Origin of the sequence: uncultured Lacinutrix sp. (genome assembly GCF_947500605.1) — a bacterium.
Classification (GTDB): domain Bacteria; phylum Bacteroidota; class Bacteroidia; order Flavobacteriales; family Flavobacteriaceae; genus Lacinutrix.
Genome location: NZ_CANMSJ010000007.1, coordinates 1 through 57,671, shown reverse-complemented (window position 1 = coordinate 57,671; position 57,671 = coordinate 1). Strand labels below are relative to the sequence as shown.

The following is a 57,671-nucleotide window of genomic DNA, read 5'->3' as shown; positions in this document are numbered from 1 at the left end:
TATTATTAGTAGTGTTCCAGAAGATGAAAACATCTCGTTTATTACAAACGATAACAGTTTTAGAAACACAACTGTAAAAGCTATTACTAACGATTTGTTGCAACTTAATTATGCTACAAACCAATTACCTTACGATGCCGCTTTGCTAAAAAGTAAGAAGTACTTCTCGAAAAACGATAATACCATTAAAAACTTAGTTTTTATTAGCGATTTTCAGCAAAAAAACAGCAATTTTAATGCAAAAGGAGACGAGAATACTAATCTTAATTTAGTACAATTAAAACCTGTTAATAATAGCAATGTCACTATAGATAGTGTTTACATTTCTAAAAGAACATCTAGTAATATAGAATTAACGGTTAGCCTTAAAAACAACGGAAACACAATAGAAAACCTTCCAGTTTCTTTATTTAACAATGGAAGTTTACTCACTAAATCTTCGGTTAAAATAACAGATAAAGCAACTACTGTTTTTACCTTACCAACAAACGAACGTATTGATGGAAAAGTAACTATAGAAGATATTAACCTTCAGTTTGACAACACATTGTTTTTCAACATTAATAACAACTCAAAAATTAATGTTTTAGCAATTAATGAAACTAAAGACAATTTCTTAAAAAGTATTTATACTCCAGACGAATTCAACTATAAAGCAACTGCTTTTAATCAGTTAAACTATAGCGATATTACCAATCAAAATCTTATTGTTCTAAACGAGTTAAAACAAATACCAAGTTCTTTAACAACAGCTTTAAAAGCATTTACAAGTAATGGTGGCGTTTTGGTAGTTATTCCTTCCGAAGACATAAATATTCAGGAATACAACAACCTATTATTAAGTTATAACCTTGCTCCTTTTTCTAAACTTTCTAAAACAGAAAAACGATTAACAAACATAAATTATTCGCATCCTTTATATAGTGATGGCGTGTTTGAGAAGCAAATATCTAATTTTCAATATCCTAAAATTAATTCTTACTATCCTCAAAATATAGCAAATGCATCTGCAATACTAACGTTTGAAGATGGAAAGCCTTTTCTATTAGAAAACAACAATGCGTTTGTATTTACTTCGGCTTTAAACAGAAAGAACTCTAGTTTTCAAGATATTAATTTAATTGTACCAACGTTTTACAACATCTCTAAACGCAGTTTAAAATTGTCTAATCTATACTACACTATTGGTAAAGAAAACACTTACGATGTGGTTACAGATTTACAACAAGATGCCGTTTTAACTTTGGTTAATGATAATGCAAACGTAATACCGCAACAACAATACTTTAATAATAAGGTAGCTATTACAACAACAGATACTCCAGAAAAAGCTGGGATTTACAACATAAAAAACAAAACTGAAATTATAGAAAATGTGAGCTATAATTACAATAGAAACGAGAGTGATTTAATCTATCAAAACTTCTCAAATCTAGATAATGTAACGGTTAGTAATTCTATTTCAGAAGTTTTTAATACTATAAAGAGCGATAATAAAACGAACGAGCTATGGAAATGGTTTGTTATTTTAGCATTAATGCTTTTAGTTTTCGAAATGCTCATCTTAAAATATTTTAAATGAACGTACTTATAAAATCTGCAACAATAATTGATTCTAAGAGTGATTTTCATAACACCACTCAAGACATTTTAATCGAGAAAGGTAAAATTTATAAAATCGCCGAAACGATTGAAAACACAAATAACTATAAAGAAATTAATCTTGACAATCTGCATGTTTCTCAAGGTTGGTTCGATAGTAGCGTGTGTTTTGGAGAACCAGGTTTCGAGGATAGAGAAACTATAGAAAACGGATTAAAAACAGCAGCAAAATCTGGTTTTACAACCGTTGCTATGGAAGCCAATACGCATCCAATTATAGATACAAACGCATCAATTGCTTTTATTAATATGAAAGCTCAAAACAATGCTGTAACCTTATTACCTATTGGTGCTTTAACTAAAAACAGCGAAAGTGTAGACTTAGCTGAGTTGTACGATATGAGTACAGCTGGAGCAGTCGCTTTCTCAGATTATAAAAAACCAATTACCAATCCTAATTTACTTAAAATAGCTTTACAATACGCTAGTAATTTTGGTGGTCTAGTTTGCTCTTTCCCACAAGAAAATAGAATTTCTGGTAATGGAGTTATGAACGAAAACATAACGAGTACAAGCTTAGGTTTAAAAGGAAATCCTAGTCTTGCCGAAGCTTTACAAGTGGCTAGAGATTTATACTTATTAGAATATACAGGAGGAAAATTACATATTCCAACAATCTCTACAGCAGAATCTGTAGATTTAATAAGAAATGCTAAAATGAAAAAACTAGACGTAACCTGTAGTGTAGCCGTACATAATTTATGTTTAACAGATAGCGAATTAGAAGATTTCGATACACATTACAAAGTTTCACCTCCTTTACGTACTCAAAGCGATATCGATGCTTTAATTGAAGGCGTAAAAGACGGTACTATAGATATGGTTACTAGTGATCACAATCCTATAACTATAGAAAGTAAAAAGATAGAATTTGATTATGCAGACTATGGCACAATAGGTCTTGAAAGTGCTTTTGGAGCTTTACAAACATTATTTTCGACAAAGAAAACTGTACAATTATTAACTAAAGGAAAAAGCAGATTTAATGTTGAATCTTCAATAATAGCAGAAGGTATTACTGCAGATTTAACGCTCTTTAATCCTGATACTAAATACACCTTTACAACTAGTAACATAAACTCTACCTCTAAAAACAGTCTGTTTTTAAACAAAGACTTAAAAGGTGAAGTTTATGGTATAATAGCAAACAATAAAACCGTTTTATAAAAATGAACAAAGAAACCATAGAAGAAGGAAAAACACTTGCCATAATTAGCTACTTAACATTTATAGGTACTTTTATTGCTGTTTTTATGAATTTAGATAAAAAGAATCCTTTTGTAAACTTTCACCTTCGTCAAATGATAGGCTTAATACTTATGCTTATTCTATCTAACGTTGTAGAGAAATATGTGAATAGTACGTTTGGATCTGTTTTATGGTTAGTTACATTTTCAAGCTGGTTATACGCAATAATATTTGCCATAAAGGGTGAAGCAAAATTAATTCCTTTTGTTGGAGAGAAATTTCAACAATGGTTTAAAGACTTAGGTAACTAATGAAGAATTTATCTCTAACTCACGTAATACGCGAATCGTCTTTAAAAGACAATGCGCCACTTCTTATTTTATTTCATGGTTATGGTAGCGATGAAAACGATTTGTTTTCTTTTGCTAGCGAACTACCAGAAGAATTATTTATTATTTCGGCAAGAGCACCTTACCCAATGCAACCTTATGGTAATGCTTGGTATGCTATTAATTTTGATGCCGATAAAGGCAAATGGAGTGATAATGAACAAGCAATAGAATCGAGAGATTTAATTGCTAAGTTTATAGACGAAGCAATAGCCGAATATCCTGTTAATAAAGATAATGTATCGCTTTTAGGTTTTAGTCAAGGTACTATTTTAAGTTATGCTGTAGCACTCACCTACCCTGAAAAAATTAATAATGTAATCGCTTTAAGTGGTTATATTAATGAAGACTTATTTAAAACGCAACCAGAAGACCACTACAAACATTTAAACTTCTATTGTTCTCATGGATCTGTAGACCAAGTTATCCCTGTAGATTGGGCTAGAAAGTCTCCCGAATTCCTTTCAAATTTAAATATTAAACACAAATATTCAGAATTTCCTGTAGGTCATGGCGTAGCTCCTCAAAACTTTTATGAATTAAAGGAGTGGTTAATTGGTTTGATTTAAACCGCTTAACAACTAATTCAAAGATTAAAATTACATATTTCTCAAAACAAACATTCTTTTAATGAAAAATCATTAGGAAATTACAACACTTTATGTAATTTAGTTGAATAATTTACAATTAATTGTAAAAAATCGTAATTACTAGTGTTGAATATACAAAACACCTGCTTTTTTTTAATCCTAAAAGTAGGTGTTTATACATTAGTAGTTTTTTTTGTTTTTTAGTAACCTAATAAATCAAAACCATTGAAAACTATCTTTTTAAGCTTATGGTTGTTTACCATATCTTTTTTAATTTCCGCCCAACAAACACAGTCTGAAGCAGAAATGCTTCATACATTTGATAACACCATAGGCATAGAAAACACTAAACTCTATAATGGTAAACGTTATTTTAGTGTATATAAATATACAGAAGACAATCATAACTTTCACAAAACGGCATATCCAATAAAAGGAGAAGTTACTTATGATAATGCTTCATTCTATAACGTTAATTTAAAATATGATATTCTTGATGATAATTTAATTTTCGAACCTAATGGTCACAGAAGTTACATTAACATTGAGCTTGTTAAAGATAAAGTCTCAGGTTTCAAAATAAATAACCAAACGTTTATTAATTCTCAATTAATTACAGAAAATAACAAACAAGTTACTGGTTACCTAGAAGTAGTTTACGAGTCGGCAACAATAACAATGTATGCAAAACGTAAAAAAACAGCAACAAAAAAAATAAAAAAGAATAGAGTTTATCATCTTTATTCTAACAAGCCAGATTATTACATCTCTTATAATGGTGCTTTTAATGAAATTAAATCTACAAATTCGTTTAAAAAATTATTTTTAAATCATGAAGAAGATTTAAAAAAAATAATTAAAAAAAATAAAGAGCGCTTTAGAAAAGACGAAGAAGGCTTCTATCTATTCCTTGCCGAATGGATGGATTTTAAACTAAAAAACAACAGCACAAATTAAGACCTATGAAGAAAATAAAGCTATTAATTTTCATGCTTCTATTTGTGTTTTTTTCCTACGCACAAGACAATATAACTATTTCTTTTACCAACTCTAGTTTAAAAGAAATTATAACCCAACTAGAAAACAAAACTAGCCATTCGTTTTATTATATGGACAGTTGGCTTGATGAGAATAAAATAACAAAAAGTTATACCAATACTCCTCTAACAACAATACTTGAAGATTTATTAAAAGACAGCTCGATTAATTACACCGTTTTTGAGAATAAAGTAATACTTACAAATAACAGCTTTGTATATACTGAATTACCTGAAGGCTTTTTTGGAGAACAAAAAACAACAGTTAGCGAGAATGAAGCTGTTTTTTATAATGAATATGAAAACAACAATTTAGCAACTGTTGGAAAACAAAATAACAATTCTAAAGCACAAGAGTTTACTCTTTCTGGGCTTTTACTAAATGAAAACACACGTGCTCCAATTCAAGGTGCGGCAATTATAATAGACAAAATTAGCAAAAATACAACTACAGATGCCAAAGGAAAATTTTCAATAATATTACCAATTGGTAAAAATGTATTAAATGTTCGTCTTTTAGGATATCAAAATTTAGTAAAAGAAGTTTTAGTATATGGTGATGGTTTTATAAAACTCGCTATGCCAGAAGCTGCCGAAACTTTAGGTGAAGTGTTTTTAGAATCTGCAGCAAATAATAATGTAAAAGAAGCTGTTGTAGGTGTTACAAAAATTGATATAGAAGGTTTAAAAACCATTCCAGTTGTATTAGGAGAACGAGACATTTTAAAAGTTGCTACTACATTACCAGGAATAAAAACTGCTGGTGAAGGTTCTGCAGGGTTTAATGTTCGTGGTGGTCGTTCTGATCAAAACTTATTTCTATTAGACGATGCTGTAATGTATAATCCTTCACATTTCTTAGGTTTCTTTTCTGCCGTAAACCCATTTGCAACAGGATCATTAGAAATTTATAAAGCTACAATTCCTGCAGAGTACGGAGGACGGTTGTCTTCGGTATTCGATATAAAATCTAAAGAACCAAATTACAAGGAGTTTTCTGGAGAAGGCGCCATTGGTCCAATTACTGGAAGTTTAAGCATACAAACACCTATTGTAAAAGATAAAATTGCCATTACGGCAGCAGGTCGTGCAACTTATTCTAATTGGATTTTAAGATCTTTAGACGAAGAGACGCTTCAAAATAGTGAAGCTTCATTTTACGATGGACTTATAAAATACAATCATAAAATAAACGAGAATAACACGTTTCAAGCAACCGGTTATTATAGTAAAGATAAATTTAGTATTACTTCAGATTCAACTTTTAACTATAGTAATGCACTTGCATCTTTAAAATGGAATCACACTTTTAAAAATGACAAGCATAAAAGTGAAGTAATTGCTGTAAATACACAGTATAAATATGGAGTAGATTATGAAGCAGAATCGAATAATAATTTTAAATTCGATTTTAAAATTAATGAAACTCAACTAAAACTTAATCTTAAATATCTTCACAGCGATACTCATAAATTCGATTATGGAGTTAGCACAAAGCTTTATCAAGTAGAACCAGGAAATATAGATCCAACTGGAAATATTTCTATTATTGTACCTAAAAGTATAAACAAAGAAAAAGGATTAGAATCTGCTATTTATATTTCAGATTTGTATAAAGTAAACGAAAAACTACTATTTAATGTAGGACTACGTTATTCTAGATTTGCTTCCTTAGGCCCAGGAACACAAAATGTTTATGAAGACAATAGACCTAAAGGAGAATCGACGATTACTGCTGTTAATACTTATAGTGACAATGAAACAATTAAAAGTTATGGAGGTTTAGAATATAGAGCCTCTTTACGTTATTTATTATCACCTTCATTATCGTTAAAGGCTAGTTATAATAAAACGCTTCAATACATACATTTACTTTCTAACAACACTACTATATCTCCAACAGATACTTGGAAATTATCAGACTTAAATACAAAACCTCAAAGCGCAAACCAGTATTCTTTAGGATTCTATAAGAATTTTGATGATACAGATATTGAAGTTAGTTTAGAAGGTTACTATAAGCAAATGCATGATATTTTAGATTATAAAATTGGAGCTGAATTAATTTTAAATGAATCTTTAGAACAAGAATTATTACAAGGAGAAGGAAAAGCTTACGGTGTAGAATTTTTAATTAAAAAGAAAAAAGGAGCACTTAACGGCTGGATAGGTTATAGCTACTCTAGAGCTTTCTTAAAACTTAAAAGCGATATTCCACAAGAACAAGTTAATAACGGAGATTATTTCCCTGCTAATTACGATAAGCCTCATGATTTCAGCTTAGTTGCAAACTATAGAATTACAAAACGTTATAGCGTATCAACAAACTTTATATACCAAACAGGAAGACCTATTACCTACCCTATTGGTAAATATACTTTTGCAGGAAGCGAACAGGTTTTATACAGTGATAGAAATCAATTTAGAATTCCAGATTATTATCGTTTAGATATTGGTTTTAATATTGAAGGCTCTCATAAATTAAAAAAACTAGCGCATAGTTTTTGGAATATTTCAGTTTATAATGTCTTAGGAAGAAATAACCCATATTCTGTATATTTTGCAAATAACGAAGGAAAAATAAGGGCATATAAAACATCTATTTTTTCAATACCTGTTCCAACAATAACTTATAATTTTAAATTTTAAAAAATGAAAGCTACACTAAAATACGGCACTTTCTTTTTATCTATTCTACTCTTCTATAATTGTACAGAAGAAATAGAACTTGAAACAGAAAGTTTTGAAAGCGTTTTAGTCGTAGAAGGTACGTTAACAAACGAATTTGGTTTTCAAAAAATCAAATTATCTCGCACATATTTTCTTGAAGAAAATGAACAAAATTTAGAAAATAATGCGACAGTAAAGATATTAGATAGCAATGGAGGTGTATTTAATTTTGCTCAAAATAATGAAGGGATATACATATCGAATATAGAGTTTAAAGCACTAGCCGATGTCTTTTATTCTTTATCTATTACAACAACTGATGGAAAACAATATATGTCTCTAGAAACAGAGCTTACTCCTATCTCTCAAATAGATAATCTCTATGTAGAATACAATTCTACAGATGAACAAACGTTGGTTCTTGTTGATAGTGAAAACCAATCTAGTGGAGCGCAATATTTTAGATATGAATACGAAGAAACATATAAAATTGTTGTTCCTTATTACTCTTTATTTAATGCTACTGTCTCTAATGTTGTTAATAATGGAGAAACCTTTGATGTAGAACTTACCCCAAAATTAGAAGACCAGCGTACTTGTTATTCTACAAAATCATCAATAGGTATTATTCAAACTTCAACAAATTCACTAGGTCAAGATTTAGTCTATAGATTTCCAGTAAGATCTATTGATAAAGACGATAGTAAACTTAGAGAACGATATTCTATTTTAGTAAAACAATATGTTCAAAATCTTGAAGCATATAATTATTATAAAATCATACATGAATTAGGTATTAACGAAAGTATACTTTCGGCAAACCAACCAGGTTATGTAAACGGTAATGTAGAGTCTCTAGATAATAATAAAGAAAAAGTAATTGGCTATTTTGAAGTCTCATCTGTAAGTTCAGAAAGACTCTTTTTTAATCATATGGATGTCAACATATCTAAACCTCCTTATTTTTATGATTGTGAGTATAGAACTGATGCTGCACAAATAATAAATGCTAATAGAAATAATTTAAAGCTTAATTATGCATTAATTGGTGGTCCACAAATTCCAAATCAAAGACAGGATCTTTACAGAGAGTTAACAGCTAACGAGCCTTATAAATACTATGATAATAATGGAGTTATTTACAATATAGTAAGTCCATTATGTAGCGATTGTACATCATTCTCATCAACAATTCAACCAGATTTTTGGATAGATTAATATTAATTATGAAAAAGAACTTAAAATATATTGCATTTTTAGCACTTACATTATTTATTTATAACTGTAAAGAAGAAATTGAACTTGAAACAGAAAATTTTGAAAGTGTTTTAGTTGTAGAAGGCACTTTAACAAATGAATTTGGTTTTCAAAAAATCAACCTTTCTAGAACTTATTTTCTAGAAGGCAACGAACAAATTTTAGAAAATAATGCAACAGTAAAAATACTAGATAATACAGGTGGAACCTTTACTTTTACTCAAAATAACGATGGAATCTACATCTCAGATATTGAGTTTAAAGCACTACCAGATACTTTTTATTCCTTATCTATTACAACTAGTAATGGAAAACAATATATGTCTCTAGAAAACGAGCTTACTCCTATTTCTCAAATAGATAACCTTTATGTAGACTATAATACAAACGAAGAACAAGCTCAAGTATTTGTAGATAGTGAAAACCAAACCAACGGTGCACAATATTTTAGATACGAATATGAAGAAACATATAAAATAATAGTCCCCTATTATTCACTACAAAATGGCTTTGTTACCAATGTAATTAATAATGGAGAAGAATATGATATTGAATTAGAGCCAAAAACAGAGAATGAAAAAACATGTTTTACAACAAAAGAATCTACAGATATTATACAAACCTCTACAACCTTACTTGGAGATAACATTGTTTACAGATTTCCTGTAAGAACAATTAATAAAGAAAATAGCATAATAAGAGAAAGATATTCGATTTTAGTAAAGCAATATGTTCAAAGTCTTGAAGCGTATAATTACTTTAAAATTATTAAGGAATTGGGTATTAATGATAATGTATTATCAGAAAATCAACCTGGATTTGTTAATGGAAATATAAACTCCATAAATGATGCAAATGAAAAAATAATTGGTTTTTTTGAAGTTGCTTCTGTAACTTCGGAAAGAATCTATTTTAATTACCAAGATTTAGGTATTTCTAAACCTAACTATTTTTATGATTGCGAATATAGAACTGATGATGGAGGTATAATAAATGCTAATAGAAATCATTTAAAGCTAGATTATAACTTGGTAGGTGGACCAGGCGCTCCTAATCAAAGACTAGATCTTTATAGAACATTAACATCAAACGACCCTTATAAATATTTTTCAGAAAGCGGAACTGTTTATGAAATAGTTAGCCCACTTTGTGGGGATTGTACATCATTTTCTTCTAACATACAACCAGATTTTTGGATCGATTAATTATGAAAAAACAAACACTATTTATAGTAACACTACTTTTTACATTAGTATTACAAGCTCAAGTTGGGAAATCTACCTTTAAGACATTAGATCTCTCAAAATTTCCTATGGAAAAAACACAATTAAGCACCAATACCAATCTTGTTTTAGTAGGTGAACATCTTTATTATAAGCTGTTTGTGCTTAGTAATGGGAAATTAAGTAATATAAGTAAAATTGCTTATGTAGAATTAATTGATGCTAATAACAAGTCTATCCATAAGCATATTTTAAATCTAAAAAATGGTGCTGCAAGTAATCGCATATTTATTCCTACCCAGTTAAAAACTGGGCAATATAAATTATTGGCATACACCAATTGGTCTAAAAACAATACTGATAAAAGCTATTTCTCTAAAGATATTTATGTTGTTAATGCTTTTTCAAACGAAAATCAAATTGTAGAAAATAGTACTACCACTGTAAAATTAGAAAAAACTGAAACACTACAAACAAATACCACTAATAATAAAAACATTATTATTAATACATCTAAGCAATCTTATAACAATAGAGAGCATGTTAAAATAGACATTATTACAAATGAAAATTATAAGGATGGTAACTACAGTCTTTCTGTGAATAAAGTAGATTCCATAAGTATGCAAAATGTCTTAGATGATAGTTTTATAACTAATAAAACATCTAACACATTATTCATTCCTGAAATGAGAGGGCAATTGATTACAGGAAAAATTACTAATGTTGTTAATGCATTAGATTTAAACGAAAAAAACATAGCACTTTCTATACCCGGAGAGCAATTTATATTCAAAATAGCAGAAACAAATCCTTCTGGTTATTTTTTCTTCAATTTAGATACTAAAATAAATAGTAACATTGCTACTTTTCAAGTAATAGGAGACACTAAAGAAAATTTTAAAATTGATATTTTAAACAATTTTGAAACTAATTACAAGGATTTATCTTTTAATAATCTAGAATTAGATAATACCTTAAAGTATACTTTAGAGCAACGTAATATTAAAAATCAAATAGAAAACGCCTACTACCAAAATAAAAAAGATAGCATTTTATCGTTAGTAAATTCAAAGTCTTTTTTTAAAACTAAAGAAAAAACTTATGTATTAGATGAGTATACAAGGTTCAAAACAGTTAGAGAAACTTTTATAGAAGTTTTAAAAGAAGCTGGTTTAAGAAAAGAAGGAGATAGTTACAAAATAATTGTTTACGATTTCTACGACAAGAAAAAAGGTCAAGACAATAAAAATATGGACCCATTAGTAATTGTGGATGGTATGATTGTACAAAACAATAATGATCTAATAAACTACGACCCATATAAAATAGAATCTATAGATTTAGTGATTGGAGAGTATCTTTATGGCTCCAAATTATATCAAGGTATTATTAGTGTTAATACTATTACCAAGGATTTTAAAACCTCATTAGTTGGAGATTTTATTATAGATACTACATTAAATTTACCAGAAGATGAAATAGTATATTTCCAACCTCAATATCCAAATAGTACAAAAAACAAGCATATTCCAGATTATAGAAGACAACTATTATGGATTTCTGAGACAAATCTTAACAATGATAAAAATCACTTTACAACCTATACATCAGACGATAAAGGCACGTATAAAATAACTATAGAAGGTTATAGTGCTAATGGAGAATTTATAAAAAGCACCTCTTACTTTACGGTAAATTAAAGAGGATTTAATAAAGATTCTGAAACTCTAAAATTAAGTTCTCCATCGTCGTTAAGTGAATAAACTACTAACATTTCTCCCCAAAGTTGTCCATCGGTAAAATCGGCAATAATCCATTTATGGTTTAAAACTCTAATAGAATTTATTAAAATTTTTCTGCCTGTTGTAGAGACATAAGGCACTAATGGATGTTGCTCTCCTTTGTACTCGTTTTGGGCATATAAAGCATCTTTAACAGTAGTCATTAATTGTTCTACATCGTAACCTTGCTTTAAAAAATAGTCGTAAGAATGATCGTTATAATCGAAACTAAACTGAGATAGCTCATGAATCTCGTCTTTTAAAGTTAAAATTGAATCTCTATATTTTTCTACTTGTTCTTTAGAACTTGCAACACGTACATTACTATCATCAAATATTTTTTTCGAATTTATATAATTGAATAACAATAATAAAACCGAAAATATAAACAAATACATAAAAATGCGATTCTTCATAATAGTAAATAAATTAAGTAGATTTTTTAAATAAAAATATTAGTTAGAAATATTAATTGCAAGCTCATCGTAAGCTAAAAAAACGTTTTCAGGTAATTTTTGTTGTACTTCGTCATGAAAACCTAAATAATGACTAATGTGCGTTAAATATGCTTTTTTAGGTTTTAATTCTGAAATAACTGCTAATGCTTCATCTAAATTAAAATGCGAAATATGCTCTTTTTCTCGTAAAGCATTAATTACCAAAACATCTAAATGCTTTAGCTTTTGCTTTTCTGCTTCAGCAATAGTTTTCATATCTGTTAAATAAGCAAAGTTACCAAAACGATATCCAAAAACAGGTAATTTATAATGGAGTCCTTCAATAGGAATAATCTCTAAACCATTAATAGTAAATGGTTCATTTTTCACTTCATTTTGAATAAGGTTTGGTACACCTGGGTACTTTATTTCAGATGTGAAAATATATTCAAACCGTTGCTGTAACTGTCCTAAAACACGATTATGAGCATAAATATCTATATCACCTTGTCTAAAAAAAAAGGGACGAATATCATCCAATCCTGCAGTATGGTCTGCATGTTCGTGAGTAAAGATTACGGCATCTATTCTTTCTGGATTGGCACGTAACATTTGCTGTCTAAAATCAGGACCACAATCCACAACAAACGTATTATTTTGCCACTCTACTAGTATAGAAACACGCAAGCGTTTATCTTTAGAATTGGTACTTAAACAAACAGGATGTGTGCTACCAATTACCGGTATACCTTGAGAAGTCCCTGTGCCTAAAAATGTAATTTTCACTGTTAGTCTTATTTCTCACAAAAGTAAGATATTTTTTTTGTTTGCTTTACTTATTTGATACCTTTGTATGCACGTTAATTCAATGCCTAAACTATGGAAATTACACTAAAAGGAGACAAGAATATAGAATCTATTCCTTCGATTAAAGACAAAGCACTTCGTATTAATTTAAATGAGAATATTTACGGAACTTTTTCCGAAATTGGTGCTGGTCAAGAAACTGTTCGTCAGTTTTTTAGAGCAGGTGGTGGTTCTGGAACCATAGCCAAAGCAATGTCTGCTTACGATAAAGATTTTAGTGATGCCATTTATGGTATTGAAGACGATAAACGTTATGTTACCGAAGCACGTTTACGTAAAATGTTAGATCACGAAATGAACCTAACAGAGCAACGTATTACTAGAGATAAGCATCCTCATAAAATGTTTTTTAGTTACGCCAATACCGTTGCAACTATAGATTTTGCTAAAAAATACAAAGGACACGGTTGGGTTGGTATTAAATACCAAGTTGATGCAGAGCAAGAATATAACGAGATTGTTTTACACATTCGTTTTAAAGAAAACGATGCGCGTTTACAACAAGAAACTTTAGGTAAATTAGGTACAAACCTTATTTATGGTGCTTTTTACAAGTATAACGAACCTAGAAAATTACTACGTTATTTATACGACCACTTAGATAAAGACCAATTAGAGATTGATACTATTAATTTTTCCGGTCCTGTTTTCGAGAATGTAGATAACCGTTTAATGAGTTTACAACTTGTTAAAAACGGAATGACAGATGCCGTAATGTTTGCTCCAGACGGAAACAACGTATTACCAGCAAGAGTACTTTACAAGCGTAACATACTTACACTACGTGGTAGTTTTAGACCTGTTACCAAAGTAAATATGGACATGTATAAAAAATCTTTAGACATGTTTTTAAAAGAAAATAAGGTAGATGAAGAGAAAACACAAGTTATTTTCGAAATCACTTTATCTAACCTTAGAGCTGAAGGAGAAATAGACGAGCAAGATTTTATGGATCGCGCCAAACTACTATGTTCTTTAGGCCAAACGGTATTAATATCTAATTTCCAAGAATACTACAAACTTGTAGAATACTTCTCTCAATACTCTAAAGCTAGAATGGGCTTAGCAATGGGTGTAAATAATTTAGTAGATATTTTCGACGAGAAATACTACAGACACTTAAGCGGTGGAATACTTGAAGCATTTGGTAAACTCTTTTTTAAAGATTTACGTGTGTATTTATACCCAATGGAAAATGAAGACGGAACTCTAACTACAAGCGATAACTTAAAAGTACATCCACGTATGAAAGAGCTTTACAAGTTCTTTAAATACAATGGTAAAGTTGTAGACATTACAGACTACGACCCGTCTACTCTTAGCATTTTTTCTAGAAAAGTGTTAAGCATGATTAATAAAGGTGAAGACGGTTGGCAAGCATTATTGCCAGAAGGTGTTAGCAAACTAATTATGGAAAAAAGCTTATTTGGATGTGAAACCGAAGAAGTTACCAATAGAAATTAAAAACATTTATAGGATTTAATCCTATTCAAACTATAATAAAAAAGCAAGATTAATTATGTTTACCATAATGCTTGCTTTTTTTCTGTTTAAAACTATACTATATCTTATATAAAGGTATGACATAACTTTATAAATATTTTAATACTTATTTATAACTAACGTGTTTTAGAAAAAAGAAAAAGACATTAGAAATAATCCTAATGTCTTTTTTTATAATATAGTTAGCTTTTCTAAGCCTTAGTTTAAGTAAATAGTTAATTCCCTTCTACTCTAGTAATCTTAGCTCCAATACGCTGTAAACGTTCTACAATGTGCTGGTAACCTCTATCAATTTGTTCAATATTATGAATAGTAGATGTTCCTTTTGCAGATAAAGCAGCAATTAATAACGAAATACCAGCTCTAATGTCTGGAGATACCATTGTTGTTGCTTTTAATTGCGATTTAAAATCGTGTCCCATTACTGTTGCTCTGTGTGGATCGCAAAGAATAATTTTTGCTCCCATATCAATAAGTTTATCCGTAAAAAACAAACGACTTTCGAACATTTTTTGGTGTACTAACACTTCTCCTCTAGCTTGTGTTGCCACTACTAAAACGATACTTAATAAATCTGGAGTAAATCCAGGCCAAGGAGCATCTGCAATAGTAAGAATAGAACCGTCAATGTAATTTTGTATTTCGTAACCTTCTTTGTGAGCAGGAATATAAATATCGTCTCCTTTTTTCTCAAGAGTGATTCCTAATTTAGCAAATACGTTAGGTATTTGTCCTAAATCTTTCCAGCTTACATTTTTAATAGTTAATTCACTTTTTGTCATGGCAGCCAGGCCAATCCAACTTCCTATTTCAATCATATCAGGAAGCATTGTATGGTCTGTACCACCTAATGCATCTACACCTTCTATAGTTAATAAGTTAGAGCCAACACCAGAGATTTTAGCTCCCATTCTGTTAAGCATCTTACATAACTGTTGCAAGTAAGGCTCGCAAGCCGCGTTGTATATAGTTGTTATACCTTCTGCTAAAACTGCAGCCATTACAATATTTGCTGTTCCTGTTACAGAAGCTTCGTCTAAAAGCATATCTGTACCAACTAATTTATCGGCTTCAACACCATAAAAATAGTCTTCTCTGTTATATCTAAATTTAGCACCTAAATTTATAAAACCTTCAAAATGAGTATCTAAACGACGACGACCAATTTTATCTCCTCCTGGTTTAGGTATATAACCTTTACCAAAACGAGCTAATAATGGTCCAACCATCATAATAGAACCACGTAATCCACTACCATCTCTTTTAAAGTCGGCAGTTTGCATATAATCTAAGTCTATAGCATCTGCTTGAAAAGAATAAGATCCTTCACCAAGTTTTTCAACTTTTACACCTAAATTCTCTAGAAGAGATATTAGTTTATTAATATCAATAATATCTGGAATATTATTAATTGTTACTACTTCTGGAGTTAGTAATACAGCGCATAATATTTGTAATGCTTCGTTTTTTGCGCCTTGAGGTTGGATGTCTCCTTTAAGTTGGTGACCGCCTTCTATTATAAATGTACCCATTTCTTATTTTTAGTATCGCTTTTTACCTCGATTTGAGTTGTTGTTCGTTTTCTTTTGATATCCTTTTTTGTTAGAAGTATTAGCATACTTCTTTTTTGCACTAGACTTTAATAAGCTTGCAGAATCTGTTAAAGCTTCTTTAGAATCTTTTAAGTCTATTTCACCATTAGATAATTCGAATAAGTGATTAAAAATCACATAATCTTCTACTGTATCTTTATTCCAATTTAAAAAACACTTTTTCATGTGATTTGCAATGGTATACAATAAAGCCTCTTTTAAATCTCCTTCTTCCCATGAAACAGCTACATCTATCATGGTTTTAATATTGTTTCCGTAGAAACGGTATTTAGGAAAGTTTTGAGGATACTCTAGAGTCTCAGGACGCTCTTCAAGAACTTCTTTTAATGGCTTTTCGTAAGGCGAATCGACATCTAATCCAAAGTTAGCCATGATAAATAATTGATCCCAAAGCTTATGCTGAAAATCTGGTACATCACGCAAATGCGGTTGTAAATTTCCCATTACAGCAATAATAGCTTTTGCTACTTTGTTACGTTCTTCTTTAGTTTCTCTGCTTTTTGCAAAATTCACCATTTTTTGAACGTGTCTTCCATACTCAGGAATAATTAAGTGCTCACGTTCTGTGTTATATTCTATATCGTCAATCAAATTCAAAATTGTGTAGATTTAATGTGTTGCATCGAAGTATCTAATGCTTTCGCAAAATACAAAATTGTTTATAGTTTTACACCAAATAAACTTCAAAATAATCAATTAAGTTTGTTTCTTTTTCTTTTTAATTCAGCATAAAAAAAGGACTATAACCAATGCTATATTTAGCTTTTTTAAATTATAAGAATAAAAAATAGTTAAAATTTAATAGCAATTAACTTAAACTATATTTATTATAACGTATAAATTATAAAGAAATTACGCCTTCTACTTTTTCTCCAACTTCAATATATTTTGCTACAATAGCATCTGGATCTTTCATTCTAACATTAATAGATATGCTAGTATACTTACCATTGCTTGATTCTTTTGTCTTTATTACAGCTCCAGAAAAGTCGAAAATAGCTTCAATTTCTGCTATTTTATGTAAATCTGAAAGCACAATAAATTTATACAAATATTCCGATGGCCATTGCGTTGTCTCTAATAATTGTTCCTTTAACTTCGCGTAAAATGCTTCTGGGTTTTCTGCTTTACTCATTAAACTTATTGGTTTTAAATATGGTTAGCAAAGATAAGTTATCCTTGCATTTTTTTTATACCTTTTTTATTCCGAATTTTACATCGAATTCTTATCGTTTTTGTTTTCAGCTTAAAAGCTTACCTTTTTTTACTTTAATAGCGTCGTTTTTCTTATCAATATAGCAATTGCTACGTTTATAAAAGTGGAAGACAAAGTACTAAATGTAAGTTTTTGCTTGTAAAAGAAAAGCATTTACTAATTTGTTAAAAATACACTATAAATTGAATACAAAAACAATTGTTATAACCGGAGGACCAGGAAGTGGAAAAACCTCAATAATTAACGAATTAACAAAAAGAGGTTTTACTTGTTTTGAAGAAATTTCTAGACAAATAATTCTTAAATCAAGAGAAGACGGCATCGAGCAACTTTTTCTTACTAACCCTATACAGTTTAGCGAATTACTTTTAGAAGGTAGAGTTAAGCAACATAGCGATGCATTAGAAAGTGATAATGAGTTTGTTTTTCTAGACAGAGGTATTCCTGATATTCCTGCTTATATGGATTTTAAAGGTGATACTTATCCAGATTTTTTTACCGAAGCTTGCGATGATCATAAATACGATTCTATATTTATTTTAGCACCTTGGCAAGAAATTTTCACAACCGATAGCGAGCGTTACGAAAATTTCGATCAAGCATTAGAAATACACGAAAAGCTTTTAGACACCTATACAAAAAGCGGTTACGATTTAAGAGATGTACCATTTGGCTCTATTGAAGCAAGAGCAGATTATATTATAGACGTTGTTAAAGCATTATAATACCATTTGAATCATCCTATTAACATATTAGAACGTTATTGGAAATTTACCTCATTTAGACCGTTACAAGAAGAAATTATTAACTCGGTTTTAGAAGGTGAAGACACCTTTGCTTTGCTGCCAACAGGTGGAGGGAAATCGGTTTGTTTTCAAGTACCCGCTTTAGTAAAAGAAGGTATTTGCATTGTAGTATCTCCATTAGTTGCCTTGATGAAAGATCAAGTGCAATCCTTGCAAAATAAAGGTATTAAAGCTATGGCTTTAACTAGTGGAATATCTTATAAAGAGCTAGACACAAAACTTGATAATTGTATTTATGGCAATTACAAATTTCTATATCTTTCGCCAGAGCGTTTGCAGCAAGATATTGTGCAAGATCGTATAAGGTTAATGAATGTAAACCTTATTGCTGTAGACGAAGCACATTGCATTAGCCAATGGGGAAGCGACTTTAGACCAAGTTATAAAAACATTGTTAAATTAAGAGAGTTACAACCTACCGTAAATGTAATTGCTTTAACAGCAAGCGCAACTCCAGAAGTAGTAGAAGACACTATAAAAGAGCTCGATTTTATTAGCCCAAAAGTATTTAAGCAATCGTTTTCAAGGTCTAACTTGGCTTATATGACGTTTACTGAGGAAGATAAACTCTACAGGCTAAAAACCATATTAACAAAAAACAGAGCATCGTCCATAGTTTATGTACGTAATAGAAAAGCGACTCAAGACATTTCTAATTTCCTAGAAAGCAACGGATTTTCTGCTACATTCTATCATGGCGGACTTACTAATACAGAAAAAGATAAGGCACTAGAAAGCTGGATGAATAACCAAAAACTAGTTATGGTTGCCACCAATGCTTTTGGAATGGGAATTGATAAACCAGATGTTAAATCGGTTATTCATTTAAATTTACCAGAAAGTTTAGAAAGTTACTTTCAAGAAGCTGGTCGTGCCGGTAGAGATGGCAAAAAAGCTTTTGCTGTTATTTTAAAAAATAAGAGTGATGAATTACTGGTAAGAAATCAGTTTTTAAAAGTACTGCCGCAAGTAGATTTTATTAAAAAAGTATACAGAAAATTAAGCAGCTATTTTCAAGTCCCTTATGGTGAAGGACAAGACGAAACTTTCGATTTTAATTTTAATAGATTTTGTAAAACCTACGGGTTTAACACACTTCTAGCCTACAATGCAATACTTATATTAGATAGAACAAGTATTATTACTTTAACTAAACTGTTTAAAAACAGTACCCAAGTACTTTTTAAAGTTAGCAATAACGCACTCTTTAGTTATTTAGAAACACATCCTCAAATAAGTATTATCGCGAAATCTATATTACGAACTTATGGAGGCGCTTTCGAGCAAGAAACTAAAATTAATACTGCGTTAATGGCAGAAAAAACCTCTACAAGTGAGGAAAAAATAATAGAAGCTTTAATACTCCTTGAAAAAGCAGAAATTATTACTTTAAAACACTCTAAAACAGATGCACAAATCACTTATTTAGTACCACGAGAAGACGAGAAAACCATTAATAGAATTGCAAAGGTTATTAAACAACAAAATGCATTAAAAGAAAAACAGGTACTATCTGTTTTAAACTATTCTAATAATGATGACATTTGCAAAAGTGTACAGCTCCTCTCCTATTTCGAAGAAACCCAAGTTAAAGACTGTGGAATTTGTTCGGTTTGTATTACTAGAAAATCATTGAAAAAAGCAATTCCAACAGATATAAAAAAAGAAATTATTAAAGCATTAGAACATGGAGAACTCTCTTCGAGAGCCTTGTTCGAAAGTCTTAGTTTTTCTGAAGAAAACATTAACAAGCAATTAAAAGAATTGTTAGAGTACAATATTATAAGCATTACAAAAACAAATACCTATACACTTTCTCATTTAAATTAAATTAGAAAGCGTATTACAAACTAGCACATATATAATGAGTAAAAAAAGAGATTTAAGAATAGTATTTATGGGAACACCGGAATTTGCGGTTACCATTTTAGATACCTTATTAGAAAACGATATTAATGTAGTAGGTGTTATTACTGCTCCAGACAAACCTGCTGGACGTGGTAGAAAATTAAATAAAAGTGCCGTAAAAGAATATGCAGAAACTAAAGGTTTAAATATTTTACAACCTACAAACTTAAAAAGCGAAGACTTCCTAGAAGAGTTAAAAAGCTTAAATGCTAATTTACAAATTGTAGTTGCCTTTAGAATGCTACCAAAAGCAGTGTGGCAAATGCCAGAATTTGGAACGTTTAACCTTCACGCCTCTTTATTACCAAACTACCGTGGAGCTGCACCTATTAATTGGGCTATTATTAATGGAGAGACAAAAACTGGTGTTTCTACCTTTTTTATAGATGAAAAGATAGATACCGGCGAAATGATTTTACAAGAAACAATAAACATAGACCCAAACGAGAATGCAGGAAGCCTTCACGATAAACTTATGCACCTAGGTAGTGACCTTGTTTTAAAAACTGTAAACCATATTGCAATTGGAGATGTAAAAACTACGCCTCAACCAGAAGATGCTATTTCTAGAACAGCTTACAAGCTAAATAAAGACAATTGCAAAATAGATTGGACAGAAAGCATAGACACTATACATAATAAAATACGTGGGTTAAGCCCATATCCTGCTGCTTGGTTTCAACTTTTAAACGATGAAGAGACTCTGGATATAAAAATATATACTGTAGAAAAAGAAATTATAGAGCACGACTACAAAGTAGGATCTATTATTTCTAGTAAGAAAGAATTAAAAGTTGCAGTAAAAGAAGGTTTTATTAATGTACTAGATATTAAACTTCCTGGAAAGCGCACATTAGATATTAAATCTCTTTTAAACGGTTACACTTTTAAAACTGATGCAAAAATGCTCTAAGCCCTTATGGTTACTGTAAAAGTTAAAAACATCAAAAAAACAGGCATCTTTATTAACAAATGCCCGAAGTTATTAACAAAATAGCGTATTTCCCTTGCTATTACTTGCGTAGTAGCATAATCCGTATAAATTTGTAGGAGGATAACAAAAAATATTGTTTACCAACTATTTATTAATAATTAAAATTTACATTATGAACAAAACAGATTTAATCGATGCTATGGCAGAACACGCAGGAATTACTAAAGCAGCTTCAAAGAAAGCTTTAGAATGTGCGTTAATTGAAATTGAAGGAGCCTTACAAAAAGGTGACAGAGTTTCATTAGTAGGATTTGGATCTTGGTCAGTTTCTAAAAGAGCTGCTAGAGATGGAAGAAATCCTCAAACTGGAAAAACTATCAAAATCAAAGCTAAAAACGTTGTTAAGTTTAAAGCTGGATCTGATTTAGCTGGTGCAGTAAACTAAGTTTTACTACATTATAACTTTCAAAAAGCCTTCCTTATGGAAGGCTTTTTTTTGTTTAAAACACTGACGCACAGTTTTATTTTATAGAAACTTTAACAAAAAATAACATAAAGCTTAAAAAATATTGCTTATTAAATAAATATAGTTTACATTTATTTTATAAATTTCTCTTTTAATTATGATATTAACCAAACCAACGAAAGGAGATTTGTTAGTCGCAGAACCATCTATAATAGGCGATTTATCTTTTAATCGCTCTATAGTATTATTAACAGATCATTCTACAGAAGGTTCTATAGGTTTTATACTTAACAAACCTTTAGAATTTACTATTAGCGACTTAATACCCGAGATTGAGATACCATTTAAAGTTTATAATGGTGGTCCAGTAGAACAAGACAACCTATATTTTATACACAAGGTTCCAGAATTAATACCCAACAGTATAGAAATATCTTTAGGTATTTTTTGGGGAGGAGATTTTAGTGAAGTTTCAAAACTAATTGTTGATGGCAAAATAAGCGAAAAGGACATTAAATTCTTTTTAGGTTATTCTGGATGGGAAATAAACCAACTAGAAGAAGAACTAAAATCTAATGCTTGGGTAGTTACAAAAAACGTCCACAAAAAAGCTATTATAGAAAAAGACTATGAGTTTTTCTGGAAAGAAAAAATGGTAGAACTTGGTGGAGAATATAGTATATGGTCTAATGCACCAGAAAACCCTAGTTATAACTAGCACTTATTTAACTTACAATAATAGTATTAAATTAAGAAAACTTAGCCCAATCTAACTTTAACGTTTATTTTTTGAAGTAACATTTTACTCACTTCATTTACAAATACCTTTTTTCTGTATTTTGTAATTGGTTGTATACCTTGTATAACGTTAGTTACAAACAACTCGTCTGCTTTTTGAAGTTCGAAAGGAGAAATAGATTCTTCTGCCAAAGTGTAGTCTGGCAATAATTCTAGTAGATTTAGAATTTGCTGCCTCATTACTCCTTTTAAACAACCATCTGCTAAAGGCGGCGTTTTAATAGTGTTTCCCTTTACAAGAAATAAATTCCCATTTAAAGCTTCCACAACACTCTTATTTGTATTTAATAATAAGCAGTTGTCTAAGTCATTCTCTTTAGCATAAATGCTTCCTACAACATTTATAGCTTTATTGTTTGTCTTTAAAGTAGATAATAATCCAGGAGCAACATAAAAATCTTTAAACAAATCAACTTCGTAAGCTTCTTCATTTAATAAGTAGAAATCTGTATCTAACGCTTTCGCGGAAATAATAAACGTAATTTCGTTGTTAGTAGGAAGGTATAATCCTCCAACATTTCTATGCACCTGAATTTTTACTCTTGCTGAAGAGTTCAATAATTCGTTTTTTTCTATGGTCTTTAAAATTTCGGCTTCCATAAACTCCATTGTAAAAGTCATTGGTATTTCCATACGCATAATACGCATAGAAGCCATTAACCTAAAATAATGATCCTCAAGAAACAGTATTTTACTATTAGAGACCTTTATAGTCTCAAATAGTGCATCACCGTAACTATAACCACGGTTTTCTGGTGTTAATACTTGGTTGTTATCGCTAAAATTTCCGTTAATGTTTATCATAAAAAAAGTGCCGAATTTCTTCGGCACAAATATAAGTTTAAAATATGTATTTCTTAAGCTGAGCCTAATACTTGTTTTAAATCTGAAATCTGATTTTCCCAAAGCATTTTACCTTCTTCAACTTCATCTTCTTCGGCAAAATCGGTAATCATTATAGATACATCTTTAGTTATTTCGTCTACTTGTATTCTAATTTCAAAGAAATATGACTCTCCTTCATCTTCCAACCAGCGAAATTTAATACGTTCTCCACTTTTTTTAGTTAGCAGTTTAGCTTGCTCCTCTGCTCCATCCCAAATAAATTTAAAGATCTCTCCTCTAGAATTTACGTTATCTGCATACCATTCAGACAAACCAGAAGGTGTCGATATGTACTGATAAAGTAATGTAGGTGAGGCATGTATAGGGAATTCTAATTCGTATTTAACTTTTTCGTCCATGTAATAATTATATAAAAATATTATGTCTCCAATATATACATTAATTAGTGAGTTATTAAAAAAAAAATAAAAAATTATTTTATTTTGCTTTTATGTTTGTCAGCTTTAAATTTGTTTTTATATTTGCACTCTCAAAATAATGGCGAGGTAGCTCAGCTGGTTAGAGCGTCGGATTCATAACTCGGAGGTCATGGGATCGTGCCCCATTCTCGCTACAAATTTGAAATCATTGTAAATAAACGGTTTAGTCTTTCTAAACCGTTTTTTTTATGCTTAATTTTAACAAGATTATTACATTTGCATACGATAATGAATACGATACAGCATACGATTTGAAAATTAAAAAGAATTTTTCTACACCAAAAATCTATAACGCGAAAGGAGATTTAACCAAGCGTTGGTATGTTTATTTTTCATTTAGAGATCCTGAAACTGGAAAACTTAAAAGAATGACGCCAATTTATGGTGATGCTAATTCTTATAAAACCAAAGAGGATCGTTTACAAGTTTTAACACAGTATCGTAAAACTCTTATTAAATTATTAAATCAAGGTTTTTCTCCTTTTGAAAATAATACTGAATCGTTTAATCATTTAAAAAATACTAGCTCTACTCCAGAAGAGATTAAACTAGTACCAAAACAAAATGCTACTATCGATAAAATAGTAGAAATAAAAATAGATGAAGAACCTAAAATGTCAATAAAAGAGGCATTTGATTTCTCAATAAACTACAAAACAAAACTAGTTAGCGTTACCACAATAAGAAGCTATAAAAACAGAATTGATTATTTTTTAAGATGGTTGTCTAAAACTCATCCAGAAATTAAAACTATTGACAAGCTAACTAAAAAAGTAGTCTTAATATTTTTAAATGCTGTTTTAGATAGAACAACAGCAAGAACGAGAAATAATTATCGTACCGAATTAAGTAGCATTATCCAAGTTTTAGAAGATAATGAGATTATTAAATCAAATTTTATAAAAAAAATATCTGTTTTAAAATCTACACCAAATAGGAATAAAACGTACTCTCAAGAAGAGCAAGAGTCTATTTTTAAATATCTTGAACAAAATGATAAAGTTCTATTATTGTTTATCAAGTTTATTTCTTATAATTTTTTGCGTCCAATAGAAGTATGTAGACTTCAAATAAAAGACATTAACATAAAAACAAGAACTGTACAGTTTAAAGCAAAAAATAGTCCTTTAAAAACTAAAATTATCCCTGATTTACTTTGGAAAGAACTACCTGATTTAACACAGTTTAATCCTGATGATTTACTTTTTGCTAGAGACACAATTGGAGGTGCTTGGGATACAAAACTTAATAACAGAAGAGATTTCTATTCTAAACGTTTTAAAACAGTTGTAAAAAAGAAATTTAATCTTGGTATAGATTATGGATTATATAGCTTTAGACATACTTATATAACGAAACTATATAGAGCAATGGTTAAAGACTCTTCTCCATTTGAAGCTAAAAGTAAATTGATGTTAATTACTGGACATTCAACAATGTCTGCTTTAGAAAAATATTTACGAGATATTGATGCTGAATTACCTGCGGACTATTCTGAAATGCTAAAAAACATAAATGAGTAAAACTGATTTAAATATTCTCTATAACGAGTTAATTATAAAATTACGGAATGATTTTGTGTTTTTTATACCGAAAGCAGTCTTAGACATTGATATTCCTAATAAATTAAAATTAAGGTTAGAACAGAGTATTGATCTACTATTTGATAATGTACTAATTATCAAATTGAGAAAAGGCACCTTTCTTTTTGATTCTAAAGAAGATACCTTAAGATTTCTTAAAAAGCATGAAGAGCTATCCGAAATAATTTTCACCTTATTAGAAAAGAAAAATGAATTGCAAGATTTTCAGTTCTCTTATATTTTAGATAAATATTTCAAACAAATAGAGTCTTTGTTTTATATAGTAAACTGGCTAAGTTTAAATATAGAAAAGTTAGATCCTAAAGATCTTAAATTTAAAGGATTATTTATATCACAGCATGAATATTACAAACAACATTTAGAAGATTTTATTAGAAATTTTTATCCTGATAAAACACATATACCTGATAGTAAATTTGATATTCTAAAACATATTGAACTTAATTTTAAAGACTTAACTAATATTCCTTTTAATAGTGAGATTTTGCCCGAAAAAACTAAAGACGTTTTTACTACACTAATAAATGAAAAACAGAAAGAAGTAAAACAAGTTAAAGTAAAAGTAAAAAAGAAGGTATTAGTAACTGAACAAGAAGCAGAAGACTTTATACTAAGAACCGTATTTAATATTGATATTTAGTTTTTATCATACATTTCTAGGATCATTAACGACTGATAATTTTTTACTCCACACGACACTCATACTATAAAAACCAAATCTATCTGTTATTCTGCCATAACAAGCATAGATTCCTAATCCATTAATTGGAAATTGATTCACCACATTTGTAAAATGTACAGCATCAAAATAGTCTCCATTTTTATCTACAAATGTACTTAAGCGCATCAATTTACCTTGTGATGTTTTATTAAAGCGTGTAGTTACCAGATTTCCATATATTAAAACAGATTTACCAATAAACTGATTCATTTGTGATGCTAAAACATCATGTTTCATATCTTCATTTACCAAATCAAAATAATTACATAATGGAAATCCAATAAGTTCCATTTCATCATAAGCATTTTCAATCCAGTTATTATCTAATTTTGGTAATGTAAATTGTTTATGTTCCGTTTTAAACAATTTAGATTGTACGGTGTTTTTACCTTTTGCATTCAGTTTAAAAATGGCTTGCCAAAGTAATTCTACTTTTGGTTTATTAGTAAACCTAAAAGCATCAATTCTAATTAAAATAGTAAGCTGTTCAATACTAATTACAATTCTATCAATAAAATCGTCTAAAGACTTAAACTGACCATTTAATTGCCTTTCAGTCAATAATCTTTTAATAGTATAAGCCTCTAAGTTTTTTAAATACCCAAATCCTAAATAAATAGATGTATCAATAAGTCTATTTGGGTGATCGCTTCTGTTTATACAAGGCAAACAGATTGTTGCTCCTTGTTGCCTTGCTTCATGAAAATAATGTTCAGCACTATAAAAACCACCACCATTATTAAGTACAGCAGTCATAAATTCTAAAGGAAAATAGCATTTTAAATATAAACTCTGATAGCTCTCAACAGCATAAGATGCAGAATGTCCTTTTGCAAAAGCATAACCAGCAAAACTTTTAATTTGGTTCCAGACTTCAAAAATCAAGTCGTCTTTATAACCTTTGCTTCTACAATTAGAAATAAACTTTTCTTCAACAGCTTCAAACTCTTTTTTAGATCTATACTTACCGCTCATTCCTCTTCTAAGCACATCTGCTTCACCTAAAGTTAAATCTGCAAACTGATTAGCCACTTTTAAAACATCTTCCTGATACACCATCACTCCATAGGTTTCTGGCATAATCTTATACAAAATAGGATGTGCTTCTTTTCTTTTTTCGGGATTACGATGTCTTTTAATAAACTCCTCCTTCATTCCTGAACCAGAAACTCCTGGTCTAATTATAGAACTTGCTGCCACCAAACCAAGATAATCTTGTGTTTGTAATTGTTGCATTAATCCTCTCATAGCAGGAGATTCTACATAATATGCACCAATTGCACCACCCGATTTAAGTAAGTTATTAATTTTAGGATCTCTTTTAAAAGCTTCAACATTGGTAATCTCTATTGGTGCTAATTCTGGTCTGTTTTCTGCAATAATTTCTAGCGCTTCTTTAATTTTTGCTAAACCACGTTGTCCTAAAATATCAAATTTAAAGACACCAACATCTTCGGCAATATTCATATCAAATTGTACTGTAGAAAATCCTTTTGGAGGTAAATTTGTTGCGGAATAATAATGTACAGGTTGATCTAATATTAATATTCCTGCGGAATGCACACTTAAATGGTTTGGAAAACCTTCAATAAGTTTACCGTATTTTAAAACCAGTTTTGAAATTTCATCTAAAGTAGAAATTTTATAATTGTGCTTACTCAGTTTATCTATTTCTTCTTTTGGCAAACCAAAAACCTTTCCTAATTCTCTAACAACCGCTCTATATTTAAAAGTATTGTATGTTGCTAATAGTGCAGTATGCTTGAATCTTTTAAAAATATAAGCAGTAACATCATCACGATCTTTCCAAGAAAAATCAATATCAAAATCTGGTGGAGAAGCTCTAAATGGATTAATAAAGCGTTCAAAATATAAATCTAATTCAATAGGATCTACATCTGTAATACCAATAATATAAGCCACAATACTATTAGCTCCACTACCTCTACCAACATGAAAATAACCTTTGCTGTTAGCATAAGACACGATATCATGATTGATAAGAAAAAAAGACACAAATTCCATCGCTTTAATGGTATCTAATTCTGTTTTTAAACGTGCATGTACTTTTGGTGTTGGATTTGCATAGCGTTTTGGCAAACCTTCTTTACAAAGTTTTTCTAGTAGCAAACAATCATTTTCAAATGAGTCTGTGTATAATTTTTGATTTTGAGATGTGCGTTCATCATCAACCCCAAAATGGACATCACATTCATCCATCAATTTTTTTGTGTTTTCTAAAATAAAAGGAAATTCAGCAACAGCTATTTTCAATTCTTCTAAAGACAACATTTTATCAGAAGGATTACATTCTTCTGTTTTTTCTAGTTTACTTAATAACGTATTATTATCTATTGCTCTTAATAATCGATGTGCATTAAAATCTTTTTTATCTCTTACAGTTACTTGTTGCAACAACACTATTTTGTGTTGTTGTTGTTGCTTTAGAGATGAAAACCTAAGTTTACGCAAATCGTCTACAGACACACCAATAAACTCATTATCAGTAAATTGTATTTTATTTTGTTGTAATACTTTCTCAAAAGGATATATTATAGCAACGTTGCCGAACGTTGTTGCAACATCTTCCAACAACAGTGTTGCAACATCTGGCAACAGTAATTTTTGTTCAGAATGTTTCGACAAAAACTGATTTAACGCTTTAAATCCTGCGTTGTTTTTTGCAATACCAACATAGTTTTGATCTGTACCATTTCTAAAATCGATTCCAATTATTGGCTTAATATTCCGCTTTTTTGCCTGCCTAACAAAATTCATGCAAGCAGATGTGTTGTTAATATCTGTCAACGCAATAGTGTCTATAGCATTAGCTTCAGCTAAATCTAAAAGATCAGTTTCAGAAAATGTTCCAAAACGTAAAGAATAATATGAGTGACAGTTTAAATACATTATTGATTACGATGTGCTAATAAAATTGGTGGTTCACCATTAAAAGGATTATCAAATCTACCAATGGTTTTTGCTCCCATTGCAGACGCTCTCATGATGCTTAAATCTCCATATCTGTTTCTTATGGTATCCATTGCATTGTATAGACTTAGCATTTCTTCGGTATCATCAAAAAGATTAATTTGGTAATTACCTGTTACTATATCGCTAATTTTTACACCAACCAATCGGATTAATAATCTGCGTTGGTATAGTTTTTCAAACAACTCTAATACTTTTGGAATAATAACATGATCTGCACTCGAATAGGTGATTTTAACTTGCTTAGTGTAAGTATTAAAATCTGAATACCTAATTTTCACACTCAATGTTCCTGCAAGTTTATTTCCTTTTCTTAACTGAAAAGCTAAATTTTCTGCCATAGCAAAAATGGTGGTTCTAAGCTTAACCATATCAATAGTATCTTTTCCAAAAGTACGTTCTGTTGATAGCGATTTACGCTCGTAAAAAGGAACTAAAGGTGGATTATCTATACCATTAGCTCTTTTCCAAATGGTACGCCCATTTGCTCCAAGCGCACTAATCATCATTTCTAATGGCATTTGTTGAATAACACTAATAGTACCGACACCCAAACCTCTTAAAACTTGATATGTTTTTTCTCCAACTGATGGTATTTTACGAATGGATAAAGGTGCCAAAAAATCTTTTTCAAATCCAGAATCTATCTGTAATTGGTTATTTGGTTTTGCTTCTCCTGTTGCTACTTTAGAAACAATTTTATTAGCAGATAAACCAAACGAAATTGGCAATCCTGTGTCTTTAATTATTTTTTGACGTAATTCTGAAGCATATTTATAACAACCATAAAATTTATCCATGCCTGTTAAATCAACATAAAACTCATCTACACTAGCTTTTTCAAAAATGGGTGCTTTTTCTTTAATTATCTCTGTTACTAAATGCGAATATTTAGTATAAATTGAAGCGTCTCCTCTAATTACTGTTGCTTCTGGACATAAGCGTCTCGCTACTTTCATGGACATACCAGAATGCACGCCAAATACTCTAGTTTCGTAACTACAAGCTGCAACTACACCTCTATCTCCTGTACCACCAACTAGTAAAGGTCTGTTTTGCAAACGACTATCTATTAGTCGCTCGCATGAGACAAAAAACGTGTCTAAATCTAGATGTAAAATATTATTTTGCATGCTGCAAAATTAGCTACAAATTCAAGTATTTATTGCTTACATTTGTAGTATTATGAATTATATCTCTAAAAACATAAAGCATTTAAGGAGTCTTAAAAAGCTATCTCAAGAAGGAATAGCCGAAGAGTTAAATGTAACTAGATCACGTATTGGCTCTTACGAAGAGAATCGTTCTGCGCCTACTATTGAGTTTTTAATTGCTTTTTCTGATTACTTTAAAATACCAATAGATATTTTATTACGTAATGACTTAACAAAAGCTAAAGACTTCTCTTTTATTGAGCTAAATAATCAACGTGTGCTGTTTCCTATAACAGTAGATGATGCTAACGAAAATTTAATTGAAGTAGTGCCTGTAAAAGCTTCTGCTGGTTATTTAGCAGGTTATGATGATCCTGAATATATTGAGCAATTACAAAAAATAAAACTTCCTTTTTTACCAACAGGAAAACATAGAGCATTCCCAATAAAAGGAGATTCGATGCTACCAATGAAAGATGGTTCTTTTGTTATTGGACGCTTTATAGAAGATAGAAGTGAAATAAAAAGCGGTAGAACATACGTACTTGTAACTTTAAACGATGGTATGGTTTACAAACGTGTTTATAATGAAATTGATTTAAATAATACGCTTGTATTAAAATCTGATAATAAAATCTATAACGAGTACAGTGTGCCTATTAATGAGGTTTTAGAAATTTGGGAATTTACATGTAGTATTAATACGCAAGAATATACTCAAGAGGAACTAAAAATTAGTAGTATTCTAGGTATGTTTAATGAGCTAGGCATTGAGTTGGAAGCCTTGAAAAAAGCAACTAATTAGCTGTTATTTTCCAATACAGAAGTTATTTTTATAGTATATAAAGTAATTTTAAATATATAAGGTACAAAATATACACAAATTAACCTGCATTATTATTTACAGAATCTATTAAAGAAATTATTTGTCTTACTTCACCTTCATCTTTAAATAAACCAAAAATTCCTTCGTCATGGTTTTCTGTAAATGGCGGCTTTACTAATAAGGATTTATCTAAAGTACCATTAACATTCAAAAAGTTAATTAAGGTTTGTATAAAGGTAATTTGTTGTGGATTTAAATTTTCTGCTTGAATATAATCTGCAAATAAACCATTTACTACTTCTAAATCTAAGCCAACAATGCTTCTTACAAACTTACCTAATGGTAATTCTCCAAACTCATTTGTATAGTTTTCTTTTGTTCCTAAAGATTCATTTATTAAAAATTGCTCTAGCAACTCTAGTTCTTTACTTGTAATAGCTATGTTTTTATACAGCTTATCAATTACTAAATGTGATTTATTTTTACGTATAAAACTCTCTACACGATCTTTATAACTCTGCAATTTAGCATAACCCTCTAAAATATCCTTCTCTTGTACTTTACTAAGGTCTAACACGTCTGTAAAATCGGTATAAACAGGCTCTAAGCTCTCTTTTTCTAAAAACTTTATTAGATCCCTAACCTCTGCTCTAACTTCCTCTACGGTAGCAATAGTAATGTTACTCCAAAACGATAAATCTCTAATTTTATTAATAGTATCAAGTTTACTTGCTACTGCTGGGATATTCCTTTTTTTATGTAACTGAACCCCAACGTTATACATTATTGAAATAAAGCTCTCTTGTGATTTAGCACCGTTTAATAATGCTAATTGTAACTTATAAGCTAATAAATCAAAGCGTTTTGCGACCTCGTCGTCTGTTGCGCTATAACTGGATAAACCAAATAATTTATCACATAATACGGTTTCATCAGATAATGATATACTATTCCAATTATTCTTAATTTTAAAATGCTTTACGTGACGTAATTCTTTTTTTACTTCAAAGCGTTTTTCATCTAAAGCATCTATACTTATATGTAGTTTATTTACTAAGTTATTTGCAAATAGGTCTTCCTCTTGTGTTGCTTCTGATTTATTTCTAATAACCTGTACAATATGTAACATGGTTTCGTAAATAAGTTGAGACAACCCTTTTGAAACACTAGTTTTGGCACCTTCTGGATATTCTTCAAAATATTCAAAATTACCGCAGAAATCAAAAATGATAAAATCTTCTTTATCCTTTCCTGGCCCGAATAGATTAGGTCTTAATCGCGTACCTCTACCAATCATCTGCCAGTATTTAGCAAAAGATTTAACAGGTTTAAAAAACACTAAATTAACAACTCTTGGCGCATCTACACCGGTATCCATCATATCTACAGACACAGCAATTTGTGGATTTTGCTCTTGCTTATCATCACAAAAACGCTCTAGCAAATCTTGAGCTTTAGAAGCGTAATTATCTATAACTTCTAAAAAACCTCCTTTAAATTGTGGATAGTTTTTATTGAAGCGCTCTTGTATGAAAATAGCATGGTTATGATTTTTAGCAAAAATGATGGTTTTACCCAATTTATCACCACCATTAACCTTAATACCATTTGTAAACAAATAATCTAATACCATATCTACAGTTTTGGTATTAAATAAAAACGAGTTCATTTTGCTGGCAGATATACCTAAACTCTCTAAGGCGTCATCATTATCGTTTTCTGATGGTTCTGGAACATCAAATTTCTCCTCATACTTCTCTTTATCTTTTTCTGATAAATCATTGTATTTAATTCCATCGCGCATAAACTTTAATGGTACACTAATTCCTTTTGGAGGGTTTAAATGTCCATCTTTTACGGCTTGATCTAACTCATATACATATGTAGGATTATCATCTTCAATACCAAACAAACCATAAGTGTTGTGGTGTATGTCTTTTTTGGGAGTTGCTGTTAAACCTATTAAAATAGCATCAAAATAATCGAAAATTGCGCCATATTTTTGGTAAACAGATCTGTGTGCTTCGTCTATAATAATCACATCAAAATGCCCTATACCATAAAAACGCTCTTCGTTAGCCTTTACTTTATCTATTTTGTTTAAAATAGTTGGGTAAGTTGAGAACACTACACGTGTTCCAGCATCTTCTTTTTCTTTAGTTAAATCTATAGTAGATAAATTTGGCAAATGCTCTTTAAACGCATTTTTAGCTTGTGTAACTAATGCGTTTCTATCTGCTAGAAATAAGATTCGTTTTGCCCAATGACACTTAGTTAACATGTCTACAATAGCAGCAGCGGTTCTGGTTTTACCACTTCCTGTTGCCATTACTAATAATGCTTCTCTATTTTTACCAACTATACCATTAGCTGTTTTTAGCATTAAAGCTTCACCTACACGTGTGATGGCCTCTAATTGATATGGTCTTTTATATCCTGCTATATCTAAATTTACTTTAAACGCTGATAAATCTTTTCGGCTTTTGCGTTGCTCTATCAAATAAGCTAACTCTTCTTTTGTATAAAAACCATGTATTAAACGCTCTGTATAAAACGTATCATCCCATATATAGGTATCAAAACCATTTGAATAAAATATTACAGGTCTTTGTCCTGTCATTTGCTCTAAACAATCCGCATACAATTTAGCTTGATGTCTTCCTTTTGTAGCACTATGCAAAGATTGTTTAGCTTCTATTACAGCTAATGGTAATCCATCATTACCCCAAAGCACATAATCCACATACCCCTTTCCTGAAGGATTAGTACTTAATGGCATACCAACAACCGGAAATTCCAAGTCAGTACTTTGCTTTAAATTATTCCATCCTGCTTCTTTTAATAACTCGTCAATGTATAATTGACGTGTTTCTTGCTCTGGTGTTAATTGCGGTATATCTTTTTCTGGAATTACTACTTTTTGACGCGCTTCTTTACGCTCCAACAATGCTGTTTGCTGATTTTGAAACTGCATTTTAAGCAATTCGTTTTCCTTTTGTAAGGCTTCAGATTTTTCTAATGCTTCTTTTAAAGCTTGTAATTGATTTTTTGAAGCTTTAACTTTTTCATCTATCTCTGCTTTTATATTTTTAGGGCTTTGAATAAAACCCTGTCCTATAACCCCTTCACTAAAAACAGGTGTTTCTATTAAATCTTCTCCATAATATTTTACTAAATACACACCAAAACTAAATATAGCTTTTAATGCATGTAATGCATTTTTCTCTGTTACTAAGCTTCCATGAGCTCCATTGTTACCAAAGCGCCTTACAAGGTCTAAATCGTAGAACAGAGATGGTTTGATGCTATTTTTAAAATCGTAATGAAATAATAAAGCAGATAACTTAGTATCATAAGGTTTTGTAAACTCTACATCATTATCATACAACCAATTTAAGCCTAATTCTAAAAAAGAGCGACAAGACACTGCTGCTAATTTAGGCACAGCAAAGGTAATTTGTTCTGCTATTTTAGCTTCTGCATAAAGCTGCGGAAAGTCATGTTTTAGAAATTCGAAATTACTCATAATAATTGGTTAAGTTATTAGTCCTTAAAAATATTAAAAATTAATCATTACGTCTACTAAATAGATTCAATTCTAAAATTGATAATGAAGCAGAAAACTCATCTTTAGGATTGATTTTAGTCCTTGCAAAATTTACAATAGACATATACTTTTCCGATCTTTGAATTTTAGTCCAAGCTATCAATGGTTTGTACTTTAATTTTTCTTGAATAATTCTATCTACAGGAAAATGTGGTGGTTCTGGTATAATATCCAAACACCATAAATATTTTAAATATAGATTTAACAGCTTCTGGCTTACACCAAAATTAAACTGACCATTGATTAATAGTTTATCAAAATTAGAAGAGTATTGCTGTACATTTTTAATGTTTTCGATATGCACATCATCAGATATATTACCTTTATTATAACTTGGAACAATAGTGTTGTCTATATAACCTTTAAGCATAAACTTAAAATCTTTTTTATCCTTTTCCAACACATCTATCTTGTAAACATTAGCACGCTGAAAAGCACCACCAATAGTTAATGACCAGATTTCTGAATTAATAAATTTATTTTTTATAGCTGTCATAACTGCTTTTATTTATCACTTGTATTTATTGTTTTATAAACCTTTTCAATTAGCTCCTTTCCATACTTCTTCTCTAACTTTTTTATAGTAAAATGGGCAGTTGCCATATTTTGAAAATGATCTATAAAAACATAATTAATAGTTCCTCCTCCAATACCTCCAAGTACAGGTACTGCTTGTGCTACAAATTTTTCACTTATTGTGATGCTATATCGCGTTGCTATTTTAGATATAAGATTAGCAATTGCTCCAGAACCAGACAATGATGCGTTATTTATAAAGGAACTTAAACCTGCACGTAACGTATAGTAACTAGCTTCTAGACCATCGTCGTTTTTAGAGTCTCCACCTAAAGCGAATACTTCTAAACAAGCCATTTGCGTATCTGTACTATAAAGATCTTCTCCTTGACTACGGGCAATATCCATTATAGATCTCATAATAAATTTAGTAGTTAAAGTCAATTCTGAAATAAAAATAGGCGTACCAATACCTGACGCTGAACCAAATAACCCACTTAAAAAACCAGAACCAGTGACCACTGCTTTATAGGTTTTTGATGATGGCTTACTAAACTTCTTGTTTTTACTAATTGTTAATAGGTTAGTTTTAACAATACCCATTAATATAGACTCGGTTGCCTGTTGTAGTTTTTGGATATACTTTTCTGGTACCATTTTTATTTTAGACTCTATTGTATCTCCTACCAAATTAATATTACGCATTGCCCAACTTAAATTATGCATAGTAGATTTAGCCTCTTCTAACAGCTTTAAGTCTTCTGGATTTATAGAATGTATTGGTACGTTTTTTTCCATAATATATTAAATCTTAAATCTCATTTTCTATTTCATATAAAATATTATTCTCCAAAACATATTCTTTTGGCTCAATTAACAGCTTATTTAAATCCTTAATTTGCACTATTTGTTTACGTTCTTCTTTTTTTATTTTATTTAAATACTCATTAAAAGTCAAATACTTTACTGTATCAATTTCTTGCTGTTCTATTTTCTTTTTATTTCTATTATACCATACAGATTTAATTTTTTCTTCAGATAAAGCTTTATTGTCTGCAATAGCTTTTTCGAATACTTTTAAGTAATCCTTTTTTACATTAGCAAATTCTAGTAATATACTTTTTACTGAATCTTCAGTAAAAGATGCACTATATTTTAACTCTAACATTTTACCGTAATAAAAAAGTTCTTTTAAAACCATAAAATAATTTAAAGAGTCATTAATCTTAGAAAAGTCTTGTTTTATGTCTTTTTGAAAAGCCTTTAAGTAAAAATGCAATAACTCTTCTACTAAAATATTTTGACTGACAATATTTGATAACATAGCATTCCTATAGGCTTCATTATCTTTAATCTTATCATGATTGCTATAGGCTCTTTTAAAAAATTTAATACAAGACTCTATTTTAGCTTCTTTTTTAATAAATTCTATAACTAACAAGCTGTCTAACGTTTCACCTATCTCTTTTAAAGAAGTATTAATCTTATTTAAATAATGTTGTCTAGCAACTACGGCACCTATAGTAAACGCACCTCCTGCTATACCTGTAACCATGTTTGACGCATAATGACCATGACCTATTAAGTTATTAGCTCCATCTCTAATCATAGTTCCATAACCTTGTTTTGTTGCTCCTACAACACCTGATACACCTTGCGGGAATACAAACTGAAACGAATTAGCTAGCATACCACTTTGAACAAGCTGCGGTATAGCAGAAAAATGATTTAAAAGCCCTTTATTAACCACTTCCGTTTTGTTTTTACCAGAAGGCACTACATAAGCATTCTTAGAAGAAGAAAAACTAAACGCAGCAATATCTGTTAATGGGTCTATTAAATTAAAGGTCTCTAAAACTTCTTTTTTAGGTGTTACTAATTGCGTTAATGTAGCAAGTGATTTATTTATGTTATCAAATTGTTTACTTGTTTCCAATTTGTTTAAATCCCGTTCTAAATCTTCTATTTTAGAGGTTAACTTACTGTTTTCTTCTTTTACTTCTAATAGCGTTTTGTTTTGGTTTTCAAATGCACTACTATAATCTATAGGTTTATTGTTTTTTATAAAAACATCAAGTTTAGAATAAATATCTTGAATTAAACTTTTTAAAGCTGTAATACCTAACCATTTTTTTAAACCCATAATTTGATAGTTTTACTTTTTTATATCTCTATTTTACCAACTCGCCTTTAAAAGCCTTTTGCAATAAACTATTAAACAAGTCTTCACTTTTTTGTAAGCTTTGTTGAACATTTTGTTTTAACTCCCTAATTGTTTCTAGCTTAGTTATAAACTTTCGTTGTTTTTCAATTGGTGGATAAATAATAGGAAAATCTTCTAAATGATTTTTATTTAACTGCCTCTTATCAATTCCTCCAACACATACTCTTCTAATATGTTCTCTATATTCGTTAGTCGTTAGTATGTGTAGTACGAATTCATTTATTACACCTTCTTTTAACCTAATTAAATAAACGTGACCATTAACATTAGCTGTATCATCTTCTCCTTCGAACATAGCTGCTCTTCCTAAACTACTGTTCTCTGTATTAATTCTCCCTGTCTTAGTCATCAAAATATCTCTATTTTTCAAACTACTCTTCATCATTTTGCTTTGAGTTTCTTCATCTATATAAGCCACATTGTCTAACTCTAATCTATTTTTCCATACATTTTGGCTTCTTAAAAAAACGATTCCTTTATCTACATAAACTTTACTTCCTCCTTTAGGTGTATTTCCGCTATGTATTTTAGTTGAAATCTCTTTCATCTTTTTAACCTCCCAACCCATAGGATTAGCAACAGGATCCCCAAACATCTCTAAAAACAAGCTTTGTGTTAAGGCATCGTATTTAGCAATAAGGTCTTTATTGAGTTGACGTAGTGTATCGGCTTCGTCTAAAATAGCCGCTATCTTTTTTTGGGTTGCTAATGGTGGTAGTGGGATTTTAATTGAATTTAACGATGTTTTTGTTAACTTACCTCTTGTTGCTCCATTAATATAAAGTGATAAATCTGCATAATTCAAATAATACATTAAATATTCTAATATAACTTTATCATTAGCAGTAACAACATGAGCATGATTATTAACCCAACATTTTTCATTATATATTTTTGCGCAAGTTTGATTAAATCCCCAACTTCCTCCATCTTCAGCTATACATAATATTTTTTCATCAAAAATATATTCATCAATATATCCCATAATGTTATTAGCTCCAATATATGGATATAACGGTTTTGATTCTTTTTTACTTCTTTCTCTTGAATTTAACGGAATACGTTTATTATCAAGGTTAAATGTCAATTTACCTAACTCAAGTAGCTCCATTATTTTATCATCTTTTCCAAATTCAACATCGCATTTGTTCTTTCTTTATCTAAATCTTTAATGACTGCCAAAATGGTTTCTGGTGCATCGTACTCAATTTCTTCGTACACAATTTCTTTGTAGCGGTTTATAGATAAATCGTAATCGTTGGCAGCTATGTCTGCTTTTGGTATTAAAAAGCTTGGTTTGGTTTTGTCTTGATATTGCGCTTCCATTTTAGACCTTTCGACTGCGCTCAAGGAGACAGTGGAGTTCATTATAACCTTAGCGTCTAATAGTATTTGTGCAATATCACATTTACCTACTACTTCTTCAAAAATATTTTCTGGTTCTGTAAAGCATTGCTCTAAGGCGTCTTCGGTTACTAATAGGTTACGTTTATCGTCTAGGCTTAAACCATCGGCTTTCATATCGTAAAACCACACGTTATCTGTACCTCCAGAATTGGTTTTTGTAAAAAATAAAATAGCTGTACTAACTCCCGCATAGGGTTTAAACACACCAGATGGCATAGAGATTACGGCTTGTAATTGTTGGTTTTCTACCAACTCCTTACGTATGCTTTTGTGTGCAGTACTGCTACCAAATAATACACCATCTGGTACAATTACTGCTGCACGACCACCTACTTTAAGCATACGTAACATAAGGCTTAAAAATAATAGCTCAGTCTTTTTGGTTTTGGTGGTTTTAAGCAGGCTGCTTTCTACTTCGTCATAATCTAAACTGCCTTTAAATGGTGGATTTGCTAGTATTAAGGAATAGGCATTTTCTATATCTGCGTTGGCTTCACTAAGTGCATCTTTACCAATTAGGACTGGGTTGTCTAAACCGTGTAATTGCATATTCATGGCTCCAATACGTAGCATGGTAGGATCAAACTCGATACCATTAAACATGCTGTTATGGAAGTGTTCTCTAAACTCGGAATTATTAAACCAGTCTAAATGTCTGCTCTGTATATATTCTCCTGCGCTTACTAAAAAACCTGCGGTACCACAAGATGGATCGCAAATGGTATCGTCTTGTTTAGGTTGTGTTAGTTCTACCATCATGCGTATAATGTGACGTGGTGTTCTAAACTGTCCGTTGGTACCTGCTTCTGCTATTTTAGAAAGCATATACTCGTACAAATCGCCTTTTGCATCTTTATTATCTAGCTCTAAGGTATCTATTTGTTGTACTACTTTATCTAGTAATTTAGGCGATTGTATCATAAAAATGGCACCTTTCATATACTGCGCAAAAACACCACCTTGTTTACCAATGCCTTTCATAAAGTCAAAAACAGTAACGTCGTCTAATTCTTTTTGAGGTCTTGTAAACAAATCAAACATGGTTTCCGGATCCTTTTCTCTAAAACTAGACCAGCGTAAAGGTCTTTGTGCCTCTGTATAGATTGGGTTCTCGGTTGGTACACCTAATAGATTGGCTTTTTTCTCGTTTACGGTTTGTTTATCGTCTAATTGCTTAATAAAAATTAGGTACGTAAACTGCTCTATTACGGTTAATGGGTTAGAGATTCCGCCTGTCCAGAAATCGTTCCAGATTTTATCTATTTTAATTTTAAGTTCTCCTGTTATCATATTTTAATTATACTAAAATTTAATATTTGTTTGTTTAATTTGGTAATACCTCAATACCAAACTGAGTATCTAAAATTACATCTAAATCTACAGCGAATAAAAAACTATCTCTAAACGATAGATATAATTCTTTGTTTGGATTAATCAAAGTATTCCAATATTCTTCATTTATTTCAAATACAGTACTTATCATTTCAATAACATCTCTTTGATTTAATTTAGAGTTTGAAAATTCTTTTAAATATTCAATAAAATATTTGGTGTAAAATATTCCAACCTCCCAACTCTCGAAAGATAGATTTTTTTCCTCCATAATGTTTACCATTTCAGGAGAAAAAGACTGATTTACCAATTCACAAATTGATTTGCAGGCCTTGTTGTAAAAAAGATATTTATTTTCCATAACTATAATCTAAGCATTGTTAAATTTATCTTTCATTGTAGGATTACCATGTGTTAGTTTTTTTATGGTTAAATCCTCTGCTTTATTGTTTGCTAAACGTAAATTATTGACTGAAGATAATAGTGCATCTTTTGTTTTTTGAAGATGCGTCATCGTTTTATCTATTTCTTTAATTGCATCTCCAAACTGGCGACTTGCCAAATCGTAATTTCTGGCAAAACCGACTTTAAAATCTTCAATTTTACTTTCAAAATTAGTAATGTCAAGATTTTGATTTCTCATAATGCTTAACTCTGTTTTATATTCCAAAGACTTCATACCTGCATTTCTTAACAACGTAATTATTGGAATAAAAAACTGAGGTCTAATGACATACATTTTTGGGTATTTGTAAGACACATCTACAATACCAGTATTATAAAACTCATTATCCGATTCTAACATAGAGACTAAGACAGCATACTCGCAATTTTTATCTTTACGGTCTTTATCTAGTTTTGCTAAAAAGTCGTCATTTTTCTTTTTAGATGCTGTCTGGTCGTTTTCATTTTTCATCTCAAACATAATTGAGATAATTTCACTTCCATTTACATCTGCTTCTTTGTAAATATAATCTCCTTTTGTTCCTCCTGAAGCATCATTGTCTTTTTCAAAATAAGCTGTCGGAAAAGCGGTTGCTCTAAGTTTATTAAATTCATTTTCGCAGTGCAACTCTAAGGTTTCACCGGTCATTTTAGTTGACAGCTTTTGCTTATAATCTTTTAAGCGCTCTATTTCTTCCTCTTTAAATTTTAAAGCTTCGTCCTTAAGCTCTAGCTTATTTTTGAATTGCTCATTTAAAGATTTTTCTAATATTTCCTTTTCAGAATCCTTAAGTTTTAAATCATTTTTAAGTTGATCTCTTTCCTTTTCAACAGTATTTATAGCTGTAGAAACTTCTAACTTTTTCTGAATCTCTGAATTTTCTATTTTAGACTGTAATGCTTGAATTTGTGCTTCTTTCTTTGAAACTTCTTCCGCAAGTTGAGATTTACTTTTAAATTGTAAATCACTAATCGTTTTATCTTTTTCTGATAATTGCTTTTGGAATTTATTTTCTAATTCTGAAGCTGTTAATTGTATTGCAGACACTTTGTCTTTTTCTGCAACTTCTAATCTGCTTTTTAAGTCGTTTGCAAATTCCTGGTCTCTAACTTGTTTTACAATATCTGTGTACACAGAATCGTCTACTTTAAAAACTTCTTTACAACTCGGGCATTTAACGTTGGTACTTTTGGTCATTTTTATAAGTTTTGATTAATAACAGTACAAATATAGAATTAACATGTGCGGTGTATTTGCACAGTTATTATGATTCATACTTTTTAATCAATTTAACCCTGTTATTAAGCTGAATGTCTTTAAGTATTTGATAACTAGAAATATTGGTGACCACAGACGTTTTTTTGCTAGAAAATTTTATAACATCATCTATATCTGCATTAATTTTAATTGCAATATCTTCTGGAGTTCTTGATGAAAAGTAATCTTTATTATACTCTTGTAATTCCTTTTTTCTTACTAAAAAATAATCTATAAATTTTGGTGTTACCTCGTCGTTTAGATTTAGCCATAGCCTATTCTTTTTTACAAAGAACTCGTTATCAAACAAATTGATATTAAAAGTTTTACAGTAGCATTTTACTATTAGAAAATGAATTTCAAGTCCTTCACAAAAGGATTCTATAGTTTGGTTGGTTGATGTCATTAATTAATTTTTAATTTTGATTAATAGCGGTAGCAAATTATATATTTTTATTTAAAATAAAATGTGGGTTTCTATAAAAGGTAATATATTTTATGAAATCTATTTAAAAACACTAATACTTTTTATTATTTCTTTAAAAGTAGGTATCGCTTACTTATTGAATTTGCAATGATTGTTTTAGAAATAATGTTCATAATGTTCTTTAGCAAATTCAGGAAGCCATATTAAGATCTGCAGAAGTAAAAAAGTATTGCTTAAGAAAGGATATTTTACTACCGCATCATCACTTAAATGAGATAATTCGCTTGTGGATTCTTTAAGTATACGAAATGCAGACTGTATTGTTTTTTCGATTGTTTTATCGTTACTATACTCTAGTCTATTAATACGTCTTTTTCCCTCTATAAATTTAACGCAATTTTCCAGGTTTGGTTTGCCTTTTAATCTTTCTTCAAAAAAATCATTTGTTATAAAAGGAATTGGATTATTTAAAGCTTTAAATATAGCTTCCAATAAATCTCGTTGTACATTTACATTCTTTTTTAAGTAATTTTTATTTTGATAATTTATTAAAATATCTAATAAAAGGTGTTCGTGTTTTTTATCTATAATACCATTTTCAAAAGGAACAAAAACTTCAGAAAAATTTAGTCTCACTTGAGTTTTCGGGCTTTTATCAGCTTTTTTTTTAATATCCTCTAATAGTTTCTCATTATCAATACCTTTTATGTAAAATCTACCATAACTATCTTCAAAATCACTATTTTTTTGATAATCGGGTTGTCCTGTGTAAATAAAATAAGGTAAAACATTATCTTTATTATACTCTATTAAAAAATCCCGAGAAGCTCTTAAACCTTTTAAGTTTGTAGTTTCAGATTCTTTGTTAAGTTTTACCTTTGCATCCAAAATTACGGCATCATAAAAACCATCTTTTTCTTTTAATTTAAGCATCCCTTCGTCGTGAGATTCTACTGCATCTATATTTATATCGTCTTGCTCTGCTAATGTTATAAATGATATTCCTCTAGTTTTGTACTCATCATCAATCCATAATACGTTATAGCTCATTTCTATTATTTTAAAAAGTTAGTTCAGTTGATTCTATAAATGGAATAGTTATTAAATATTTCACTGTAAAATCAGAATTATTATTTTTTTCTAATACATAATTAGCATTATTTTTTTTTAATAATTCGAAAATATCATTTCCACCAATTCCATTTCCATTACTATTTACTGTTTTTTCTCCTCTTGTTTTTAAATGCTCAAAAGTGAAGTCCTTTGGAAACGGCTTACCATTATTTTCAATTGCAATAATCCAATTCTTTTTTTTATAATCAGGTGTTATTGATGTACGTATAATATTATTTTCATTTTCAATAAAACCATGATTTATAGCATTGGAAACGATGTTTGAGAAAACACTATAAAAATCTTCTTTATTAAACCTTGCATGTGGTGGGATAGCGTAATTTTTAGTTTCAGGCATATCGTCTAAAATTTCAATATCAATAAATGTTTTATCAAATAAAAATATTTTAGAGTTTTTCGTTCTGTTTTGAGCTTCTTTTACAATTACTTCAAGATCTACAACTTCACTAACTGAATCCTCTTTAATAGAATCAAAATCAGTAAGAATTTTAGACATAGAATCTATTGTGTTTTCTAGACTTAACAGATGATTTTTAAATGAAATATCTAGGTTTTTACTATAAATCATATCTAATGTAATAGGATTGTCATTATTCTTTAAAATAAACTTACGAGTACCTATTACATTAGATTTTAAATCGTTAAGATATTGTCTAAAAGTATGCTTCATTGAGGCGAACTCTTTAAAAGTATCGTCTTTAAGCCCTAAAACCTCTTGTTGCAACTCTAACTCTCTTTTTTTAGCTGCTATAAAAACTTCTTTATAAAGTTTTACTTTTCTTTTTTGATCTTTTAAATTTGGTAAAACAATTTGTATTTCTAATATATCTTTTCTTGAAATTCTTTGAATTGAAGTACCAACTTTTTTGGACTCTAATTGTTTGCTTATATAATCTTTATATAATTCTATTATTAGGTATTCAATATCTACTTTATCAGTTTTAACTGTACATGCAAGCATGTTATTATATGGATAATAAATTTTTTCGTTAGATTTAGAAAAAAAGGTTGGTTTTAAATCTGCATAAGCTAACGATAGTAATAATGCATCTTGCTTTAATGCGTTTGAATCACTTCTTAAATCTCTTACTTCTAAATTTTCGAAGATTTTTATATAATCCAATTTTTCACCAGATAAATCTCCAATCTTTATAAACTTACCTTTTTTATCCATTGTTTTCTCGCGCACAACAGGAGTTAATAAATTCCTAAGACTAACTAATTTTTTTAATTCCGCATTATCTAAATCTAAATCCTTTAAAAGATAACGATTAACAGATAAATTATAATCATTTTCTATTATTTCATCTACTAATACTCTCCTAACAAACTCATTTTCAATATTAGAATCAATTAGATCAATTATTCTTTTAGAATCAATTATTTTTTGACTTTTAGCTTTTGGTAAATACATATCAGTACCATCGATAAATTTAACCTTAGCGTTATTTGATTTATTTTTGCTTAATACAATAATGTTAACTGATATAGAGGAGAAACCTAAAACATTAGATGGAAGCGCAATAATTGTTTTAATATGCCCATTGTCGACCAATAGCTGCTTTAATGCTTTGTCTTTAGAATTACTGCTAAATAAAAAACTACTTGGGATAACGAATACCATTTCACCCTTATCCTTTAACTTAAAAAAGCATTCAGAAATTATAAATGCGTTAGCATTGTTTTTATTAAAATATGGACTAGAATGCACGTAATGGCCATAATCTTTACTCTTTATTTTTAAATTAAATGGCGGATTAAATGCTACAAAATCATATACATCATATTTAGTAATATACTTGATACTATCCTGTTGAGAGAATTGAAAATTAGTTGGGCGATTATGAGCTAATAAGCGCATCTTTCCTATTGAATAATTAGCGGGTACTATTTCTTGTCCTAAATAATCAATATGCTCTTGTAACCCTATAGCTAATGAGCCCGATCCTGCAAATGGATTAAAGTAACTAATCATTTTGTTTTTAGGAACAAAATGGTTCATAACTTCTGTTAACTCTATAGGCTGAAGAGCATTACTCCTATCATTCTTATTACTATAGTGATCATTTAATAAATATTCAAATAGTTGTGCTCCATTTTGTTCTATAAAATCATCCTCAATCTTCGAAAAAATATTAATTAAATATCCTAAATATAAGTTCTTCGTTGATTCTATTACTTTATATAAGTAATTATTAAAAACATCTACTAATTCTTCATTATATGAAACTTTTACCAATCGTTTAATAACTTCTGAATATTGAAAATCTGATTTTAAGTTAGTAACTTCAGTTAATAAATCTTCTTTTCTTAATAAAAGAATAAAGCATTCAAGTAATAACAAATCTTCTTTAGATATGTTGTTAGTATAATCAAATTGCAATGTTCTTAATTCCTCAAGTATTTCCGAAAATCTCTTATTCATCATTTAATTTTAATAATTTTATTTCTTAAATAGCTGTTCTGACAATTCTTTTAATTGCTCAATTCGTTAATCTTAACAATAGCTTTTAATTAATTACTCAGCAAATATAAATTTAACCTGTGCGCTTAACCTGCACTAGTTATATCTTTCAATAGTATTTGCTAACTCTTCCTTAATTGCCTCTCTTAATTTTGTTGGTTCTAATATCTGTATCCCATTACCAAAAGATAAAATCTTTTTATTTAATTCGTAGTTTGGTATTACTTCAATTGAAAAGGTGAAACTTTCTTCGTTCTCTTCAACATTTTTCTGAGAGCCATGCAATGGTTTTGTTTTAATATAAGGCGCCAATTGAGGAGTTGCTTTTAAAACTATTTTAGTTAAAGCGATATCTTCTGGTTTAGTAACACCTATGATATCTTCAAAATATTCTTCAAAGTCTATCATTTGGCTTGCGTCAAATTTTATTGAGTCATGTTCAATACTCTTTATACGATCTAAAGCTAAATTGGTTAAATTATTATATTCTTCATTTTTACCAAAAACAAACCATCTATTATTATATTGCTTTAAATGATAGGGATGAAATTTGATTTTTTGTTCTTTTTCACTTTTAAAAGATTGATAAGAAACAGTAAGTGCCTGCTGATTTTGAATAGCTTTAAATAGCGAAGAAATATATTCTACACCAATTAGAAACTCATTTGTATCAAAACTTATAATTTCTTGATTCTGGTTAGATAAGTTAAAGGTTTGATCTAATTTTGGAATTAGCTCATTTACCCATTCAAACTGAGGTAAACCTTTAAAACGACCCAACACAAGCATTGCAGATTTTATTTGCTCAGCTTCATTATCATTTAATGGCTGGTTGTTAATTGAAAAAGAATCATCTTCATAGTGATAATATGCTCTTCTACCATCCTTAACTTTTTCTAAAGGGATAGACCAACCTTGCGAAGACTCCATAAATCTTACGTCATCATAGAGTTGTCTCTTTTTTATACCTAATGAATTAGGGTCAAAGTCAAATAACGCGTTATTACAAGCTTCTAACAAGTCTTCAATATAATATCTCTTACCTGTATTTCGGAAACATTTATCTAATGTTTGGTATCTAATTATAGCGTGTTTGTTGGTTGACATAGTCTCTAAATTATTTCTGCGATATAAAAGTAAATAAATTATGTGCAGTACAAATGCACTGTTCAATATTAAAATTGTAAAAAATTAGAATATCTATGCAAACAATCAAGGATTTAAGAAAAAACAGAACAGAAGACTATGTTACTAACATTTGGTTAGCTATTATGAAAATGGATACCTACGAGTTAAATTTACTATTAGATAATAATAATATAAATTATGAAGATATAGATAAAGAAAAATTTATTGATAAGCTAAATGAAACCTTTAACAAACATAAAACATTTGGTGATAGAGAGTTCTACTTAGATTTAGATAATTGTGAAGGATGCAATTGCAACAAACCTGTATGCAAATTTATAGGAAACCATTCTAACTTACACTATGCACTATTCTTTGATATTAAAAAGAATCAAATTATAGATATATACCATTGCAATTAGTATGGCAATATTAATTTTTCAAATCCATTTTAGAAGTTTATATTTATCAACGCAAATAGAGTGCACTAATAGCAATCATATTTGCAGAGCTCTTTGAAACAACCGAAATTAAAATATTGATTATCCTATTCTTAGGAATAGGTAGTCTGCTGTATTCGGCAGATAGTTGCAGCTTGCTGCAACAAAATGTTTAAAGTGTAATTTGTAGAAATCTATAAGAAAACACATTAAATGGATCTATTAGCTTTAAATTATATATTTATTTTATTATAATTATTAAATTTTATATGCTACTATTTTAATATACATAAAGAAAGAATATAATATTTCGGTTGATTTTCAAAGTAATAACAACTATGAAAACAAATCAAATCCAAAAGAAAGAAATAATTACGCAATTCAGTAAAATGAATAGCAAATCTGACTTTTTAAGTCTACTCAACTACACTAAGTTTCTAATCTATGGAGATAAAATATTCCCATTTACCGAAAAGCAACTTAATTTTTACATTAATGCAAGCAACTATAAAGACAATAAAACTTATACGTCTTTTGAAATAAAAAAAAAATCTGGCAAAACAAGAACTATTCACGCACCTAACAAAGGTCTAAAAGAGCTCCAGAAGTGTCTAAATATTATATTAAGTCTAGTTTACACACCTCACACATCTGCTTTTGGTTTTGTAAAAGGGAAATCGATTATTGATAATGCTAAAAAACATACTAACAAAAATTATGTTTATAATATAGATTTAAAAGACTTCTTTCCAAGTATCGATGCCAGTAGAGTTTGGGCAAGATTTAAATACCCTCCTTTCAATTTAGGAACTAATAAAAACAGAGAACAAATTGCAAACATGATAAAAGCAATTTGCTGTACTCCAATGTTAGTTGAAAGAGAAGTTGATGGTATATGGGCAAACAAAATAACATCTGTCCTACCTCAAGGAGCTGCTACTTCTCCTATTCTAACTAATGCGATATGCGAACGTTTGGACATTAGATTAACAGGTTTATCTAAGCGTTTTGGTTTAGAATATTCAAGATATGCAGATGATATTACATTTAGCAGTATGCATAACACTTACGCTACAGAGAAAGGTATACAAGAATCTATTTATAAAACAGAAAGTACTTTCGATAGAGAATTAAGACGCATAATAAGTTCTCAAAATTTCAGAGTTAATGAAAAAAAAGTGCGTTTACAAAAAAGAGGCTATAAACAAGAAGTTACAGGTTTAATAGTTAATGAAAAAGTAAATACGCCTAATTTCTACGTTAAAGAGATTAGACAATGGATCTACTTTTGGGAATCTAAAGGCTATGATAAAGCTTATGAGTTGTTTCTTAAAAAGTATTTAAAAAACAAAGGAATAGTAACTAATAGCAAACCCAATATGCATATGGTTATTGAAGGAAAATTACTTTACCTAAAAATGGTAAAAGGTGAAACAAATACCACCTATTTAAAACTTAAATCTCGTTTTGATAAATTAGTAAATAATAAAAATAATGTACCAAAGCCTAATTATATTATAGAAGAAAATAAAATTATCAATAATGTTGCAGAAAAGAAACAATCATACAACAAAAACATGAATGTTATTATCCAAACTATCCTTAAAGATGGTTTAGAAAAAGCAATGAGCTTATACAAATCTGAATAATGAGCAAACAAAACAAAGAGTCATTAGAAAAACTATTGCTGTTTATATGTGATATATGTGAGGATAATGATAATGACTGGTTTAGAGAAAAACTTATTGATACATTATCAACGTATGAAAATAGTAATACCAATTATTCCAATATCGAGCAATTCGATAAAATTGAAAGATATTTAAAACTTGATGGATTTAAGATTATCGATTATTCATGGGTTAAAGACGAAACCGTAGGAAATCAATTATTCAGAGACTCGATAGAGATGTCTAAATATCGACTCGGAAAAATAAACGATACAATTAATTTTGATGAATTTTGTCGTTACGCGTACTTACAAGTTGAGGAATTAATTAACTACTATTATCATGTTAAGTTTAAGAGTGATTTAACAGAAATTATAAATTTTATCAAAAAGCATAATAAAAAATTTAATGGTGAGTACATTAATGATCTAAATAAAATTTCTTCCTTTTACAAAATCAACGCTTTTCTAAGAGAGTACAATCTCAATAATAAGCCAATGAAATTTACTATTGATTTTCTTAGAAGCCTAAGAAATGATTTAAGTCATAGAAACAGTTTCGATTTAAAATCTGAAGATGAAATTTTATCGAATGCCTCACAACAAAAAATTGATATTACTAAATCATATTTTGATTTCTCTAGTTCTAATAAAGAAAAAATTGATTTATATAATAATGGACGGTTTATCTTTTTAAAAAGACTTCAAGATTACAAGGAAATTATTGAAAGCCTAACATATTTCAGTGAAGCTATAAAAATCCTTGCAGAATAATACGTGCAGATACAATGCACAAGACTATCCTTTATTTGTATTGTTAAATAATTAAAACAATACGTTATGAAGAATGCTATTACAATTTTAGACCACTTACAATTCGATTGTCCTACTGCTGAACAAAAAGCCGCATTGCTTGGAATGTCTGATTTTGTAAAAACGGATAACACCGACGATTTCTTTATTTTGTGTGGAGCGGCAGGAACAGGAAAAACTTCAATCACAACTGCTCTTATTGGTTATTTAAACTCTCAATCTATTGCATATAATATAGCAGCTCCTACCGGAAGAGCCGCACGGATATTAGGACGGAAATCGAAAACCGTTAACAGTACAATTCATTCACTAATCTATAATGTAAAAACAAATCCTGATTCAGGACAGGTTAACTTTGTTTTAAAACAAAATGATGTTAAAGATTATAATGTCTTTATTATTGACGAAGCTTCTATGATTTCATCTAAAGCTCCGAAGGATCCTAAAAACATGTTTCAGTCTAAAAATTCATTATTATCAGATTTAATCAAGTTTATAAAAAGCGGTAACGATTTGAATAAGATTATTTTCTTAGGAGACAAAAATCAATTGCCTCCAGTAAATGAAAGAGTTTCTTTAGCGCTTTCTAAAGACTACTTAGCAAGTAATTTCAATCTTATCGGTGAAGCAAAACTTTTAACAGAAGTAAAACGACAAGAAGATGGAAGTTACATACTGAAAAATGCCACTAAACTTAGAGAAGGAATCGACAATAACAGTAAGTCTGTAATATTTGAAGGTATTAAAAAACTATCAGTGGAAGATGCAGCTAGAAATTACGTTTTAGACTATTTAGCTAATGAAGAAGAATCTATAATATCTATTGGAACCACTCATAATATGAACAAAATGTTCAACAATAATGTGAGATCTAAATTATATGGTAGAAACGCAAAAATTATCGAAAACGATGACTTACTATTGGTTACACAAACATGGAAAAGAAACGGTTCTCAACTATACAGCGGAGACCATGTAAGAGTAAAGGAAATCAATCTTAATGCAGTAGAAATGGTTGCCGACTTAAGATTTGCGCCTATAAAAATAATTTCTAAAAACTTAAGAGGTGTTGAGGAAATAATTGATGATTATCTTCTTTTAGACTCGGTTCATAATCCTTCTGGTTTAACTGCAAAACAAGAAAACCAATTACGCCACGAACGGTTTAAGAAAAACAAAGTGTATAGAGAGAATTTAAATCCTTGGGATGATAGATATGTTGGTGCAATTAGGATGACTTATGGACACTCTATTACATGCAACAAAGCTCAAGGTGGAGAATGGAATAAAGTTTTAGTAAACTCTTTTTACATGCCATCTCTTAGATTTCAGTACACAGCTATCACCAGAGCTAAACAAGATGTTAGTTTTTATTAATATTTTTATTATGGGATAAATAAAAATTATGAACTAACCTTAAAACAAAAAAAAATTACTAATAACAACATTAATTTATATGTTGTAGTTGTTGGCAACATACATAGTTAAAAACTATTTTAAAGTACTACAGATAAGTAACTAACTAAACAACAATCTCTTTAAGTTTAAAAATTGTTGGTATGCTGTTGTCACTGTTGTTGGTACATGTAGTGTTGAAAATTAATGAAGAAATACAACGTATTTAATAATAAAAGTATTTTAAATCTATGTGATAAGATCTACTCTTATACTAATTTGGAGAACTATTATTATTATAAATATACATGTAATTCAAAAAGGCTTTATAAGCCTAAAAATAATCTCTATATTGCACCACAAAATTATATTTGACAATTTGGACTAAACTGCATACGATTTGCATACGATTTAGAAAACATATAGCGTGTAAACCTTATAAAAAGGCGTTATTGAATTTATAAAATTAATTCATAACTCGGAGGTCATGGGATCGTGCCCCATTCTCGCTACAAATAAAACCAGGTAAAAGTCAAGAATTTAATTCTTGACTTTTTTTTTGCTAAAACATTTGATATACCTTGATACGCCTAAATTTTTAAAAAAAAAATGATGTAGAAAATTAATGCTTTTACAATATGAGTTTGGAAAAAAAAATTAATTTTAAGTATATTACAAATCATCAAGGTTATTTTATTATTTACGTATGAAAAAAATCACTTTAAAGAATATAGCTGATCATTTAAATGTCTCTGTTTCAACAGTATCTAAAGCATTAAATGGTAATGAAGAAATAAGCAAATCTACAACCGAAGCGATAAAGGCATACGCCAAGGAAAAAAATTACGTACCTAATTATAATGCGATAAGTTTAAAAAACCAACGTACTAGAACTATTGGAGTAATTATTCCAAACATGCTTAACTATTACTTTGCTCAAATATTAAAAGGGATAGAAAAAACGGCCTCATTAAATAAGTACAAAGTAATTACTTGTATATCTAATGAGTCTTTACAAAAAGAAATTGAAACTATAGAAATGCTATCGACAGGAGTTGTAGATGGTTTTATATTGTCTGTTGCCGAGGAAACACAATTAAAAGAAAATTATGGACATTTAAATTCTTGTAAAGAAAATGAAATTCCTTTAGTTATGTTTGATCGTGTTGTAGACAAAATAGATTGTGACAAAGTTATTACTAACGATTTTATTGCTTCTTCTAAAGCTGTTAGTTATTTAAAAAATAAAGGCTGTAAAAAAATAGCTTTTGTTGGAACAGAGATAGATTTAAGTGTAGGAAAATCTAGATATGAAGGTTACTTAGCTGGTTTAAAAAAAAATGATATTAAAAGGGATGAATCTATAATTATTACAACTCATGAAATGTATTACAAAAAACATGAGTCAATTGTTAAACCATTATTTAATAATGAGTTTGATGCATTAATTGCATCTAATGAATCTGTTGCTATAGCAGCAATGAAAGTTGCACAAGAAAAAGGACTAAAAATACCTGACGATTTATCTGTTTTAGCTTTTTCTAATGGTATTCTTGCTAGACATTCAAATCCTACATTAAGCACTATTAGCCAACACGGCGAGCTTATTGGAGAAAAAGCAGCAACACTTCTAATAAATAAGTTAGAAAACAAAATAACTAATATAATATCTGAAACAGTGGATACAGATATTGTATTAAGAAATTCTTCAAAATAAAAACACACATATCACCTATTCCTTTTTCCATGTAAGTTAAATTATAGAAACATGGCTTTACATGTAATTACATTCAAGAAACACTTAATACTAGTCTTTAACTTCAAAGACTGAGAGCTTTTGCTATCATACAAATCCAAAAAACAAATACGTTTTTAAACTAGATTGGAGCAATATCTACAATATCTTCATAGAATAAGCTTCTTCATTTTATTATACTAAATAAATTTATTTCTCATAATTGCATGGGTAACAACTTCTCTAACCAAGTTTTGATTTTTAAGTTAAGTATATCAAAAAAAGCAAACATAATGCTAACTTATTGAATTTAAACCGACAAAAATACATTTAATAACCGCCTGTAATTCAATGTGTTACAATTTCAAATAACATTTAATCGTGTTTTTAAGCATTTTAAAGATATTTTTAGAATCATTTTCTTTAATTTAGCAAACTAATTAAACAATTTTAGATACCCTAATCTAAACTACTATGAAAAAAATTACTTACTCAATTGTGCTATTATTATTTTTAATGGTACAAATTTCCTATTCGCAAGAGACTTACAAACAAATTGTAGTTAGAAACACATCAAACAATAATTTAATAGAGCTTGCTAATCAAGGGATCGATTTACGTTGTGGAGCTTCAATATCTAAAGAAGGTATTGTTATAGAGGTAACTGACAACGTCTTGAGTAATTTAGATAAAGTTGGTATTAACTATTCGATAAAGATAGAAGACATGGCAAAATTCTACAGAGAACGTGCCGCTGCCGATATGCCAAATGCTTTATCCCAATTAAAAGCCGAAAAAGCTAAAAGTCAAGCAAAAAGGTTTAGAGCTTTACAAGGAAGTAGTCAGAATAAATCTTCGATTGCAAATACAGGTTTAGATAATTATTTACAAGACAATAACAATCCTACTGAAATTGATTGGGGAGTACCATCTAATTTCAATTTAGGTAGCATGGGAGGTTGTCTTACAGTAAGTGAGACTGAAACTGAAATGGCTGAAATGGTAACTTATGCCTCATCTCTTAATATAATCTCACCAGTTTTAGATGCATCAAGCGAGACAACCTATGGCAATAGTTATACTGGTGGTGGAGTTTATGATACATGGTCTGGAAAAAAAGTTAAGTATTTAAGAATTACAGGGAATCACTCTACTTCTCCAGAAGGTTCTAAACCGCAAATATTGTTTACTTCCATGATTCATTCTAGGGAAGCTGCTAGTTTAATGCAAAATATTTATTTCATGTGGTATTTGCTTGAAAATTATGAGATAGATCCTGCCATTAAAAATTTAGTAGATAATAACGAATTATATTTTATCCCTATTGTAAATCCTGATGGTTTACTATGGAATGAACAACGAGATCCCAATGGTGGTGGCCAGCAGCGTAAAAACTTAAGACCAGTAGGAACTAATAATTCTGAAAGTAGAGGTGTCGATGTCAATAGAAACTTCGATTATTTTTGGGGAGCAGACGGCACTGGATCAACAAACGATCCAACAGATCAGACTTATAGAGGCCCAAACCCTTTCTCTGAACCAGAATCAAGAATATTAAGAGATTTTGTTTTAGCAAGAAATTTTAAAACAGTTTTAATGCACCACACTGCAGCCAATGGAATTCCACATCCATATGGAGGAAATCCTTCTAACGTATCTGGAAAAGAAGATGAAATGCACAAATGGCATGAAGACATGACAAAGTATAATCGCTATGTTTCTGGTGCTACAATTTTTAATCCGGCAAATGGAATCGCAGACGATTGGATGCTTGGTGGAATAGCAGATGGTGGTAGTTCAACTCAAAGTTATAGCACTAATAATACATTATTTGATAATAGTCCACCTTCTGTAGGGTCTGGACAAAACATCTTAGCTTCAACACCCGAACATGGTCATAGCAACGAAGGTGGGTCTGGAGGTCAGTTTTGGCCATCGCCTTCAAATTTTGTTCCTATTGCAAAAAGAGCTGTACGTTTAAATTTAATGAATATATATTATGGTGGTAAATATGCAAAGTTACAAGACCAGACGCAAAGTGATATTAATACAATAACTTCTGATTTAAAATTTGGTATTGAACGTTTAGGCCAAACCGATAGTGATTTTACTTTAACGCTTACTCCTATAACTCTCAATACTATTGAAAGTATTGCTTCGCCTGCTACTCAAGTAGGGATGGATGTATTAGAACAACGTGATATAACTGCTCTTTTAACTTTAAAGCCTGGACTGCAACCTAATGCGAGAATTGAATATAAAGCACAATTGGCAAATGGAGACGGAGTTGTTTTCTATGAAGCAAATTATGAAAAATATTACCAGCCTAATGTTATGCTCGCCGATAATCCAGATACAGGATCTTTAGCAAACTGGACTGCAACTGGTGGCTGGACAACCACAACTGCCACTCCATTTTCTGGGACAAGAGTAATAAAAGATGGTAGTGCTGTTCCGTATAGTAATAATACTACAAAAACATTAACAACAGCTAATGCTTACGATTTTTCTAACTCTGATGAAGTTTTAGTTCAATTTTACACAAAATGGGATTTAGAACGAAATTATGACTTTGTTGAGCTTTTAGCATCTACTGATGGTACAAACTGGCAACCACTTGATGGTAATTATAACAAACCAAATTCTGTTTCTACTACTAACGATGCCAATTTTTGGGGAAATAAAAATAGTACATCTCATGCATTCCAAAGTAGTAATAGTTCTGGGAAAGTTTATGATGGTGACCAAATGGACAAGTATGTTATGGAAGAGATTGTTATTAATGACACCAATAATAGTTTCTTGAAGAATCAAACAAATGTAAGCTTTCGCTTTAGAATGAGAACGGATGCTAATAACGGTATAGAAATCTACAATACTACATTTACCGGTTTCTTTATAGATGATTTTAAAATTATTGGAGTCACTTACGCATGTGAAACAACTATTCCTACAAATGTAAGTATTACCAATATTACAACTGTTACTGCTCAAGCTGATTGGGATAGCTTACCAGCTGCAACTTATGATTTAAGGTATAGAGAAACCGGTTCTGGATCAGCAGGTTGGACAACAATAACAGATATTGCAACAAATAGTTATACTATTAATGATTTAACTCCTTCAACAGATTATGATGTTCGTATAAGAACGAGATGTGGAACAAATACATCTACTTATACAACAATTACTAATTTCACCACCACTTCTCTAGTACCTTGTACCGGAAGCTCAATAAATACATTCCCCTATTCTGAAAGTTTTGAGAACACTTTAGGTCTTTGGTCAAATGAAAGTTCACCAGCAGATGATTTTGATTGGACTAATCAACTACAAAGCACTGGGCAACCAAATGGATCTACACCATCTACTGGGACCGGTCCAGATGGAGCATCAAATGGTTCTTATTTTTTATACACTGAAGCTTCAGATCCTAATTTCCCTAGTAAAACTGCTAGATTATTAAGTCCTTGTATAGACTTCTCTGGTCGAAAAAATGCTTTATTCTCTTTTGATTATCACATGCATGGAGGTTTTATAGGTGTTTTAACTTTAGATGTGAGTACAGACAATGGTGCGTCTTACGTAACATTAAGTGATTATACTTTATCTGGAAATCAACAATCTAACACTACAGATGCTTGGAAAACTCAAAATATAGACTTATCACCTTTTGATGATCAAGTTATTAAACTAAGAATCAGTGCCACTACACATTCTGATGCTTCTACGGGTTGGTCTGGAGATATCTCAATAGATAATTTTGGAATAACATCAGATATAGAAACAAACTCAGCATCACCAAATGCTGTTTGTCAAAATATTACTGTGCAATTAGATAATACTGGAAATGCAACAATTGTTGCTTCAGATATTGATGGTGGCTCAACAGATGATGTAGCAATAACTAATTATAGTATTGATATTAGTTCATTCGACTGTAATAATATAGGAACTCCAATAGATGTAACACTTACGGTAACAGATGCTGACAATCAAACAGACTCATGCATTTCAACAGTAACAGTTGTCGACGAACTAAAACCGACCTTTATTAACTTTCCTTCTAATATTGTATTAACCTGCGGAAACAATGAAGCATTTTGGACAGATCCTACTGCTAGTGACAATTGCGATAATAATGTTAATATTATAAGAACTGATGGTTCTGGATATATTAGTGGAGACTTCTTTCCTAATGGAGCTACAACAATTAGCTATTCGGCTACTGATGATTATGGAAATGTTGAAACTGGATCTTTCACCGTTACAGTAACAGTGGATAATGAAAATCCTATTGCTAATTGTCAAAATATAACAGTTCAGTTAGATGCTAATGGAAATGCTACAATTACAGCAGCTCAAATCAATAATAACTCTACTGACGATTGTGCTATTGCATCTATTTCAGCTTCTAAAACAAACTTTACTTGTGCTGATGCTGGACCAAATAATGTTACATTAACTGTAAATGATGCCAATGGAAACTCTAACACTTGTACTGCAGTTGTAACAATTACCATACAAGATGCACCAACAACAGCTTGTTATGAAACGGCAACCTACAATAATTCGAGTTGCACTTGGGTAGTAACAGGAACACAACAAACAGAACCTACAACTGCATGTTACGAAACAGCAACGTTCGATACCGATGAAAACTCTTCAACATATTGTACTTGGGTAGTAACTGGAACACAACAAACAGA

At 30.0% G+C, this 57,671-nt stretch carries 45 protein-coding genes and 1 tRNA gene (1 of these 46 running past the window's edge); 25 read left to right on the top strand and 21 right to left on the bottom strand.

Annotated elements, in window-relative coordinates:
- From Q0935_RS11080 to Q0935_RS11040, 9 genes are all read left to right on the top strand, one after another.
- A protein-coding gene (locus Q0935_RS11080) for a BatA domain-containing protein (protein WP_299253609.1) crosses the window boundary here: on the top strand, nucleotides 1–1,582 show its 3' portion. It extends 347 nt beyond the left edge of the window; the window shows 1,582 of its 1,929 coding nt (coding positions 348–1,929); the start codon falls outside the window, past its left edge; it ends in the stop codon at nucleotides 1,580–1,582.
- The gene (locus Q0935_RS11075) at nucleotides 1,579–2,829 is read left to right on the top strand and encodes a dihydroorotase family protein (protein ID WP_299385875.1); all 1,251 of its coding nucleotides are present in this window, start codon (nucleotides 1,579–1,581) and stop codon (nucleotides 2,827–2,829) included. The genes Q0935_RS11080 and Q0935_RS11075 overlap by 4 nt, the downstream gene beginning before the upstream one ends.
- Nucleotides 2,830–2,831: 2 nt before the next feature.
- On the top strand, nucleotides 2,832–3,161 hold the full coding sequence (locus Q0935_RS11070) for a hypothetical protein (protein WP_055436686.1): 330 nt from the start codon (nucleotides 2,832–2,834) through the stop codon (nucleotides 3,159–3,161).
- Nucleotides 3,161–3,808 carry an alpha/beta hydrolase-fold protein gene (locus Q0935_RS11065; protein ID WP_299253600.1) on the top strand — a complete coding sequence of 216 codons (648 nt, stop codon included), beginning with the start codon at nucleotides 3,161–3,163 and terminating at the stop codon, nucleotides 3,806–3,808. The genes Q0935_RS11070 and Q0935_RS11065 overlap by 1 nt, the downstream gene beginning before the upstream one ends.
- A gap of 246 nt (nucleotides 3,809–4,054) precedes the next feature.
- The gene (locus tag Q0935_RS11060; RefSeq protein WP_299385870.1) at nucleotides 4,055–4,786 is read left to right on the top strand and encodes a hypothetical protein; all 732 of its coding nucleotides are present in this window, start codon (nucleotides 4,055–4,057) and stop codon (nucleotides 4,784–4,786) included.
- Nucleotides 4,787–4,791: 5 nt separating this feature from the next.
- Nucleotides 4,792–7,515 (top strand): TonB-dependent receptor, encoded by a 2,724-nt coding sequence (locus Q0935_RS11055; protein ID WP_299385868.1) that lies wholly within the window; start codon nucleotides 4,792–4,794, stop codon nucleotides 7,513–7,515.
- Nucleotides 7,516–7,518: 3 nt separating this feature from the next.
- Nucleotides 7,519–8,754 carry a DUF4249 domain-containing protein gene (locus Q0935_RS11050; protein WP_299385866.1) on the top strand — a complete coding sequence of 412 codons (1,236 nt, stop codon included), beginning with the start codon at nucleotides 7,519–7,521 and terminating at the stop codon, nucleotides 8,752–8,754.
- 8 nt (nucleotides 8,755–8,762) lie between these two features.
- Nucleotides 8,763–9,998 carry a DUF4249 domain-containing protein gene (locus Q0935_RS11045; protein WP_299385864.1) on the top strand — a complete coding sequence of 412 codons (1,236 nt, stop codon included), beginning with the start codon at nucleotides 8,763–8,765 and terminating at the stop codon, nucleotides 9,996–9,998.
- 2 nt (nucleotides 9,999–10,000) lie between these two features.
- The gene (locus tag Q0935_RS11040) at nucleotides 10,001–11,719 is read left to right on the top strand and encodes a hypothetical protein (protein ID WP_299385861.1); all 1,719 of its coding nucleotides are present in this window, start codon (nucleotides 10,001–10,003) and stop codon (nucleotides 11,717–11,719) included.
- Here Q0935_RS11040 and Q0935_RS11035 read toward each other — a convergent pair.
- Together Q0935_RS11035 and Q0935_RS11030 are read right to left on the bottom strand one after the other, a co-directional pair.
- Nucleotides 11,716–12,216: a hydrolase gene (locus Q0935_RS11035; protein ID WP_299253582.1), complete on the bottom strand. Its 501-nt coding sequence runs from the start codon at nucleotides 12,214–12,216 to the stop codon at nucleotides 11,716–11,718. The two genes, Q0935_RS11040 and Q0935_RS11035, sit on opposite strands and share 4 nt — an antisense overlap.
- A 39-nt stretch (nucleotides 12,217–12,255) precedes the next feature.
- A complete protein-coding gene (locus tag Q0935_RS11030) occupies nucleotides 12,256–13,023 on the bottom strand; it encodes an MBL fold metallo-hydrolase (RefSeq protein WP_299253579.1) in 768 nt (255 codons plus the stop codon).
- Between the two features lie 93 nt (nucleotides 13,024–13,116).
- On the opposite strand from Q0935_RS11030, the gene Q0935_RS11025 reads away from it, so the two are divergent.
- A complete protein-coding gene (locus Q0935_RS11025; RefSeq protein ID WP_299385858.1) occupies nucleotides 13,117–14,568 on the top strand; it encodes a TonB-dependent receptor in 1,452 nt (483 codons plus the stop codon).
- A 254-nt stretch (nucleotides 14,569–14,822) separates the two neighbouring features.
- On the opposite strand, the gene murA is transcribed toward Q0935_RS11025, so the two are convergent.
- The 3 genes from murA to Q0935_RS11010 form a co-directional block, all read right to left on the bottom strand.
- The gene (murA, locus tag Q0935_RS11020; protein ID WP_299385855.1) at nucleotides 14,823–16,139 is read right to left on the bottom strand and encodes a UDP-N-acetylglucosamine 1-carboxyvinyltransferase; all 1,317 of its coding nucleotides are present in this window, start codon (nucleotides 16,137–16,139) and stop codon (nucleotides 14,823–14,825) included.
- Nucleotides 16,140–16,148: 9 nt separating this feature from the next.
- Nucleotides 16,149–16,811 carry a DUF4290 domain-containing protein gene (locus tag Q0935_RS11015; protein ID WP_299253863.1) on the bottom strand — a complete coding sequence of 221 codons (663 nt, stop codon included), beginning with the start codon at nucleotides 16,809–16,811 and terminating at the stop codon, nucleotides 16,149–16,151.
- Between the two features lie 250 nt (nucleotides 16,812–17,061).
- On the bottom strand, nucleotides 17,062–17,355 hold the full coding sequence (locus Q0935_RS11010) for a DUF493 family protein (RefSeq protein ID WP_299253570.1): 294 nt from the start codon (nucleotides 17,353–17,355) through the stop codon (nucleotides 17,062–17,064).
- A gap of 263 nt (nucleotides 17,356–17,618) precedes the next feature.
- On the opposite strand from Q0935_RS11010, the gene Q0935_RS11005 reads away from it, so the two are divergent.
- The 5 genes from Q0935_RS11005 (at nucleotide 17,619) to Q0935_RS10985 (ending at nucleotide 22,268) form a co-directional block, all read left to right on the top strand.
- A complete protein-coding gene (locus tag Q0935_RS11005; RefSeq protein WP_299253568.1) occupies nucleotides 17,619–18,161 on the top strand; it encodes an ATP-binding protein in 543 nt (180 codons plus the stop codon).
- 6 nt (nucleotides 18,162–18,167) lie between these two features.
- The gene (locus Q0935_RS11000; protein ID WP_299385852.1) at nucleotides 18,168–20,072 is read left to right on the top strand and encodes an ATP-dependent DNA helicase RecQ; all 1,905 of its coding nucleotides are present in this window, start codon (nucleotides 18,168–18,170) and stop codon (nucleotides 20,070–20,072) included.
- Between the two features lie 34 nt (nucleotides 20,073–20,106).
- Nucleotides 20,107–21,063 (top strand): methionyl-tRNA formyltransferase, encoded by a 957-nt coding sequence (gene fmt, locus Q0935_RS10995; protein ID WP_299385849.1) that lies wholly within the window; start codon nucleotides 20,107–20,109, stop codon nucleotides 21,061–21,063.
- A gap of 193 nt (nucleotides 21,064–21,256) precedes the next feature.
- Nucleotides 21,257–21,529 (top strand): HU family DNA-binding protein, encoded by a 273-nt coding sequence (locus Q0935_RS10990; RefSeq protein WP_055436671.1) that lies wholly within the window; start codon nucleotides 21,257–21,259, stop codon nucleotides 21,527–21,529.
- Nucleotides 21,530–21,707: 178 nt separating this feature from the next.
- Nucleotides 21,708–22,268 (top strand): YqgE/AlgH family protein, encoded by a 561-nt coding sequence (locus Q0935_RS10985; RefSeq protein ID WP_299253555.1) that lies wholly within the window; start codon nucleotides 21,708–21,710, stop codon nucleotides 22,266–22,268.
- 41 nt (nucleotides 22,269–22,309) lie between these two features.
- Here Q0935_RS10985 and Q0935_RS10980 read toward each other — a convergent pair whose 3' ends face one another.
- Both Q0935_RS10980 and Q0935_RS10975 read right to left on the bottom strand, forming a co-directional pair.
- Nucleotides 22,310–23,152: an aminotransferase class IV gene (locus tag Q0935_RS10980; RefSeq protein ID WP_299385847.1), complete on the bottom strand. Its 843-nt coding sequence runs from the start codon at nucleotides 23,150–23,152 to the stop codon at nucleotides 22,310–22,312.
- Nucleotides 23,153–23,205: 53 nt separating this feature from the next.
- Nucleotides 23,206–23,592, bottom strand: a complete 387-nt coding sequence (locus tag Q0935_RS10975; protein WP_299253549.1) for an START-like domain-containing protein — start codon at nucleotides 23,590–23,592, stop codon at nucleotides 23,206–23,208.
- A gap of 141 nt (nucleotides 23,593–23,733) precedes the next feature.
- On the opposite strand from Q0935_RS10975, the gene Q0935_RS10970 reads away from it, so the two are divergent.
- From Q0935_RS10970 to Q0935_RS10960, 3 genes are all read left to right on the top strand, one after another.
- A tRNA-Met gene (locus Q0935_RS10970) sits at nucleotides 23,734–23,807 on the top strand.
- A 54-nt stretch (nucleotides 23,808–23,861) separates the two neighbouring features.
- Nucleotides 23,862–25,196: a site-specific integrase gene (locus Q0935_RS10965; RefSeq protein ID WP_299385844.1), complete on the top strand. Its 1,335-nt coding sequence runs from the start codon at nucleotides 23,862–23,864 to the stop codon at nucleotides 25,194–25,196.
- Nucleotides 25,189–25,917 carry a hypothetical protein gene (locus Q0935_RS10960; protein ID WP_299385843.1) on the top strand — a complete coding sequence of 243 codons (729 nt, stop codon included), beginning with the start codon at nucleotides 25,189–25,191 and terminating at the stop codon, nucleotides 25,915–25,917. Before Q0935_RS10965 ends, Q0935_RS10960 begins: the two co-directional genes overlap by 8 nt.
- A gap of 6 nt (nucleotides 25,918–25,923) precedes the next feature.
- Here the strand turns inward: Q0935_RS10960 and Q0935_RS10955 are convergent, their stop codons facing one another.
- Nucleotides 25,924–28,908: a DNA polymerase III subunit alpha gene (locus Q0935_RS10955; RefSeq protein WP_299385840.1), complete on the bottom strand. Its 2,985-nt coding sequence runs from the start codon at nucleotides 28,906–28,908 to the stop codon at nucleotides 25,924–25,926.
- Nucleotides 28,908–30,122, bottom strand: coding sequence for a DNA polymerase IV (locus Q0935_RS10950; protein ID WP_299385837.1), 1,215 nt, complete (start codon nucleotides 30,120–30,122; stop codon nucleotides 28,908–28,910). Before Q0935_RS10950 ends, Q0935_RS10955 begins: the two co-directional genes overlap by 1 nt.
- A 52-nt stretch (nucleotides 30,123–30,174) precedes the next feature.
- Between Q0935_RS10950 and Q0935_RS10945 the strand changes: the two genes are divergently transcribed.
- Complete coding sequence (locus Q0935_RS10945; protein ID WP_299385835.1) at nucleotides 30,175–30,948, top strand: LexA family transcriptional regulator; 774 nt, start codon at nucleotides 30,175–30,177, stop codon at nucleotides 30,946–30,948.
- Between the two features lie 79 nt (nucleotides 30,949–31,027).
- Here Q0935_RS10945 and Q0935_RS10940 read toward each other — a convergent pair whose 3' ends face one another.
- From Q0935_RS10940 to Q0935_RS10885, 12 genes are all read right to left on the bottom strand, one after another.
- A complete protein-coding gene (locus Q0935_RS10940) occupies nucleotides 31,028–34,495 on the bottom strand; it encodes a DEAD/DEAH box helicase family protein (RefSeq protein WP_299385832.1) in 3,468 nt (1,155 codons plus the stop codon).
- A 40-nt stretch (nucleotides 34,496–34,535) separates the two neighbouring features.
- The gene (locus Q0935_RS10935) at nucleotides 34,536–35,072 is read right to left on the bottom strand and encodes a hypothetical protein (protein WP_299385829.1); all 537 of its coding nucleotides are present in this window, start codon (nucleotides 35,070–35,072) and stop codon (nucleotides 34,536–34,538) included.
- Nucleotides 35,073–35,080: 8 nt separating this feature from the next.
- On the bottom strand, nucleotides 35,081–35,890 hold the full coding sequence (locus Q0935_RS10930; RefSeq protein WP_299385827.1) for an EcsC family protein: 810 nt from the start codon (nucleotides 35,888–35,890) through the stop codon (nucleotides 35,081–35,083).
- Nucleotides 35,891–35,903: 13 nt separating this feature from the next.
- A complete protein-coding gene (locus Q0935_RS10925; RefSeq protein ID WP_299385825.1) occupies nucleotides 35,904–37,235 on the bottom strand; it encodes a hypothetical protein in 1,332 nt (443 codons plus the stop codon).
- Between the two features lie 28 nt (nucleotides 37,236–37,263).
- Nucleotides 37,264–38,427: a restriction endonuclease subunit S gene (locus tag Q0935_RS10920; protein ID WP_299385823.1), complete on the bottom strand. Its 1,164-nt coding sequence runs from the start codon at nucleotides 38,425–38,427 to the stop codon at nucleotides 37,264–37,266.
- On the bottom strand, nucleotides 38,427–40,013 hold the full coding sequence (locus Q0935_RS10915) for a class I SAM-dependent DNA methyltransferase (protein ID WP_299385820.1): 1,587 nt from the start codon (nucleotides 40,011–40,013) through the stop codon (nucleotides 38,427–38,429). Before Q0935_RS10915 ends, Q0935_RS10920 begins: the two co-directional genes overlap by 1 nt.
- A gap of 34 nt (nucleotides 40,014–40,047) precedes the next feature.
- Nucleotides 40,048–40,326 carry a hypothetical protein gene (locus Q0935_RS10910; RefSeq protein WP_299385817.1) on the bottom strand — a complete coding sequence of 93 codons (279 nt, stop codon included), beginning with the start codon at nucleotides 40,324–40,326 and terminating at the stop codon, nucleotides 40,048–40,050.
- 99 nt (nucleotides 40,327–40,425) lie between these two features.
- Nucleotides 40,426–41,697, bottom strand: a complete 1,272-nt coding sequence (locus tag Q0935_RS10905; RefSeq protein WP_299385815.1) for a DUF2130 domain-containing protein — start codon at nucleotides 41,695–41,697, stop codon at nucleotides 40,426–40,428.
- A 67-nt stretch (nucleotides 41,698–41,764) separates the two neighbouring features.
- The gene (locus Q0935_RS10900; protein WP_299385812.1) at nucleotides 41,765–42,163 is read right to left on the bottom strand and encodes a hypothetical protein; all 399 of its coding nucleotides are present in this window, start codon (nucleotides 42,161–42,163) and stop codon (nucleotides 41,765–41,767) included.
- A 177-nt stretch (nucleotides 42,164–42,340) separates the two neighbouring features.
- Nucleotides 42,341–43,234 carry a hypothetical protein gene (locus tag Q0935_RS10895; protein ID WP_299385811.1) on the bottom strand — a complete coding sequence of 298 codons (894 nt, stop codon included), beginning with the start codon at nucleotides 43,232–43,234 and terminating at the stop codon, nucleotides 42,341–42,343.
- A gap of 10 nt (nucleotides 43,235–43,244) precedes the next feature.
- Entirely contained in the window at nucleotides 43,245–45,746 is a 2,502-nt protein-coding gene (locus Q0935_RS10890; protein WP_299385810.1) for an N-6 DNA methylase, read from the bottom strand.
- A gap of 132 nt (nucleotides 45,747–45,878) precedes the next feature.
- Nucleotides 45,879–46,889, bottom strand: a complete 1,011-nt coding sequence (locus Q0935_RS10885; RefSeq protein WP_299385809.1) for a WYL domain-containing protein — start codon at nucleotides 46,887–46,889, stop codon at nucleotides 45,879–45,881.
- A 95-nt stretch (nucleotides 46,890–46,984) separates the two neighbouring features.
- Between Q0935_RS10885 and Q0935_RS10880 the strand changes: the two genes are divergently transcribed.
- From Q0935_RS10880 to Q0935_RS10855, 6 genes are all read left to right on the top strand, one after another.
- The gene (locus Q0935_RS10880) at nucleotides 46,985–47,332 is read left to right on the top strand and encodes a hypothetical protein (protein ID WP_299385808.1); all 348 of its coding nucleotides are present in this window, start codon (nucleotides 46,985–46,987) and stop codon (nucleotides 47,330–47,332) included.
- 356 nt (nucleotides 47,333–47,688) lie between these two features.
- Nucleotides 47,689–48,999 carry a reverse transcriptase domain-containing protein gene (locus Q0935_RS10875; RefSeq protein WP_299385807.1) on the top strand — a complete coding sequence of 437 codons (1,311 nt, stop codon included), beginning with the start codon at nucleotides 47,689–47,691 and terminating at the stop codon, nucleotides 48,997–48,999.
- Nucleotides 48,999–49,793 carry a hypothetical protein gene (locus Q0935_RS10870; protein WP_299385806.1) on the top strand — a complete coding sequence of 265 codons (795 nt, stop codon included), beginning with the start codon at nucleotides 48,999–49,001 and terminating at the stop codon, nucleotides 49,791–49,793. The genes Q0935_RS10875 and Q0935_RS10870 overlap by 1 nt, the downstream gene beginning before the upstream one ends.
- Nucleotides 49,794–49,859: 66 nt before the next feature.
- On the top strand, nucleotides 49,860–51,209 hold the full coding sequence (locus Q0935_RS10865) for an ATP-dependent RecD-like DNA helicase (RefSeq protein WP_299385805.1): 1,350 nt from the start codon (nucleotides 49,860–49,862) through the stop codon (nucleotides 51,207–51,209).
- Between the two features lie 724 nt (nucleotides 51,210–51,933).
- Nucleotides 51,934–52,944, top strand: coding sequence for a LacI family DNA-binding transcriptional regulator (locus Q0935_RS10860; protein ID WP_299385804.1), 1,011 nt, complete (start codon nucleotides 51,934–51,936; stop codon nucleotides 52,942–52,944).
- Nucleotides 52,945–53,436: 492 nt separating this feature from the next.
- Nucleotides 53,437–57,671 (top strand): M14 family zinc carboxypeptidase (locus Q0935_RS10855; RefSeq protein WP_299385803.1); only part of this gene is annotated, 4,235 nt, incomplete at its 3' end.

Excerpts from the sequence above, each read along its gene's own strand:
- Q0935_RS10905 (WP_299385815.1), bottom strand. The coding sequence starts at position 41,697 with ATGACCAAAAGTACCAACGTTAAATGCCCGAGTTGTAAAGAAGTTTTT.
- Q0935_RS10870 (WP_299385806.1), top strand. The coding sequence starts at position 48,999 with ATGAGCAAACAAAACAAAGAGTCATTAGAAAAACTATTGCTGTTTATA.
- Q0935_RS10920 (WP_299385823.1), bottom strand. The coding sequence starts at position 38,427 with ATGGAGCTACTTGAGTTAGGTAAATTGACATTTAACCTTGATAATAAA.
- fmt (WP_299385849.1), top strand. The coding sequence starts at position 20,107 with ATGAGTAAAAAAAGAGATTTAAGAATAGTATTTATGGGAACACCGGAA.
- Q0935_RS11025 (WP_299385858.1), top strand. The coding sequence starts at position 13,117 with ATGGAAATTACACTAAAAGGAGACAAGAATATAGAATCTATTCCTTCG.
- Q0935_RS10960 (WP_299385843.1), top strand. The coding sequence starts at position 25,189 with ATGAGTAAAACTGATTTAAATATTCTCTATAACGAGTTAATTATAAAA.
- Q0935_RS10985 (WP_299253555.1), top strand. The coding sequence starts at position 21,708 with ATGATATTAACCAAACCAACGAAAGGAGATTTGTTAGTCGCAGAACCA.
- Q0935_RS10955 (WP_299385840.1), bottom strand. The coding sequence starts at position 28,908 with ATGTATTTAAACTGTCACTCATATTATTCTTTACGTTTTGGAACATTT.
- Q0935_RS11040 (WP_299385861.1), top strand. The coding sequence starts at position 10,001 with ATGAAAAAACAAACACTATTTATAGTAACACTACTTTTTACATTAGTA.
- Q0935_RS10990 (WP_055436671.1), top strand. The coding sequence starts at position 21,257 with ATGAACAAAACAGATTTAATCGATGCTATGGCAGAACACGCAGGAATT.
- Q0935_RS10885 (WP_299385809.1), bottom strand. The coding sequence starts at position 46,889 with ATGTCAACCAACAAACACGCTATAATTAGATACCAAACATTAGATAAA.
- Q0935_RS10945 (WP_299385835.1), top strand. The coding sequence starts at position 30,175 with ATGAATTATATCTCTAAAAACATAAAGCATTTAAGGAGTCTTAAAAAG.
- Q0935_RS10965 (WP_299385844.1), top strand. The coding sequence starts at position 23,862 with ATGCTTAATTTTAACAAGATTATTACATTTGCATACGATAATGAATAC.
- Q0935_RS10940 (WP_299385832.1), bottom strand. The coding sequence starts at position 34,495 with ATGAGTAATTTCGAATTTCTAAAACATGACTTTCCGCAGCTTTATGCA.
- Q0935_RS10950 (WP_299385837.1), bottom strand. The coding sequence starts at position 30,122 with ATGCAAAATAATATTTTACATCTAGATTTAGACACGTTTTTTGTCTCA.
- Q0935_RS10980 (WP_299385847.1), bottom strand. The coding sequence starts at position 23,152 with ATGATAAACATTAACGGAAATTTTAGCGATAACAACCAAGTATTAACA.
- Q0935_RS10915 (WP_299385820.1), bottom strand. The coding sequence starts at position 40,013 with ATGATAACAGGAGAACTTAAAATTAAAATAGATAAAATCTGGAACGAT.
- Q0935_RS10910 (WP_299385817.1), bottom strand. The coding sequence starts at position 40,326 with ATGGAGGAAAAAAATCTATCTTTCGAGAGTTGGGAGGTTGGAATATTT.
- Q0935_RS10865 (WP_299385805.1), top strand. The coding sequence starts at position 49,860 with ATGAAGAATGCTATTACAATTTTAGACCACTTACAATTCGATTGTCCT.
- Q0935_RS10930 (WP_299385827.1), bottom strand. The coding sequence starts at position 35,890 with ATGGAAAAAAACGTACCAATACATTCTATAAATCCAGAAGACTTAAAG.
- Q0935_RS10925 (WP_299385825.1), bottom strand. The coding sequence starts at position 37,235 with ATGGGTTTAAAAAAATGGTTAGGTATTACAGCTTTAAAAAGTTTAATT.
- Q0935_RS10975 (WP_299253549.1), bottom strand. The coding sequence starts at position 23,592 with ATGGACGAAAAAGTTAAATACGAATTAGAATTCCCTATACATGCCTCA.
- Q0935_RS11055 (WP_299385868.1), top strand. The coding sequence starts at position 4,792 with ATGAAGAAAATAAAGCTATTAATTTTCATGCTTCTATTTGTGTTTTTT.
- Q0935_RS10875 (WP_299385807.1), top strand. The coding sequence starts at position 47,689 with ATGAAAACAAATCAAATCCAAAAGAAAGAAATAATTACGCAATTCAGT.
- Q0935_RS11065 (WP_299253600.1), top strand. The coding sequence starts at position 3,161 with ATGAAGAATTTATCTCTAACTCACGTAATACGCGAATCGTCTTTAAAA.
- Q0935_RS10935 (WP_299385829.1), bottom strand. The coding sequence starts at position 35,072 with ATGACAGCTATAAAAAATAAATTTATTAATTCAGAAATCTGGTCATTA.
- Q0935_RS10890 (WP_299385810.1), bottom strand. The coding sequence starts at position 45,746 with ATGATGAATAAGAGATTTTCGGAAATACTTGAGGAATTAAGAACATTG.
- murA (WP_299385855.1), bottom strand. The coding sequence starts at position 16,139 with ATGGGTACATTTATAATAGAAGGCGGTCACCAACTTAAAGGAGACATC.
- Q0935_RS11045 (WP_299385864.1), top strand. The coding sequence starts at position 8,763 with ATGAAAAAGAACTTAAAATATATTGCATTTTTAGCACTTACATTATTT.
- Q0935_RS11070 (WP_055436686.1), top strand. The coding sequence starts at position 2,832 with ATGAACAAAGAAACCATAGAAGAAGGAAAAACACTTGCCATAATTAGC.
- Q0935_RS10895 (WP_299385811.1), bottom strand. The coding sequence starts at position 43,234 with ATGAGCTATAACGTATTATGGATTGATGATGAGTACAAAACTAGAGGA.
- Q0935_RS11050 (WP_299385866.1), top strand. The coding sequence starts at position 7,519 with ATGAAAGCTACACTAAAATACGGCACTTTCTTTTTATCTATTCTACTC.
- Q0935_RS10900 (WP_299385812.1), bottom strand. The coding sequence starts at position 42,163 with ATGACATCAACCAACCAAACTATAGAATCCTTTTGTGAAGGACTTGAA.
- Q0935_RS11010 (WP_299253570.1), bottom strand. The coding sequence starts at position 17,355 with ATGAGTAAAGCAGAAAACCCAGAAGCATTTTACGCGAAGTTAAAGGAA.
- Q0935_RS10880 (WP_299385808.1), top strand. The coding sequence starts at position 46,985 with ATGCAAACAATCAAGGATTTAAGAAAAAACAGAACAGAAGACTATGTT.
- Q0935_RS11035 (WP_299253582.1), bottom strand. The coding sequence starts at position 12,216 with ATGAAGAATCGCATTTTTATGTATTTGTTTATATTTTCGGTTTTATTA.
- Q0935_RS11075 (WP_299385875.1), top strand. The coding sequence starts at position 1,579 with ATGAACGTACTTATAAAATCTGCAACAATAATTGATTCTAAGAGTGAT.
- Q0935_RS10860 (WP_299385804.1), top strand. The coding sequence starts at position 51,934 with ATGAAAAAAATCACTTTAAAGAATATAGCTGATCATTTAAATGTCTCT.